Origin of the sequence: Methylophilus aquaticus, assembly GCF_030769565.1 — a bacterium.
GTDB lineage: Bacteria > Pseudomonadota > Gammaproteobacteria > Burkholderiales > Methylophilaceae > Methylophilus > Methylophilus aquaticus.
Window position 1 is genome coordinate 1 of sequence record NZ_JAVCAP010000015.1, and the last position, 57,671, is coordinate 57,671.

General features: G+C 51.4%; 45 protein-coding genes (1 of these 45 running past the window's edge). 25 read left to right on the plus strand and 20 right to left on the minus strand.

Features of this window, described 5'->3' with window-relative positions:
* Positions 1-66: 66 nt before the first annotated feature.
* From Q9291_RS08100 to Q9291_RS08130, 7 genes are all read right to left on the minus strand, one after another.
* Positions 67-309, minus strand: coding sequence for a hypothetical protein (locus Q9291_RS08100; RefSeq protein ID WP_306389535.1), 243 nt, complete (start codon positions 307-309; stop codon positions 67-69).
* Position 310: 1 nt separating this feature from the next.
* Positions 311-484, minus strand: a complete 174-nt coding sequence (locus tag Q9291_RS08105; RefSeq protein ID WP_306389536.1) for a hypothetical protein — start codon at positions 482-484, stop codon at positions 311-313.
* The gene (locus tag Q9291_RS08110; protein WP_306389537.1) at positions 481-1,191 is read right to left on the minus strand and encodes a HamA C-terminal domain-containing protein; all 711 of its coding nucleotides are present in this window, start codon (positions 1,189-1,191) and stop codon (positions 481-483) included. Before Q9291_RS08110 ends, Q9291_RS08105 begins: the two co-directional genes overlap by 4 nt.
* The gene (locus Q9291_RS08115; protein WP_306389538.1) at positions 1,166-1,444 is read right to left on the minus strand and encodes a HigA family addiction module antitoxin; all 279 of its coding nucleotides are present in this window, start codon (positions 1,442-1,444) and stop codon (positions 1,166-1,168) included. Before Q9291_RS08115 ends, Q9291_RS08110 begins: the two co-directional genes overlap by 26 nt.
* 11 nt (positions 1,445-1,455) lie before the next feature.
* Positions 1,456-1,734, minus strand: coding sequence for a type II toxin-antitoxin system RelE/ParE family toxin (locus Q9291_RS08120; protein ID WP_306389539.1), 279 nt, complete (start codon positions 1,732-1,734; stop codon positions 1,456-1,458).
* Between the two features lie 52 nt (positions 1,735-1,786).
* Positions 1,787-2,482: a TSCPD domain-containing protein gene (locus tag Q9291_RS08125; RefSeq protein WP_306389540.1), complete on the minus strand. Its 696-nt coding sequence runs from the start codon at positions 2,480-2,482 to the stop codon at positions 1,787-1,789.
* A gap of 183 nt (positions 2,483-2,665) precedes the next feature.
* Positions 2,666-4,831, minus strand: a complete 2,166-nt coding sequence (locus Q9291_RS08130; RefSeq protein ID WP_306389541.1) for an adenosylcobalamin-dependent ribonucleoside-diphosphate reductase — start codon at positions 4,829-4,831, stop codon at positions 2,666-2,668.
* A gap of 380 nt (positions 4,832-5,211) precedes the next feature.
* Between Q9291_RS08130 and waaA the strand changes: the two genes are divergently transcribed.
* Positions 5,212-6,477 carry a lipid IV(A) 3-deoxy-D-manno-octulosonic acid transferase gene (gene waaA, locus Q9291_RS08135; RefSeq protein WP_306389542.1) on the plus strand — a complete coding sequence of 422 codons (1,266 nt, stop codon included), beginning with the start codon at positions 5,212-5,214 and terminating at the stop codon, positions 6,475-6,477.
* A 1,137-nt stretch (positions 6,478-7,614) separates the two neighbouring features.
* Here the strand turns inward: waaA and Q9291_RS08140 are convergent.
* The 3 genes from Q9291_RS08140 to Q9291_RS08150 form a co-directional block, all read right to left on the minus strand.
* Positions 7,615-8,280, minus strand: a complete 666-nt coding sequence (locus tag Q9291_RS08140; protein ID WP_306389543.1) for a plasmid pRiA4b ORF-3 family protein — start codon at positions 8,278-8,280, stop codon at positions 7,615-7,617.
* 215 nt (positions 8,281-8,495) lie between these two features.
* Positions 8,496-12,302 (minus strand): methionine synthase, encoded by a 3,807-nt coding sequence (gene metH / locus Q9291_RS08145; RefSeq protein ID WP_306389544.1) that lies wholly within the window; start codon positions 12,300-12,302, stop codon positions 8,496-8,498.
* Between the two features lie 81 nt (positions 12,303-12,383).
* Positions 12,384-13,070: a DUF2490 domain-containing protein gene (locus Q9291_RS08150; RefSeq protein ID WP_306389545.1), complete on the minus strand. Its 687-nt coding sequence runs from the start codon at positions 13,068-13,070 to the stop codon at positions 12,384-12,386.
* Positions 13,071-13,125: 55 nt separating this feature from the next.
* On the opposite strand from Q9291_RS08150, the gene Q9291_RS08155 reads away from it, so the two are divergent.
* The 11 genes from Q9291_RS08155 (at position 13,126) to Q9291_RS08205 (ending at position 29,532) form a co-directional block, all read left to right on the plus strand.
* Positions 13,126-13,512, plus strand: coding sequence for a CidA/LrgA family protein (locus Q9291_RS08155; protein ID WP_306389546.1), 387 nt, complete (start codon positions 13,126-13,128; stop codon positions 13,510-13,512).
* Complete coding sequence (locus Q9291_RS08160) at positions 13,505-14,245, plus strand: LrgB family protein (protein ID WP_306389547.1); 741 nt, start codon at positions 13,505-13,507, stop codon at positions 14,243-14,245. The genes Q9291_RS08155 and Q9291_RS08160 overlap by 8 nt, the downstream gene beginning before the upstream one ends.
* Before the next feature lie 481 nt (positions 14,246-14,726).
* Positions 14,727-15,059: a hypothetical protein gene (locus tag Q9291_RS08165; protein ID WP_306389548.1), complete on the plus strand. Its 333-nt coding sequence runs from the start codon at positions 14,727-14,729 to the stop codon at positions 15,057-15,059.
* Positions 15,060-15,298: 239 nt separating this feature from the next.
* Entirely contained in the window at positions 15,299-16,381 is a 1,083-nt protein-coding gene (locus Q9291_RS08170) for an efflux RND transporter periplasmic adaptor subunit (protein ID WP_306389549.1), read from the plus strand.
* A gap of 19 nt (positions 16,382-16,400) precedes the next feature.
* A complete protein-coding gene (locus Q9291_RS08175) occupies positions 16,401-19,586 on the plus strand; it encodes an efflux RND transporter permease subunit (RefSeq protein WP_306389550.1) in 3,186 nt (1,061 codons plus the stop codon).
* Positions 19,576-21,042, plus strand: coding sequence for a TolC family protein (locus Q9291_RS08180; RefSeq protein WP_306389551.1), 1,467 nt, complete (start codon positions 19,576-19,578; stop codon positions 21,040-21,042). The genes Q9291_RS08175 and Q9291_RS08180 overlap by 11 nt, the downstream gene beginning before the upstream one ends.
* Before the next feature lie 152 nt (positions 21,043-21,194).
* A complete protein-coding gene (locus Q9291_RS08185) occupies positions 21,195-22,817 on the plus strand; it encodes a type I restriction-modification system subunit M (protein WP_370530753.1) in 1,623 nt (540 codons plus the stop codon).
* Positions 22,814-24,007, plus strand: a complete 1,194-nt coding sequence (locus tag Q9291_RS08190) for a restriction endonuclease subunit S (RefSeq protein WP_306389552.1) — start codon at positions 22,814-22,816, stop codon at positions 24,005-24,007. Before Q9291_RS08185 ends, Q9291_RS08190 begins: the two co-directional genes overlap by 4 nt.
* Positions 24,008-24,089: 82 nt before the next feature.
* Positions 24,090-25,364, plus strand: coding sequence for an AAA family ATPase (locus tag Q9291_RS08195; RefSeq protein ID WP_306389553.1), 1,275 nt, complete (start codon positions 24,090-24,092; stop codon positions 25,362-25,364).
* Entirely contained in the window at positions 25,365-26,054 is a 690-nt protein-coding gene (locus Q9291_RS08200; protein WP_306389554.1) for an RloB family protein, read from the plus strand.
* 262 nt (positions 26,055-26,316) lie between these two features.
* Positions 26,317-29,532, plus strand: coding sequence for a type I restriction endonuclease subunit R (locus Q9291_RS08205; protein ID WP_306389555.1), 3,216 nt, complete (start codon positions 26,317-26,319; stop codon positions 29,530-29,532).
* Between the two features lie 4 nt (positions 29,533-29,536).
* On the opposite strand, the gene Q9291_RS08210 is transcribed toward Q9291_RS08205, so the two are convergent.
* A complete protein-coding gene (locus tag Q9291_RS08210; RefSeq protein WP_306389556.1) occupies positions 29,537-29,908 on the minus strand; it encodes a DUF4186 domain-containing protein in 372 nt (123 codons plus the stop codon).
* 7 nt (positions 29,909-29,915) lie between these two features.
* Positions 29,916-31,148: an MFS transporter gene (locus Q9291_RS08215; RefSeq protein WP_306389557.1), complete on the minus strand. Its 1,233-nt coding sequence runs from the start codon at positions 31,146-31,148 to the stop codon at positions 29,916-29,918.
* A gap of 267 nt (positions 31,149-31,415) precedes the next feature.
* On the opposite strand from Q9291_RS08215, the gene Q9291_RS08220 reads away from it, so the two are divergent.
* The 12 genes from Q9291_RS08220 to tmpT all read left to right on the plus strand — a co-directional run bounded on the left by Q9291_RS08220 (position 31,416) and on the right by tmpT (position 42,815).
* Positions 31,416-32,276: a hypothetical protein gene (locus Q9291_RS08220; RefSeq protein ID WP_306389558.1), complete on the plus strand. Its 861-nt coding sequence runs from the start codon at positions 31,416-31,418 to the stop codon at positions 32,274-32,276.
* Between the two features lie 18 nt (positions 32,277-32,294).
* Positions 32,295-32,963, plus strand: a complete 669-nt coding sequence (alkB, locus tag Q9291_RS08225; protein ID WP_306389559.1) for a DNA oxidative demethylase AlkB — start codon at positions 32,295-32,297, stop codon at positions 32,961-32,963.
* Between the two features lie 243 nt (positions 32,964-33,206).
* Positions 33,207-33,533 (plus strand): ribosome hibernation-promoting factor, HPF/YfiA family, encoded by a 327-nt coding sequence (gene hpf, locus Q9291_RS08230; RefSeq protein ID WP_306389560.1) that lies wholly within the window; start codon positions 33,207-33,209, stop codon positions 33,531-33,533.
* A 147-nt stretch (positions 33,534-33,680) separates the two neighbouring features.
* Positions 33,681-34,631: an HPr(Ser) kinase/phosphatase gene (gene hprK, locus Q9291_RS08235; RefSeq protein ID WP_306389561.1), complete on the plus strand. Its 951-nt coding sequence runs from the start codon at positions 33,681-33,683 to the stop codon at positions 34,629-34,631.
* A 19-nt stretch (positions 34,632-34,650) separates the two neighbouring features.
* The gene (rapZ, locus tag Q9291_RS08240) at positions 34,651-35,532 is read left to right on the plus strand and encodes an RNase adapter RapZ (protein ID WP_306389562.1); all 882 of its coding nucleotides are present in this window, start codon (positions 34,651-34,653) and stop codon (positions 35,530-35,532) included.
* A 23-nt stretch (positions 35,533-35,555) separates the two neighbouring features.
* Entirely contained in the window at positions 35,556-35,963 is a 408-nt protein-coding gene (locus tag Q9291_RS08245; protein ID WP_306389563.1) for a PTS sugar transporter subunit IIA, read from the plus strand.
* An 11-nt stretch (positions 35,964-35,974) separates the two neighbouring features.
* On the plus strand, positions 35,975-36,244 hold the full coding sequence (locus tag Q9291_RS08250) for an HPr family phosphocarrier protein (protein ID WP_306389564.1): 270 nt from the start codon (positions 35,975-35,977) through the stop codon (positions 36,242-36,244).
* 3 nt (positions 36,245-36,247) lie between these two features.
* Positions 36,248-38,011 carry a phosphoenolpyruvate--protein phosphotransferase gene (ptsP, locus tag Q9291_RS08255; protein ID WP_306389565.1) on the plus strand — a complete coding sequence of 588 codons (1,764 nt, stop codon included), beginning with the start codon at positions 36,248-36,250 and terminating at the stop codon, positions 38,009-38,011.
* A gap of 155 nt (positions 38,012-38,166) precedes the next feature.
* The gene (locus Q9291_RS08260) at positions 38,167-40,215 is read left to right on the plus strand and encodes a M3 family metallopeptidase (protein ID WP_306389566.1); all 2,049 of its coding nucleotides are present in this window, start codon (positions 38,167-38,169) and stop codon (positions 40,213-40,215) included.
* 106 nt (positions 40,216-40,321) lie between these two features.
* Complete coding sequence (locus tag Q9291_RS08265) at positions 40,322-40,630, plus strand: hypothetical protein (RefSeq protein WP_306389567.1); 309 nt, start codon at positions 40,322-40,324, stop codon at positions 40,628-40,630.
* Between the two features lie 217 nt (positions 40,631-40,847).
* Positions 40,848-42,095 (plus strand): hypothetical protein, encoded by a 1,248-nt coding sequence (locus Q9291_RS08270; protein WP_306389568.1) that lies wholly within the window; start codon positions 40,848-40,850, stop codon positions 42,093-42,095.
* Between the two features lie 63 nt (positions 42,096-42,158).
* Positions 42,159-42,815 carry a thiopurine S-methyltransferase gene (gene tmpT / locus Q9291_RS08275; protein WP_306389569.1) on the plus strand — a complete coding sequence of 219 codons (657 nt, stop codon included), beginning with the start codon at positions 42,159-42,161 and terminating at the stop codon, positions 42,813-42,815.
* Between the two features lie 7 nt (positions 42,816-42,822).
* On the opposite strand, the gene Q9291_RS08280 is transcribed toward tmpT, so the two are convergent.
* The 7 genes from Q9291_RS08280 to Q9291_RS08310 form a co-directional block, all read right to left on the minus strand.
* Positions 42,823-43,500 (minus strand): HAD family hydrolase, encoded by a 678-nt coding sequence (locus Q9291_RS08280; RefSeq protein WP_306389570.1) that lies wholly within the window; start codon positions 43,498-43,500, stop codon positions 42,823-42,825.
* Between the two features lie 87 nt (positions 43,501-43,587).
* The gene (locus Q9291_RS08285; protein ID WP_306389571.1) at positions 43,588-44,421 is read right to left on the minus strand and encodes a DUF1223 domain-containing protein; all 834 of its coding nucleotides are present in this window, start codon (positions 44,419-44,421) and stop codon (positions 43,588-43,590) included.
* Positions 44,422-44,512: 91 nt separating this feature from the next.
* Positions 44,513-45,400, minus strand: coding sequence for a transglutaminase family protein (locus Q9291_RS08290; RefSeq protein WP_306389572.1), 888 nt, complete (start codon positions 45,398-45,400; stop codon positions 44,513-44,515).
* 13 nt (positions 45,401-45,413) lie between these two features.
* Positions 45,414-47,954 (minus strand): circularly permuted type 2 ATP-grasp protein, encoded by a 2,541-nt coding sequence (locus Q9291_RS08295; protein ID WP_306389573.1) that lies wholly within the window; start codon positions 47,952-47,954, stop codon positions 45,414-45,416.
* 12 nt (positions 47,955-47,966) lie between these two features.
* Complete coding sequence (locus Q9291_RS08300; RefSeq protein ID WP_306389574.1) at positions 47,967-51,254, minus strand: transglutaminase family protein; 3,288 nt, start codon at positions 51,252-51,254, stop codon at positions 47,967-47,969.
* 199 nt (positions 51,255-51,453) lie between these two features.
* Entirely contained in the window at positions 51,454-51,672 is a 219-nt protein-coding gene (locus tag Q9291_RS08305; protein ID WP_306389575.1) for a (2Fe-2S)-binding protein, read from the minus strand.
* A 120-nt stretch (positions 51,673-51,792) separates the two neighbouring features.
* Complete coding sequence (locus tag Q9291_RS08310) at positions 51,793-54,777, minus strand: valine--tRNA ligase (RefSeq protein WP_306389576.1); 2,985 nt, start codon at positions 54,775-54,777, stop codon at positions 51,793-51,795.
* 126 nt (positions 54,778-54,903) lie between these two features.
* Between Q9291_RS08310 and Q9291_RS08315 the strand changes: the two genes are divergently transcribed.
* Positions 54,904-56,421 carry an esterase-like activity of phytase family protein gene (locus Q9291_RS08315; RefSeq protein WP_306389577.1) on the plus strand — a complete coding sequence of 506 codons (1,518 nt, stop codon included), beginning with the start codon at positions 54,904-54,906 and terminating at the stop codon, positions 56,419-56,421.
* A 79-nt stretch (positions 56,422-56,500) separates the two neighbouring features.
* Here the strand turns inward: Q9291_RS08315 and Q9291_RS08320 are convergent, their stop codons facing one another.
* Positions 56,501-57,671 carry the 3' portion of an FAD-binding domain-containing protein gene (locus Q9291_RS08320; protein WP_306389578.1) on the minus strand. 86 nt of this gene lie beyond the right edge of the window, so the window shows 1,171 of its 1,257 coding nt (coding positions 87-1,257); the start codon falls outside the window, past its right edge — the gene reads right to left on this strand; the stop codon is at positions 56,501-56,503.

A 57,671-nucleotide genomic window follows, 5' to 3' on the forward strand; every position in this document is an offset into this window, starting at 1 on the left:
CGTGGGTTCTTCGGGTACGTTTCATTGCTTTCTTTCTCTGCTTTCTGCCGCCTATCGGCTGCAAGGTTAAGCAAGAATATCACTTAAAACACTGTCCAGTTTTCCGGGTCCACCTCTAACTACATTTTCTCCATCAAGTAATTTCCAATAAACTTCTGCTTGCACTCCATGAAAGAAGACATCTAATTTTCTAATTTCACTAAGCGGCCTTCTAATCTCTAACGCCAATTGGTCTTTTTCAGAAAGCAAATTATTTCCATCTACATAGGGGAATAATCCTGCGTCTGACAATAATGAATTAAGTATCAACTCATATTTTGAAATATGAACTGCGATGCTCTAAGGCTCGGATTAAAAACTCAACCCCTTCTGAGAACTCTTCAGGGAGTGATAGCTTTTCTGCTATGCCTTTAAGAATTTCAAAACCTTCATTCTCAATACACTCTAAATTTGATAATTTTTCCTTAAGGCTTAAATCTTTCAAAGCGATAGTCCTTTAAGTTTCTTATCGAACTCGTTTACCAATAGTTCTTTTGTGTTCATTGGCAATAGAATAAGCAAAATTTTCACGTCAGCTTTTAATTTTAAAGTTTGAAATTTCTCATAGTATTTCCTGAATTCAGCTTCAATTTCTTCGCAATATTCTTTTGAAAACTCTTGATACTTAGCCAGAGTTGCAGAGTTATATGTTAGTAAAACCGGTATATATAATTCAGGAAAGATTTCATCCAGCGACCTATTTGCGTGAAGTAATTTATCTACATGTTCTCTAAGAGGGTCGGTCTTTTCTACCTTATGGCAGATTGCAGTAAACTCTTGCCGAAGGTAATTATTCTCAAGGTGAACACCCAACTCACCAATTACATCGGATATTGCGTCAGTTCCGCTTTTGTAAAATTTGACTTCACCCAACCATAATTGCATTGTTCCTTCATTCATTACGACGTGAACAGCATCAAACCCTTTCACAGTGTCGTTAGCAGAATCTTTGAAGAATATTTTGCTAATTAGAGGTTCAGTTTCAAACTCTTGGCGAATAATTGCATGCAACAGAATTTCGCCTAGCTCGCCCCGTTTTTGATACTTTTCAGATGTATAGACTGACTTTGCAGCTTCGCGAAGCGCCTTGCGCGGAGTCAATGGGGTCAGTCTCGATTGATTTCCATCAAGCGGCCAACCTTTTAATATCAAATTTGACTTTCTGCTGCGTTTGCCACAAATCGTATTTGGCTTGCATGGTAAGCCATAACTCAGATGAAGTGCCTAGCCAAAGAGATAGCCTAATCGCCATCTCTGCACTGATGTTGCTATTGGCATTGAGTATTTTGGATAAGCTGACGCGCGAAATTTTTAAGGCTTTTGCAGCCTCTGTCACGCTCATGGTCTCGGGGATCCATTCACGTAACACGTGCCCGGGATGTGGGGGGTTGTGCATTTGGCTCATGTGGACCTCTGTTAGTGATAGTCTTGGTAATCGACCAATTCAACATCTTCATCAATAAATCTGAAAGTCAGCCGCCAATTACCGTTTACCCAAATGGCAAAATGGCCAGCTAAATCGTCTTTCAGCTCGTGTAAGCGCCACGCAGGTACATTTACATCGTCTTTTGATCTTGCACTATCAAGCAACGCTAACTGCAGCCTGAGTTTTTCGGCGTGATGTGGTTGTATGCCTGCTTTGCTACCTGATTCAAAAAATGACTTTAGGCCTTTATGCTTAAAGCTTTTAATCATGAGCGCTTAACCTGACAGAAGTGTAAACCGTTAGTTAACAGTTTACAAGCCATTAACCGCACTTACTATCACCACAATTCAAGCAAGTCATACATCCATCCATGAGGATGCTTGCTTTGGTATTACACTTTTTGCAAAGCTGCGCGCCTTTTGGGAAGCCTTCGTCATTTGTTTCTTCACCTGACTTGGCGTGTTTTTCCAGGTATTCGGCTTTTTTCTCTTCCACCAGTTTTTGCTGGTGTTCGTCTAAGCCTGGTTTTTTCAGCATGCCGATTTCTTGCAGGTGAGTTTCTACTACTTCACCGATTTCGGCCACCAGGCTAGGCACGAACTTGCCGCCTTTTTTGAAGTAGCCGCCGCTAGGCTCAAATACGCTTTTCAGTTCTTCTACCAAAAAGGTGACATCGCCACCTTTACGGAACACGGCGGACATGACGCGGGTGAGTGCGACGATCCACTGGAAGTGCTCCATGTTTTTGGAGTTGATGAATATCTCAAACGGGCGGCGGTGCTCTTGTGGCGTGCCTTCGTTCATAATGACGTCGTTGATGGTGATGTAGAGCGCGTGCTCGGTCACCGGCGTTTTGATTTTGTAGGTGTTGCCCACCAGCATATCCGGGCGGCCCAATGGCTCACCCATTTGTATCACGTTGCTGGCCGGTGCCTGCGCTGCTGCCTCGGCTGCTTTTTTGTCTTCGTCTGTCACCAGTTTGTAGGCGGTGATTTTTTTATCGATTTTAATTGCCATGTTGTTCTCCTCAGTTGGAGTGCTTCAATATTGTGTATTCATTTATCCAAAGTTTTAGATGGTTGCCGTCGCGAGCGAGGCCAGTGCCAGGCGAAAAGCGGTTTTAAACCGGAGTGTACAAATAGTACATGAGGATTTAAAACTGCTTTTCAACGCCGCAAAGGCGAGCGCAGCAGGCAAACACTAAAACTTTCCGTAGTAGCCTTCCTTGAAGGCATCAAACAGATTTGCCGCACTATGGATTTCTCCGTCGTACTCAATCTCTTCATTCCCTTTGGCTTCGATCTCGGTGCCATCTTCCAGCGTGAACTTGTATGTAGTGCTTTCGAGGTCTTTCTCGGTCACCAGCACACCCTGGAACGCTTCCGGGTTAAACCTAAAGGTCGTACAACCTTTCAGGCCTTTGTCGTACGCGTAGAGATAGATGTTTTTAAAGTCTTCAAAGTCGTAATCAGTTGGCACGTTGATGGTTTTGGAGATGGAGCTATCGATCCATTTTTGTGCAGCGGCCTGAATATCGACGTGCGCTTTGGCCATGATGGTGGATGAATCGAGGAAGTAATCCGGCAGTTTTTCTTCTTCTGAAGTGCCAAACGGCATGGCTTTCGGGTTGATCAGTTCGCGGTAGGCCAGCAGCTCGTAGCTGAACACATCGACTTTCTCTTTGGACTTTTTACCTTCACGGATGACGTTACGTGCATAGTGGTGGGCAAAGCTGGGCTCAATACCGTTGCTGGCGTTGTTGGCCAGGCTTAAGCTGATCGTGCCGGTAGGTGCGATGGAGCTGTGGTGGGTAAAGCGCACGCCTTTGCTGGCAATCTGGTTGCGCAGGCCTTCAGGGAACTGTTGCATATAGCGACTATATTTACCCAGCAACACTTTACCGGCCAGTTTTTGGCCAACCTTGATGCCATCCGCCGCCATTTCAGGGCGTACACGCAGCATGTCGGCGGTCACTTCAAATTTCTCATCCATGATCGGTGCAGGGCCTTTTTCTTCGGCCAGTTGCACGCCGACTTCCCAGCCGACTTCGGCCATAACGCGTGTTACTTCTTCAGTGAACTTGATGGAATCTTCATCACCATATTTCATTTTCAGCATGGTGAGGGTTGAACCCAACCCTAAATAACCCATGCCGTGACGGCGTTTGCGGGCGATTTCCTGGCGTTGTTGTTCCAGCGGCAGGCCGTTGATTTCCACCACGTTATCCAGCATGCGGGTAAACACGGCAACTACTTTATGGTATTCGTCCCAGTCAAAATGCGCGTTGTCAGTGAATGGCTCACGCACAAACTTGGTCAGGTTGACCGAACCGAGCAGGCAAGCCCCGTAAGGTGGCAATGGCTGCTCGCCACAAGGGTTGGTGGCACGGATGTTTTCGCAGAACCAGTTATTGTTCATCTCGTTGACGCGGTCGATCAGGATAAAGCCTGGCTCGGCGAAGTCGTAAGTGGAGGACATGATCACATCCCACAGACGGCGGGCCTTGATGATTTTATACACGCGGCAAGCCACTTTACCGGCTTCCGGGCCCTCCAGTTTGGTCAGGTATTTGCCTTTGATCGGCCACTCGCGCCATACCACCTGGCTGTCGTCGTTGATGTTGAGGCCGTCGATAATGGCTTCTTTTTCGGTGACAGGGAAAGCCAGTTTCCACTCGGCATCGGCTTTCACCGCTTCCATAAACTCTTTGGTAATCAGGCAGCTCAGGTTGAACTGGCGCAAACGGCCATTTTCACGCTTGGCCTTGATAAAGTCAGTCACGTCGGGATGCGAAATATCAAAGGTCGCCATTTGCGCACCGCGACGGCCACCGGCAGAAGACACGGTGAAACACATTTTGTCGTAGATATCCATAAACGACAGCGGGCCAGAAGTGTAAGCACCCGCTCCGGCAACAAACGCGCCTTTTGGGCGCAGCGTGGAAAACTCGTAACCAATGCCGCAACCGGCCTTGAGGGTCAGGCCTGCTTCGTGCACTTTAGCCAGAATATTGTCCATGCTGTCTTCCACCACGCCAGACACAGTGCAGTTAATGGTGGAGGTGGCAGGCTTATGCTCTTGCGCACCGGCGTTGGAAGTAATACGGCCTGCAGGGATAGCACCCCGGCGCAAAGCCCACAGGAATTTTTCGTGCCATTCGGCTTTTTTGGCTTCGGTGGTTTCTACATCAGCCAAAGCACGGGCCACGCGAGCATAAGAATCGTCCATATCCAAGTCAACATGCTCGCCAGATTTGGTTTTCAGGCGATATTTTTTATCCCAGATATCCAACGAGACCGGTTGCACCGGAATATCCACGGCGACGCCCTCTGAATGGACTTTCTTTTGTTCAACTGCTTTCAGCATCAATTTCTCCCACACCTTGGTGATTCTGTTTTATTTGGAAAAACTAAAACCAGCATGCAAGCATGTCGTTTTTACAGGGCTGGTCAAGTTTTGGAACGGGTTGGTGGGTGCATGTGGCATAGGGGTTTTTGCTGCAAAAAGCAGAAATATCCATTTGGGGTTGCCGCACCGATCAAACACAACATATTGTGTTGACCTCGATAATTTATGCCTTTATGTTGTGTGCGTCAACCACTTTTTTCGGGTATTTTTTTGTGCCTGCATCTTGCATTTTTGTCAGCATATACAGGACGTGGCCTGACGTAGTGGTGAGTCATCACTCACCTTGCAACACACATATTTGCATCAAAGCCACAACACAAATATGCGAGAATATCGGCATGCCGCGTTTGCTCTATACCTTACTTATGTTTTTGGTGGCTTTACTGCTGCCCCTCAAGCTGCTTTGGCGCAGCCTGAAACAGCCAGACTATCGCCAGCACTGGGCGGAGCGTTATGGCTTTTATAAATCCATCTCGTCTGCGCCGGTGATCTGGATTCATTGCGTATCCGTCGGTGAAACCCGTGCCACGCAACCCCTGATACAGGCGCTGCTCACCGCTTATCCGCAACACACCCTATTAATCACCCATGGCACACCCACCGGCCGCGACACCAGCAGCCAGCTATTTGCCGGTGAAATTGCCGAACAGCGCCTGGTGCAAGCCTATTTACCGGTAGATACGCCGGGCGCCGCCAAGCGCTTTTTGGAGCATTTCAAGCCGGCCATCGGCTTGTTAATGGAAACCGAGCTATGGTTCCACTTAATCGATCAGGCCAGTAAACGGCAGATCCCGATGGCCCTGCTCAGCGCGCGCCTGTCTGAAAAATCGGCACGTGGCTATGCCAAACTGGGCCAGCTTACGCGTACCGGCCTGCAACAACTGGCGCTGGTCGCCGCACAAACCGAGGCCGATGCCCAGCGCCTGCAAGCCCTGGGCGCAGAAAGAATAGTGGTGTGTGGCAACCTGAAGTTTGACGTGACGCCGCCCGCTGACAGTGCAGAAAAAGGCCAACAACTGCGCCAGCTACTGGGTACACAGCGCCCCGTATGCATGGCGGCCAGCACGCGTGAAGGTGAAGAGCCTATGATTCTGGATGCCATGCAAGGGACAGAAGTACTGACCTTGCTTGTGCCGCGCCATCCGCAACGCTTTGCCGAAGTTGAAGCCCTGCTGAAAGCACGCGGCGTACGTTATGTATTGCGTACGGAATTAGCACAGCCCTTGCATGCCGATATGCAGGTGGTGCTGGGCAACAGCATGGGCGAGATGTATACCTATTATGCTGCAAGCGACTTTGCCGTGATGGGCGGCAGTTTGCAGCCACTGGGCGGGCAAAACCTGATTGAAGCAGCTGCGATGGGCGTGCCCACCATCCTGGGGCCGCATATGTTTAATTTTGCGCAGGTGACACAAGCGGCAGTAGCCGCCGATGCGGCGGTGCAATTAAGTGATGTCACTGAGCTGAGTGGCATGATTGCCGCGTTGGCGGCGGATAAAGCGAAAGTGCACAAGATGTCGCAAGCGGCGAAGGGGTTTACCTTGCAGCATAGAGGGGCCACACAGAGGTTGATGGCAGTGATTGGGCCGTTATTAAAAAAGTAGTTTGCTCAAATGGAAAGATCTTCGCATTTACGGTGCACCTGCGTTCGCCTCTAGGCGAGTGACTTTCTGTTGCTTGCCCCACAGAAAGTCACCAAAGAAGAGGGCACCCAGCCATCACGGCCTTCGGCTCCCTTGCGTTGCTCGGTAAAGTGGGCTGCCATCAAAACTCGCCCTGGCGGCTTGCACAAACCGCAAGCCACTGCGGAACTCAAACAGTTGATGGCAGAAAACTCCCACTTCACCTGCGCTACTCAGCGTGATGGGATGGGATTTTTCTCGCCAAACTCACACCGTTGCAGTTAGGATGGTTGAAAAACACCAATTCTTTTTTCAATCTACTGAGCTTCGCGCTCATCTGGTGTTCGGGGTCCCCATCTGCCGCGCCGACCGAGTAGCACAGGCAAAATAAGATCGAGCGAGCGGCTGTCCGAATCCCGCAGTGGCCTGCGTCTTTTGCAGGCCGCTAGGATGACAACTAACGTAGTGTTGCGGCGTAGGCTAACTCGTCTAGCGATGTTAAGCGTAGTGGCCGTAGCCAATTTCGCGAGCGCTTGGCTATAAGTCCGGCAAAGCAACGGACGAAAGTCCGAGGCCGAGCAACGCAGGAAAAAAGCGGAAGCTGGGGCGCCCTTTCTTTTGGTTACTTTATCTTTGGGCAAGCAAAGAAAAGTCACTCGCCGAGAGGCGAAAAAGACCATTACATACAACAGGAAATATTCCGCGTGGGCATACATGCCCACCCTACATCACTACAAACCATTTTGGTTTTCACGGTAATCGAGCGGGACGCAATGCAAATAATCTCACCAGATGAAAAGCGTGTGGTTTTATGGGCCCCTATTTGCCGCGCCGAGTAGCGCAGTCTGCGTGGGAATTTTCGGTCATTGCCTGTTTGAGTTCCGCGACAAGCCACGAAGTGTGTGGCTTGTTAGGGCGAGTTGCAATGGACGCCCACGCTGACGAGCAACGGAGGGAACAAACGGAAGCTAGGGTGCCCTTTCTTTTGGTTACTTTATCTTTGGGCAAGCAAAGAAAAGTGACTCGCCGAGGGGCGAAATAAAAGGCGTCGTATACTCACAAATGTAAAACGAATCCACCAAAGTCTAGACCAAAACAGATTGTTAGATTTTAATGGCACTAGCCACTAAAGGCATTAGCCCAGCGAAGCTCCGGGTCATCAAATACAATTGTCGCGGGGTCGAACTTATTTGCTACAAAAGGATAGTAATTTTTTGCATGATTTTTGAGCCAGAGATTCAATTCTTTTTGCTCAGCGGCCTTACCATTTTGTAATGTCTCAAGCATCTGCTCAAACCCTGGAATACCTCCACAATCTTCAGGTGGGCACGCACGTTCACCATCCAAACATACAGGGTAATTAATCAAACCATCTGCGGGAAGAATGGCTTCAAGTACTAGCTGGTGCTCCCATCCATCACCAAAATCATACGAATACATGGCTGTATCCCCTGTTTTTGGAAAATAATCGGCAATACGCGCTTCCCAGCCAGGAATCAGTTCGTTGTCACCAAACTCCTTGTCTGGTATCCCAAACCTTAGAATCTCTTTGCTAGCCTGATGGAGCAATCTAAATTCGTGTAAATGGTAGTCGAGCCACCCCATTGCATCCTGGATCGCAACATGCAAATCCCAAAAGTTATAATTTTCAGGCACTTGAATACGTCGCCAGATTTCGGGCAATGTATCTAAAAGCACGAGTCTGAATTGATAGATATTGCTGCTCATCATTACCTCTAAGATATTTCTGATTGAAATCATACTTGATTTAAATACAGCAGACATTACGTTGAGTATTGCGACATCCCTATGTTAATCATTCTGCATGTGCTGATGGCAAAGGAGGCTGTAACCCATAACAAACAACCAGCTATCATCCGCGGGCATGCATGCCACCCTACCGCAACCACCTACCAACGATCATAAGCAACCAATTGCCTGCATAAACCATCAAAAAAAGGGCGTACAGACAGTACACCCTTTTGATTGACTCAAGCGTTTTACCCTAAGTTCGGCGCTAGCCATCTCTCCAGATACGCTTTTTCCAACCCGCGCCGCACTGCCATATCCTCCAGCTGATCAGTGCCAATTTTATCGACACTGAAGTATTTCGCCTCCGGGTGCGCCAGGTAGAACCCACTCACCGCCGCCGCCGGGATCATGGCAAAGCTGTCCGTCAGTTGCATGTCAATTTCTGTTGCCTGTAATACCCTGAACATATCGGCTTTGACCGTATGGTCCGGGCAGGCCGGATAGCCAGGTGCCGGACGGATACCCTGATACTGCTCTTTGATCAGGGCCTCTTTATCCAGCGCTTCATTCGCAGCATAGCCCCACAAATCTTGCCGCACACGTTCGTGCATGTATTCGGCAAACGCCTCTGCCAGCCGATCCGCCAGTGACTTGAACATGATGGCATTGTAGTCATCGTGATTTTTTTCAAATTCGGCCAGGCGTTTTTCCATCCCCAAACCGGCAGTCACCGCAAACAGGCCAATATAGTCATCTATGGTTTCGTTTCTGGATGGCCCTTTGGGCGCAATAAAGTCTGCCAGGCACTGGTTGGGTCGGGCCACACCGTCGATGACCGGTTTTTGTGTTTGCTGGCGCATGCCGTACCAGGTCAGGGCGACCTGACTGCGGGTGTCGTCGGTGTAAATTTCGATGTCATCACCATTCACCTGATTGGCCGGCAGCAAAGCAATCACGCCATTGGCGGATAGCCAGCGTCCATCGATGATGCGCTTGAGCATGGTTTGCGCTTCGCCAAATACTTTGGTGGCGGCTTCGCCAACGACTTCATCTTTTAAAATCGCGGGATAAAATCCGGCCAGGTCCCAGGTCTGGAAGAACGGGCTCCAATCGATGTATTGGGCAATCAGGCTTAAGTCGATATTTTTGAACACACGGCGACCAGTAAACTTGGGCTTCACTGGCGCAGCTGCGCCGGTAAACGCCAGCTTGGCGGCATTGGCCCGCGCTTCAGCCAGCGGCAGCATGGGCACGCCTTTTTTGTTGGCATGCTGATGACGCGCTTTTTCGTAATCGGCCTGAATCTCGGCTAAATAAGCCCCTCGCGTTTCTGGGGTTAGCAGGTTTTGCATCACGCTCACCGAACGCGAAGCATCGGGCACGTAGATGACCGGACCGGTATAATTGGGCGCAATTTTCACCGCGGTGTGCGCACGTGAGGTGGTCGCACCACCGATGAGCAGAGGTGTTTGCAACTCGACAAAATGCGGATCGCGCTGCATTTCCTTGGCAATATAGGCCATTTCTTCGAGTGAAGGCGTAATCAGGCCGCTGAGGCCGATAATATCGGCGTTTTCAGCTTTGGCCATGGCCAGAATTTCAGCCGCGGGCACCATCACGCCCATGTTCACCACTTCAAAATTGTTGCACTGCAATACCACCGAAACAATATTCTTGCCGATATCGTGCACATCACCTTTGACCGTGGCGATGACGACCTTGCCTTTGGGCTTGGCGACCATGCCGGTGCGCTTTTCTTCGAGGGCTTTTTCTTCTTCGATAAACGGAATCAGGTGCGCGACGGCGGACTTCATGACACGGGCGGACTTGACCACTTGCGGCAGGAACATCTTGCCCTGACCGAACAGGTCACCGACCACGTTCATGCCGTCCATCAGCGGGCCTTCAATCACGTGAATCGGGCGGCCGCCATTATTCATGATGTCCTGACGCACTTCTTCGGTATCGGCCACGATAAAGTCAGTAATGCCATGCACCAGCGCATACTCCAGACGCTTGCTGGCAGACACTGGCTGCTCAGGCGTACCGCGCCAGGCCAGCGTGGCTTCGGCTTTTTTGCCACCGGCGACCAGCGTACCCGCGATCTCGATCATGCGCTCGGTTGCAGCCAGCGGATTGTCCGGATCCACCACGCGATTGAGCACCACATCTTCGACACGCTCACGTAACTCAGGCTCAATATCGTCATAGACACCGACCATACCGGCGTTAACGATGCCCATGGTCATGCCCGCCCGAATGGCGTGGTAGAGGAACACGGTATGAATCGCTTCACGCGCAGGCTCGTTGCCACGGAAGCTGAAGCTGACGTTGGACACGCCGCCGGAAATACGGGCATACGGCAGGTTCTGTTTGATCCAGCGCGTCGCTTCGATAAAGTCGACCGCGTAGTTGTTATGTTCTTCGATGCCGGTGGCGATGGCGAAAATATTCGGGTCAAAGATGATGTCTTCTGGCGGAAAGCCAGTGCGCACTAACAAGTCATAGGCGCGTTTGCAAATTTCGGTTTTGCGGGCAAAGGTATCGGCCTGGCCTTTTTCATCAAAGGCCATGACGATGACCGAAGCGCCATAGCGACGGCACAATGTGGCCTGGCGCAAAAACTCGGCTTCGCCTTCTTTCATTGAAATCGAGTTAACGATGGCCTTGCCTTGCACACACTTGAGACCCGCTTCAATCACGCTCCACTTGGAGGAGTCGATCATGATGGGCACGCGCGCAATGTCAGGCTCGGAAGCGACCAGATTGAGGAAATGCGTCATCGCCTTGACTGCATCCAGCATGCCTTCATCCATGTTGATATCAATCACCTGCGCGCCATTTTCGACCTGCTGGCGCGCAACACTCAGGGCTTCTTCATACTGCTCGTTGATGATCATGCGCGCAAACGCCTTGGAGCCGGTGACATTGGTACGCTCACCGACGTTGACGAACAGCGATTGTGCATCGATGACAAACGGTTCAAGCCCTGACAGTTTGGTGGTCACCGGCAGTGTGGGCACCTGGCGCGGCGGCAAATCTTTAATGGCGTTGTAAATGGCGTTGATATGTGGCGGTGTGGTGCCACAGCAGCCGCCGGCAATATTGACAAAACCACTCTGGGCAAACTCTTTGACCAGGCTGGAGGTGATATCCGGCGTTTCGTCAAAACCAGTATCCGACATTGGGTTAGGCAACCCGGCGTTGGGGTAGATACAGACAAAGGTATCGGCGACCTTGCTCAGTTCTTCGGCATAGGGCCGCATCAACGTCGCACCCAGTGCGCAGTTGAGCCCAACCGTCAGCGGTCTGGCATGGCGTACCGAATGCCAGAAAGCAGTCACGGTCTGGCCGGACAGGATACGGCCGGACGCGTCAGTCACCGTACCGGAAATCATGATCGGCCAAGTCTTGCCTTGCTCTTCAAAGAACGTATCGATGGCAAACAGCGCCGCTTTGCAGTTGAGCGTATCAAAAATGGTTTCCACCATCAGAATGTCCGCACCGCCTTCGACCAGGCCACGGATCTGCTCGAGGTAAGAAACCACTAGCTGGTCAAAACTGACGTTACGGGCGGCCGGGTCGTTCACATCGGGAGAAATCGAAGCAGTTTTGGGCGTGGGGCCCAAGGCGCCCGCCACAAAACGCGGTTTGTCCGGTGTGCTGTATTTGACGCAAGCAGCCTTGGCCAGCTTGGCCGCCTGCACGTTCATTTCATACACCAGCTGCGCCATGTGGTAATCATCCTGCGCCACACTGGTCGCACCAAAGGTATTGGTTTCGATAATATCAGCACCCGCGGCCAGGTATTGCTCGTGGATTTCCTGAATCACCTGTGGCTGGGTCAGCGTCAGCAACTCATTATTGCCTTTGACAAACAGCTCGCGCTCACCCGCTGGCCCCTGAAAATCCTTGAAGCGCTCGCCACGATAATCGGCTTCAGTCAGCTTGTAGCGCTGGATCATGGTCCCCATCGCGCCATCCAGAATCAGGATGCGTTTGGAGAGCGCCTCACGGAGCCATTGTTCAGTCACGGAAACCGGCAGTGGTGTCATGCGTATCAACTTGAAAACAAAAGCGATATTCTAGCATAAGCCAATACAGGCTTAGCGGGGCTTGCCTCTGTGCTGACAGGTCTAGAAGTTGAACCGCAACGTTGTGGAGAGCACATGATTTTCGCGGTCTGTGGTGCGACTATTAACGAACTGGTTCAAATAGCCGGCATCCATATTGGAAACAGCATTGAATTTCCAGTTGACACCCAGAAACAGGCGATTCTGATCCAAACCGCGACGGACGCCCCACTCGGTCTGGCTGAGGTTGACAAACACTTCATCAAACACCACCAGCGATAAGCTGGGATGAAGACTCAGAGGTGTCGTCGCTCTGAACATCTGCCGCAGGCGATGGCCAACATCCTGAAAGTCCTCCCGCCGTCGCTGCTCAAACCGGGTGCGGCTGGTGAGCGTGACATCGACCACATCATCAAACTGATGCTGAAACTGTTCCCACAACCGGTTCTCACGAAACGCTGACTTGCCATCGGGATGACTGATAATCGTGTCATAGCCGAGCCAGACGCTGGTATTGGTATTCAGCTTGTAAAACACTGACGGCCTGAGAATCAGTTGATCAAAATGCTGCCCCTCCTCGCGCCAACGCGGTTGTGTATCCATGCTCCAGTAAATATTTTCCGCGGGCAACTTGCCTTGGGTATAAATGCTAAACCAATAGCGTCCATCCTCCTCAGTCTCGGCACAGGCGAGCGTTACTCCGCCCAAATTCAGGGATAAAAACAGGTAGGCGAATCGAAAAAATGTCATTAACATGGTGCCTGAAACATTCATAACAAAGCAAAAATACAGTACGGGTGGATGCATGATATCAGGTTTGGTTCAACTGTTTTTGTGGCAAGGGCTGGGGGAACTGCTCAGTAAATTCTTTTTACCCAGCATTCCCGGCCCGGTGCTGGGCTTGCTGCTGCTGGTGGCGTTTTTATGTGTCAAAGGCCAGGTAAATACCGACCTGGCCGAGGTTGCAGATGCATTTCGTCAGCATCTGGGCCTGCTGTTTGTGCCCGCTTCAGTCGGCGTGGTACTGTTTTTGCCAGACCTGAAAACCCATGCGCTGGCGGTTTCTACGGCGCTCATCGTGAGCGTGATTCTGACGATCGGCGTCACCGCGATTGTGCTGAAAGTGTTCTGGTATTTTTCACTCAAACGCAGCAAAGGCACAGCCATGAGTAAAGGCCATCGCCATGAATAAACGGCTGCCGATTTCCGAAGTGTGGGTCTATCTTTCGGGTGATCCGCTGTTTGCCTTGATTATCACCCTGGCCACCTACCAGTTTGGCTATCTGCTGTATGTGCGCGCCAAGCGTCACCCGCTGGTCAATCCGGTGGCCATCTCGGTGATTCTGACCTGTGTGATTATTGACCTGCTCGAGATGCCCTACGAAAAGTATTTTGAAGGCGCACAGTTCGTGCATTTTCTGCTGGGGACGGCGACGGTGGCACTGGCGATACCGATTTACAATGGTTTTAAACGCATGCAGGGCAAAATCCTGCATATCTGGGTAGCGCTGACAGCGGGCAGCACCGTCTCCATTGTCAGTGCAGTGGTGATCGCCAAACTGATGGGCGCGGGCGACAACATTGTCGGCAGCATGTATGCCAAATCAGTGACCGCGCCGATTGCGATGGGCATTGCCGAACGGCTGAACGTTTCACCCACGCTCACCGTGGTGTTTACCGTGATCACCGGCATGCTGGGCGCGATTTTGGCGCCTTACATCATGAACGCGCTGAAAATTCACCAATGGTGGATACGCGGCACCGCGATTGGCGTCGGCGCCCATGGCCTGGGTATTACACGGGCGTTTAGCGTGAACGAAGAAGCCGGGATTTATGCCAGCATGGCGATGGGGTTGAATGGGGTGATCAGTGCGATTGGTTTGCCGATTGTGCTGACCTATTTGAGGCCGTATCTGGGGTTTTAGGTAAGTTAAAAAGGCAAACAACAAGGCACGCTAGTATTTTTCCGCATCGGTCACTCGTGATGGCGACTCATTAGCGCACAGATTTTTTTCGCCTCTCGGCAAGTTACTTTCTGTTACTTGCGCCATTCCTATCTGCACCTGAAGTCCTAAACGCGCGTAAACCATTTTTTAAAATGCGACAGTCCTTGCCCACCTTGCAGAGCACACTTGTCCAAGGCTATACAAAACCCTGCTCACATTTAAAAACGCCCCACGAAACTGACAGCGAGCTTACAAACCGCCATTTTTGACGAACTACGCACAGTTGCGTATTGTCATTCTCAAGGCAAACAGGTTTAATGTAAGTATTGTAAATAGCCTTTACGATCATCGATTTAAAAATGTGTCGCTTTGTATCACTGACGGCTACAGGCAAACCCTAACAAAAGAGAATGGCCATTCACCCCTACAGAAACTGCTGATGATTTCCGTTAACTGACTTATGCATAAACATTTCAATACAGCCGCGTTGCAACTCAGACTGTGCGTCGTCACTGTGCTGCTGGCTGTGCTTGGCTTTGCATTGGTCGCCGAATTCTCGGATAGCGCCAGTATGAGCGACGACACGGTGCGCGTCCGTGTAGCCGAAATTGTCGAATACTCAGGAGATGGCGAGCCTCCGCTGTCGATTGCTCCATTGATCGCCCCACCCGCCAGAATGCTGATTGCTTGCGTGATGCCTTTTGCATTACTGATGCTGTCACGCCGTCACCTGACGCCACGTCCGGTGACTATACGCCACCTGCACTCCCGGGCACCGCCTACCCAGCCATAGGCGTCATGCGGCTGTGCACCTGCACATATCGGTGATCAACAGCCTCTCTCCTGCTTTAACTTCTGTGCATTTACTTGAGCTTTCTGGCTGAAGTTGGTCCACAGATCTGCGCCCCACAGGCAAAGCATTTTTCAGGAGAAAAACAGGCGGATGATCATGCAGGCAAGTACCATCACCCCGCCGCCTGCCCCTGTTTTTTGCAAGCAAATTTCTCATTTTTTTAAGATAAGAACATACATATGATTAAACAACACTTAATCGTTTTAGGCTTGCTGGGCACCCTGCTTAGCGCTTGTCACCACGAAGAGGCGCATGAAGAAGCAGTGCCCAAGCTGGAGGTCACCAATCCATGGCGCAAAGACACCATGATTACCAAGGAATATGTCTGCCAGATTCATGCGATTCAGCACATTGAGCTGCGCGCACTGGAACGTGGCTATTTGCAGGATGTATTTGCCGGTGAAGGACAGATCATCAAACAGGGCCAGCCCATGTTCAAAATCATGCCTAACGTGTATCAGGTCGATTTGCTCAAGGCGCAGGCCGAAGCCAAAACCGTGCAAATCGAATATGAAAACACCAGGGCGCTGGCCGAGAAAAATATTGTCTCGCCAAATGAACTGGCCTTAGGCAAAGCCAAGCTGGATAAAGCCAATGCCGAGGTGCAACTGGCCCAGACCCACCTGAACTTTACCAATATCAATGCGCCGTTTACCGGCATTATGGACCACCTGCTGGTACGAAAAGGCAGCCTGCTCGACGAGGGCGATTTGCTGACTACCCTGTCTGACAACAGCCGCATGTGGGTGTATTTCAATGTGCCAGAAGCAGAGTATCTGGACTTTAAGCTGCACCAGAAACAGGAAAAAGGCGTGCCCGTCAAACTGCGCCTGGCCAATGGTGCCCTGTTTGATCAGGCCGGGGCCATTGAAACCATCGAAGGTGATTTTGACAATAAAACCGGCAACATCGAATTCCGGGCCGACTTCCCCAACCCGAACCGTCTACTGCGCCATGGCGAAACCGGCACCATCCTGATGGAAGTCCCATTCAAGAATGCCCAGCTGATTCCGCAAAAAGCCACCTTTGAAGTGCTGGATAAAACGTTTGTGTATGTGGTGAACAAAGACCACAAGGTTGAGCAGCGCATGATTGAAATTGCGGCTGAGCTGCCACATTTGTTTATCGTCAAATCCGGGCTGAAAGACACCGACACCGTGTTGCTGGAAGGCTTGCGCCGGGTGAAAAACGGACAAAAAATCGACCTGGATTTCAAAGCACCTGAAAAAGTCATTCCAGAGCTGGAACTGTACGCAGAATAATACCTAAGGTGAAAAAACCATGTTAAACATATTTCTCAGACGACCCGTGATGGCGATCGTGTTATCGCTGGTCATGATTTTTATGGGGTTTTTATCGATTAAAACCCTGCCCATTTCGCAGTTTCCTGAAATTGCCCCGCCGCGCGTCATTGTGACGCTGGCCTTCCCCGGTTCCAGTGCCGATGTGCTGGTACAGTCCTCGCTGATTTCCATTGAGCGGGCGATCAACGGTGTGCCGGGCATGAAATATATTGTGTCTGACGCCACCAGCGCCGGTGAAGCCACCATCCAGGTGATTTTTGACCTGGGCGTGGACCCGAACGCGGCCATGGTGCTGGTGAAAACCAGGCTGGACCAGGTGATGAGCAAACTCCCGCCGCTGGTGCAACTGGAGGGGGTGATCGTCAATACCGTACAGCCCAGCATGCTGATGTATGTGAACCTGTACAGCAAAGATAAACAGGCCGACGAGAAATTCCTGTTCAACTATGTGAACGTCAGCGTCATTCCTGAAATTCAGCGCGTACACGGTATTGCGCAGGCGCAAAACCTCGGTAGCCGCCAGTTTGCCATGCGCATCTGGTTGAACCCTGAGCGCATGCGTGCCTACAAGGTCTCCACCAAAGAAGTGATGGACGCCATCAGCAGCCAGAGTGTGATTGGCCGCCCGGGCCGCCTCGGCCAGAGTTCGGGGATTTACGCCCAGTCCAAAGAGTATGTGCTGGTGTACAAGGGCCGCTACAACAAGCCTGAAGAGTATGGCAACATCATTATCCGTGCCGATTCCAATGGCGAAATTCTTCACCTGCGAGACATTGCCAAGGTGGAGCTGGGCAGTGAGTTTTTTGACATTTACTCCAACAAGGATGGCTACCCGTCTGCCGCGATTGTGCTGAAGCAAAACTATGGCACCAACGCCAGCGAAGTGATTGCTGACGTGAAAACCAAAATGGAAGAGCTGAAGCAGAGCTTTCCGGCGGGCATGGATTACGAAATTAACTATGACGTGTCCAAGTTTCTTGATGCCTCGATTGAAAAAGTGATCCACACCCTGGGCGAAGCCTTTGTGCTGGTGGCGCTGGTGGTGTTTATCTTCCTCGGTGACTGGCGGTCGACGCTGATCCCGACGCTGGCGGTGCCTATTTCGCTGATTGGTGCGTTTTTCGTGATGAAAGCCTTTGGGCTCAGCATCAACCTGGTCACCCTGTTCGCGCTGGTGCTCGCCATTGGCGTGGTGGTGGATGATGCGATTGTGGTGGTGGAAGCGGTGCATGCCAAAATGGCGTCCGACCACGTCGGCCCCTACATTGCGGTACAACGCGTACTGGGTGAAATCGGCGGCGCCATTGTCGCGATCACCTTGCTGATGACCTCGGTATTTATTCCGATCACCTTTATGCCAGGCCCGGTCGGTGTGTTCTACCGCCAGTTTGCGATCACCATGGCTTCGTCGATTGTGCTGTCCGGTATCGTCGCGCTGACTTTAACGCCCGTGCTGTGCGCTATGATCCTCAAAGACACGCATGGCCAGCCCAAACGCAAAACGCCTATCTCGGTGTTTCTGGATGGCTTTAACTGGGTGTTTGAAAAGGTCACTGGCCGCTATACCAACTTTTTGGAAAAAGTGGTTACCCTGCGCTCGGTGACGTTTTTAGTGCTGGCGCTGTTTTCAGCCGGGATTTTCTATGTCGACAAGATCCTGCCTGCAGGCTTTATCCCCGGTGAAGACCAAGGCATGATTTACGCCATTATTCAAACACCACCGGGCTCTACGCTGGAAACCACCAATAAAGTGGCGCGTCACCTGCAAACGCTGGCCAAGCAAGTCGAAGGCGTCGAGTCTGTGTCATCGCTGGCCGGTTATGAGGTGTTGACCGAAGGGCGTGGTTCTAACGCGGGTACGTGTATTATCAACCTCAAAGACTGGTCCGAGCGCAAGCAGTCGGTGAAACAGATCATTGAAGAACTGGAAGAAAAAACCAAGAACTTCGGTGCCGTGGTGGAGTATTTCCAACCGCCTGCGGTACCGGGTTATGGCGCGGCTTCCGGTTTATCCCTGCGTTTACTGGATAAAACCACCAGTGCCGATTACTACGTGTTTGACAAGATCAACAAAGAGTTTATGGCCGCTCTGGGCAAGCGCAAGGAGCTGACCGGTTTGTTCACTTTTTATGCTGCCAACTACCCGCAATATGAGCTGGTGATTGATAACCAGCTGGCAATGCAGAAAAAAGTATCGATCTCCGAAGCCATGGATAACCTGGACATCCTGATCGGCAGTACTTACGAGCAAGGGTTTATCCGTTTTAACAACTTCTTCAAGGTGTATACCCAGGCCGGGCCGGAATTCCGGCGCTATCCGAGTGACGTGCTGAACTACTTTGTGAAAAACGAAGACGGTGAAATGGTGCCTTACTCCGCCTTTATGACCATGAAGAAACGTCAGGGGCCCAACGAAATCACCCGTTACAACCTGTACAACTCAGCAGCGATTCGCGCTGAACCGGCAGAGGGCTATACCACGGCAGCGGCCATTAATGCAGTGAAAGAAGTGGCGCGTACCACCCTGCCCAAAGGCTATGACATTGCCTGGGAAGGCCTGTCGTTTGACGAGGAAAAACGCGGCAATGAAGCGCTGATGATCTTTCTGGTAGTGCTGGTGTTTGTGTACATGGTGCTGGCTGCCCAGTATGAAAGCTTTATCTTGCCGTTTGCGGTGATTCTCTCGCTGCCTGCCGGGATCTTTGGCTCGCTGCTCCTGCTCAAGATACTGGGGCTGGCCAATGACATTTACGCACAGGTCGGCCTGATCATGCTGATTGGCCTGCTGGGTAAAAACGCCGTGTTGATTGTCGAGTTTGCCGTACAGAAGCATGGCCAAGGTATGTCTATCCGCGACGCGGCGATTGAAGGGGCAAAAACGCGTTTCCGCCCGATTTTGATGACCTCGTTCGCCTTTATTGCCGGCTTGATTCCGTTGGTAATCGCTACCGGCGCCGGTGCGGTGGGCAACCGTACCATCGGCACCTCGGCCATGGGTGGCATGCTGTTCGGCACCCTTTTCGGCGTGGTGATCATCCCAGGGCTGTACTATATCTTTGGCACACTGGCTGACGGAAAATCACTGATCCGCAAGGAAGAGACCGAGCCGCTGACCGAAACCTATCACTACAATACCCATCAGGATGATGACGATGAAGAGTAAACAACTGCAATGGATGGTCGCAGGCGCAGTCTCACTGATGCTGCAGTCTTGTGCCATCCCGCTGATAACCAGCAAGCAGGCAGAAACAACACTGCCCGCCACTTACCAGGAAACCGTACAACCGGCCGCCAACAGCGCCAGCGTCAACTGGAAAGATTTTTTTGATGACCCGCACCTGGTCGCTCTGATGGATGTCGCGGTCGCCAACAACAAGGAAATCAACATCATGGCGCAACGCATCAGCGTCGCCCAGAATGAAATCCAGGCCCGCAAAGGGGAATACCTGCCCTTTGTAGGCATAGGTGCCAGTGCCGATAAGGAAAAAGTCGGCAAGTACACCCGTAACGGCGCCGTCGAAGAAAACCTGGATATCAAAGATGGCCGTTCCAACCCACGCTTTCTGGGCAATTACCAGTTTGGACTGGTCGCCTCCTGGGAGCTGGACGTCTGGAAGAAACTGCGTAATGCCACCAAGGTGGCCGTCATGGAATACATGGCCACCATAGAAGGTAAAAACTTTCTGGTCACCAATCTGGTGGCCGAGGTGGCGCATGCCTACTACGAGCTGATTGCACTGGATAACGAACTGCAAACACTGGACCAAAACATCGCCATCCAGCAAAACGCGTTATCGGTGGTCAAAGAGTTACAGCAATATGCGCGCGCCAACTCGCTGGCCGTGAAGCGGTTTGACGCCGAGGTGAAAAAGAACCAGAGCCGTCAATACGTGCTGAAACAACAGATTGTTGAAACCGAAAACCGGATCAACTACCTGCTGGGCCGTACACCACAAACCATTGCACGCAACTCGGACAACTTCATGTCCATGCAGCCCAAAATCGTGCAAACCGGCATTCCGTCAGAGCTGCTGGCCAACCGTCCTGACATTCGTCAGGCCGAGCTTGAGCTGTCTGCGGCCAAACTGAATATCGATGTGGCCAAAGCCAATTTTTACCCATCGTTTGCTATCCGTGGCGGCCTGGGCTTTCAGGCATTCGATCCAAAATACCTGCTCAATATTCCAGCCTCGGTGATGGCCTCGTTCGGTGGCGAACTGGTCGCCCCGCTGATCAACCGGAATGCAATTGAAGCGCAATACAAGAGCGCCAACGCGATGCAAATCGAGGCGGCATTTGATTATGAAAAAACCATTATCAACGCCTATATGGAAGTGGCTAACCAGATTTCCAATATCGACAACCTGGATAAAAGCTACCAGTTAAAAAACAACCAGGTAGAGCAACTGACGCAATCGATTGACGTGGCCAACCAGTTGTTCAAGGCCGCGCGTGCTGACTACATGGAAGTGTTGCTGACACAACGCGATGCGCTGGATGCCAAAATGGAACTGATCGAAACCAAACAGCAGCAAATTTCAGCGGTGGTTAACCTTTACCGCTCGCTGGGCGGTGGCTGGAAAGAAGATTCAACACCGGTGACGGATCAGAAAAAATAAGTCCATTATGTAAATCTCTGAACGCAATTAAGCATTCCTCACCTGGGAGAAGTCACTCGACTTCTCCCGTTTTTTAACCCCTTCGACGCTGCTACAAAAACAATAAGCAAAGACAATCCCAGCAATTAATACTATGATTTGCCCTTTAGATATTGCGTAAAACACAAGCTGGAGAGCATCCGTTGGCCACACAAAAACAACAACAATCAGAACCCCTCGAAAAACAACTGTGGAAAGCTGCCGATAAACTGCGCAAAAACATTGATGCAGCCGAATACAAGCACATTGTGCTGGGCCTGATTTTTCTCAAATATATTTCTGATTCTTTCGAGCAGCACTTTGCCAAGCTTCAACATGGTCAAGGCGAGTATGCAGGCGCAGACCCAGAAGACAAAGATGAATACGCTGCTGAAAATGTATTCTTTGTGCCGCAAAATGCACGCTGGTCATATTTGCAAGCTAACGCCCGCCAACCAGAAATCGGCAAAATGGTCGATGCCGCAATGGATGCGATTGAAGCGGAGAACGCCTCGCTTAAAGGCGTGTTACCAAAGGTTTTTGCCCGCGACAACCTAGACCCCGCCAGCCTTGGTGAGTTAATTGATTTAGTCGGCAACATTGCGCTTGGCGATGCTAAATCACGCAGTGCCGATGTATTAGGCCATGTGTTTGAATACTTTTTAGGTGAGTTTGCACTGGCTGAGGGCAAACAAGGTGGTCAGTTTTATACGCCCCGCAGTGTGGTGGAGTTATTGGTGGAAATGCTAGAACCCTATAACGGACGCGTGTTTGACCCATGCTGTGGTTCTGGTGGTATGTTTGTGCAATCTGAAAAGTTTATTGCCGACCACCAAGGCAAGGTCAATGATATTTCCATTTACGGGCAAGAGAGCAACCAAACCACATGGCGCTTGGCTAAAATGAACTTGGCAATTCGTGGCATTGAAGCCTCTCAGGTGAAATGGAACAATGAAGGCAGCTTTTTAAACGATGCGCATAAAGATTTAAAAGCCGATTATATTATTGCCAACCCACCCTTTAACGTCAGTGATTGGTCTGGTGAGTTACTGCGTAATGATGGGCGTTGGCAGTTTGGTGTGCCACCCGCTGGCAATGCCAACTTTGCTTGGTTGCAACATTTTATTTACCACCTTAACCCCACAGGCCAAGCAGGCGTTGTATTAGCCAAAGGCGCACTCACCAGCAAAACCAGTGGTGAAGGCGATATGCGTAAAGCCTTAATAGAACAAGGCAACGTAATTGATTGCATTGTTAACCTACCTGCAAAACTCTTCCTAAATACACAAATCCCCGCAGCGCTTTGGTTTATGAGCCGTAATCGAGGCTCTAATAATCCAAACACTGGCAAATTTAGAAACCGTAGCAACGAAATACTGTTTATTGATGCACGCAACCTTGGGCATTTAATTAATCGCCGTACCAAAGAGTTAAGTCATGAAGATATAAAACAAATTACAGATACTTACCACAACTGGCGCAACCCACCAGACACCGTCATTCCCGCGAAAGCGGGAATCCATTTACCGCCCTATGAGGACATCCCCGGCTTCTGCGCCTCCGTCAGCTTAGAGCGCGTAAAAGAGCTAGATTACGTACTCACCCCAGGCCGCTATGTAGGCTTGCCAGATGATGAAGATGACTTTAATTTTGCAGAACGCTTTAATGCGCTAAAAGCAGAATTTGAAGCGCAGTTGGTAGAAGAAGAAAAACTCAATAAAGCGATTGCTGAGAATTTGGCGAGGGTGAAGCTGTGAGTGAGTGGCAAGAAATTAAACTTGGTGAACTGGTCGATATTGGCTCAAGCAAGCGAGTATTTTATGAAGACTATGTAAATGCAGGCATTCCATTTTATCGTTCTAAAGAGGTTATAGAGAAACATAACGGCAATGATATATCTACAGACTTGTTCATTACTAAAGAAAAATTCGAGCAAATAAAGGCAAAATATGGCGCACCAATAGCGGGTGATCTATTACTTACCTCTGTTGGTACTTTAGGTATTCCATACATCGTTGAAGATGGTGAAGAGTTTTATTTCAAAGATGGAAATTTAACTTGGTTCAAAAACTACAAAAGCAATCTGCATAACAAATTTTTGTATTACTGGATTATTTCACCTATCGGAAAAAATGCGCTTGATATGATGTCTATTGGCTCTACCCAAGCAGCATTAACAATTCAAGGGCTCAAAAATTTAGATTTTCATGCTCCACCTGTTGAAGAACAAAAAGCCATCGCCTCAGTCCTCAGCAGTTTGGATGACAAAATCGACCTGCTCCACCGCCAAAACAACACCCTAGAACGCATGGCCGAAACGCTGTTTAGACAGTGGTTTGTAGAAGAAGCACAGGAGGATTGGGAGGAAGGCACACTTGATGATTTAATTAGTGTGAAAGGCGGTACAACGCCAAGTACGAAAGAGCCAAGTTTCTGGAATGGCAATATCAATTGGACATCACCAAGAGACTTATCGAATCAACAATCAGTGTTCATGTTTGACACTGAGCGCAAAATTACCGAAAAAGGTTTAGCCAAAATTGGCTCAGGGCTTTTACCAGTAGGCACACTATTAATGTCATCAAGAGCACCTATTGGCTACCTTGCCATAAGCGATATTCCAGTGGCTATTAATCAAGGCTATATTGCTATTGTGTGCGACAAACTTGTTTCAAATTACTTTATGTACTTGTGGTGCAAAGTAAACATGGAACAAATTAAAAATGCTGGCAATGGCTCAACATTTGAAGAAATCTCTAAATCTAACTTTAGAGAGTTATCGACACTGAAACCTTCAAAAGAAGCTATTACAAAGTTTGATGAAACAGTTGCGCAAATCTTTGCGAAAATAAAAACAAACCAACAACAAATCCAAACCCTAGAAAAACTCCGCGATAACTTGCTCCCCAAGCTGATGAGCGGTGAAGTACGCGTTAATTTGAGCTAATACCATCTAATATATTAAAAATAAGTTGATATTTTGAATATTTTATGCATAATTACATTTTATTTTTAAATTTTAAGCCATTATGATCCTTGAATTTCGCGTAAGTAACTTCAGGTCTATTCGAGATGAGGTGCTCATCAGCTTTGTGGCTTCTAAAGATAAAAAGCTAGCAGAGCAAAACTTGTTGGTTACGGGGTTAACGGGTATTTCTCACGCCTTAAAATCTTTAGCCATTTACGGGGCAAACGCAAGTGGTAAATCTACCCTGTTATCTGCCTTGGCGTATATGCGCTCTGTGGTTGCCGAATCTGCCACTATGTTGCAACTTGGTCAAACGTTTAATATTCAGCCGTTCAAGCTTGATGCGGCGTTTGTTAACAAGCCTTCATTTTTTGAAATTACTTTTTTGTTTAACGGTATTAGGCACCAGTACGGTTTTGAAATCACCCCTGAGCGCATTGTGGATGAATGGTTGCTTGTTTACAAAACATCAAAACCGCAGCAATGGTTTAGGCGCGTTTTTGATGAAAAGTTGGGCGCGTACGAATACGAGTTTAGTAGCCATTTAAGTGGGCCACGCAAGGTGTGGCAAGAGTCTACAAGAGCAAACGCATTGTTTTTATCAACTGCCGCGCAACTTAATAGTGAGCTGTTAGGCCCTTTGTTCCGCTGGCTAGCAGGGCAAATTATTTATTTTAATGCTGGGTTTAGCCCTGCGCCTGACTATACCACTTCACTTTTGCAAACTGACCAAGGTCGACAATCAGTGCGAGATTTTTTGGCTTCAGCGGATATTAGTATTGAGGAGATTACAAGTGTTGCTCAAAAGGGCGTCACTCAGAACATTGTGTTTGGGCCAGAAGGTACAAAGGTATCTATGGATGAAAATGAAATAATAATGCCAAAGTTTATTCATAAAACCGCGAGTGGGTCGGCCACTTTTGAGTTGCATGAAGAGTCTGGCGGAACGCAAAGGCTGTACATGCTTGCTGCGCCTATTTTTGATGTGCTAAATCAAGGTAGGATTTTGATAGTGGATGAGCTGGATAGCAGCTTGCATCCGATTTTAGTCAGAAGTTTGATCAAGCTTTTTCATCATAAAGAGACCAACCCTAAAAATGCGCAATTGTTATTTACAACGCATGACACGTCTTTATTAGATAAATCTTTACTTAGAAAAGACCAGATTTGGTTTATTGAAAAAAATAAAGATCAAGCTTCCACTTTGACTTCACTGGCGGATTTTAGCCCCCGCGAGACTGAAGCATGGGAAAAGGGCTACTTAATAGGCCGCTATGGGGCGATTCCATTTATTGATGGTGACTTGTCTTTCACACAGTCTAATGAGTCGACTTAAATGGGCAAAGATAGCCAACCAAAACATCGTCAGGCCTCACAATTGGCGCGTAAAAAGGGTCAGCGTGCCTCTTATGACAGAGTTTTGATCGTTACTGAGGGTGCAAAAACAGAGCCAAACTATTTTAATGAAATTAGGGTTGCTAATAAGCTGCACACTGCCAATGTTCAGGTGGAGCCAAGTGTGTTTGGTACAGAGCCTATTCAAATTGTTGAGTACGCTGAAAGTTTGTTTTTACATGGCGATGAATCAAAAGGTATTCAGTCGAGAGCTTTTGAAGAGGTGTATGTAGTGTTTGACAGAGACGACCATCTCACTTATCACAACGCGCTTGCGAAAACAGATGCGCTTAATTTTAAATATCTAAATGACAATAAACAAAAGGTAGCTTTCAAATCAATTGCTTCTGTACCTTGCTTTGAGCTTTGGTTATTACTGCATTTTGAGGAGGTTTATGCCCCAATGCATCGTAATGAGGTTTATGAGCGTCTCAAAATTTACCTTCCAAATTATCAAAAGGGAAATGCAGGTCATTATGCTTCAACACTGATGCATATTGAACTGGCTAATACGCGTGCATTGGCGTTAGCAGGAGTAAATGATAAATATGACGGTATACAGTCATATACATCAGTACAAGAGCTAGTGGAAAAACTCAAGGGACTAAATGAACCATTAAAATTAACTTAATTGTTCAAATTGCCTGAAATGATGAAGACATTTCCATTTTGGAAACAACTGCCGAGAATTGCTCGTTAGTTGAGCCCTTTAGTTTGACTGATAGAATCTAGAAAAAATAGATACTTTTTCTAGATATTGTAGGTATTAAAAAAATTGTAAAATTGAAAAAAATCAAACAAGTAGAAGCTATATCTTGTTTGCAAGGGGTGCTGGGATTAATCCAGAAAAACATAAAAGATATTGAGCGAAAATCACCAGCTAGCAATCCAAAATGACAAAAATCACAGAATCAGACATAGAGTTATTAGCTATTGAGCGCCTACAAGTGCTGGGCTATGGTTATGTGTACGCGCCAGACATTGCACCAGATGCAGCACAAGCAGAACGCGCTAGCTTTAACGATGTGTTATTGCTTGGTCGTTTGCGCAAAGCTGTTGCGCGCATCAACCCCACACTCCCCGCCGCCGCTCTAGATGAAGCCATCAAAACCATCCAACGCATAAGCTCACCAGAGTTGTTAGCTAATAACGAAGCGTTTCATCGATTGCTGACTGAGGGCGTGAATGTAAGCTACCAAAAAGATGGCAACACGCGTGGTGACTTGGTTTGGCTAGTGGATTTTGCAAACCCAGATAATAATGAGTTTGTAGTGGTGAACCAGTTCACTATTATTGAAAATGACCAAAACAAACGCCCCGATTTGATTTTATTTGTAAATGGCTTGCCACTGGTGGTGATAGAGCTTAAAAATGCGGCGGACGAAAACACCACCATTACCTCAGCTTTTAAACAGTTGGAAACTTATAAAAAGACAATCCCAAGTTTATTTACCTATAACGGTTTTGTGGTGGTGAGTGATGGTTTAGAGGCAAAAGCAGGCAGTATCTCTGCGGGCTTAAGCCGCTTTATGGCTTGGAAAAGTGCGGACGGCAAAACAGATGCGTCACATCTTGTTAGCCAGCTAGAAACGCTAATAAATGGCATGTTCAATAAAGCCACGCTACTTGATTTAATCCGCCACTTTATCGTTTTTGAAAAGTCTTCCAAAGAAGACCCCCTCACCAAACAAATTAGCATTAGCACGATTAAAAAGCTGGCTGCGTATCACCAATATTACGCTGTGAATGCGGCGGTGATTTCTACACTACGCGCAACGGCAGAGGCTACAGGGGTTGCGCAAACACCAGCGAGTTATGGTTTGAGTGACGTGCGTAGCCAGCCTAAGGGTGACCGCAAAGCGGGCGTAGTGTGGCATACGCAAGGCAGTGGTAAATCACTGAGCATGGTATTTTATACAGGCAAAATTGTATTGGCCTTGAATAACCCGACCGTGGTGGTGATTACAGACCGTAATGACTTAGATGATCAATTGTTTGATACTTTCGCAGCCTCTAGTCAATTATTACGCCAAGAGCCTAAACAAGTGGAAGATAGACAGCAACTGAAAGAGTTGCTCAAAGTGGCTTCTGGTGGCGTGATTTTTACCACCATACAGAAGTTTCAGCCCGAAGAAGGCAATGTGTATGAAACATTATCTGAACGCCGCAATATTGTGGTGATTGCAGATGAGGCGCACCGCACCCAATATGGGTTTAAAGCCAAGACGGTAGAAGAGAAAAACGCAGCAGGTGAGGTGATAGGCCAAAAGATTGTGTATGGTTTTGCCAAATATATGCGTGATGCTTTACCCAATGCAACTTACCTAGGCTTTACTGGTACGCCAATTGAAAGCACTGATGTCAACACCCCTGCGGTGTTTGGCAACTACGTAGACATTTACGATATTGCCCAAGCGGTGGAAGATGGCGCGACAGTGCGTATATTCTACGAAAGCCGTTTAGCCAAAGTGCAACTCTCAGACGAAGGCCGCAAATTGGTGGCAGAGCTGGATGAAGAGTTGCAAGAAGATGAGCTGACCGAAACACAAAAAGCCAAAGCACGCTGGACGCAAATTGAGGCTTTGATAGGTAGCAAGCAACGCATCCAAAACATCGCTAAAGATATTGTGACGCACTTTGAGCAACGCCAAGAAGTGTTTGCGGGCAAAGGCATGATAGTGAGCATGTCGCGCCGTATTGCGGCTGAGTTGTATGAGGCGATTATTACACTGAAACCAGAATGGCATTCTGATGACCTCAATAAAGGGGCTATCAAAGTGGTGATGACCGCTTCATCGAGCGATGGCCCACAACTCGCTAAACACCATACCTCTAAACAGCAACGTCGCAACCTGGCTGAGCGCATGAAAGACCCGCAAGACGAATTGAAACTGGTGATTGTGCGCGATATGTGGCTGACAGGCTTTGATGCGCCTAGTATGCACACGCTTTATATCGACAAGCCAATGAAAGGCCATAACCTGATGCAGGCGATTGCACGGGTGAACCGTGTGTATGGCGATAAACCTGCTGGGTTGGTGGTGGATTACTTAGGCATTGCGGCTGATCTGAAACAGGCGCTCTCGTTTTATTCTGATGCGGGTGGTAAGGGTGACCCTGCCATTGCACAGGAGCAAGCGCTCGCTTTTATGCACGAAAAGCTGGAAGTGGTGCAGCAGTTGTATCATGGTTTTGATTACAAGCACTACTTCTCGGCAGACACCTCGAAAAAGCTATCCCTTATTCTTGCTGCCGAGGAACATATCCTTGGTCTGGATGATGGCAAAAAACGGTATGTGGCAGAAGTCACCGCATTGTCACAAGCGTTTGCAATTGCGATTCCACATGATGAAGCGATGGACGTAAAAGATGAAGTAGCTTTCTTTCAAGCAGTGAAGGCTAGACTGGCAAAGTTTGACAGCACAGGCGAAGGACGCACAGATGAGTCGATTGAAACCACCATACGTCAAGTCATCGACCAGGCGCTGGTGAGTGAGCAAGTGATTGATGTATTTGATGCAGCAGGCATCAAAAAACCAGATATCTCCATTTTGAGCGATGAATTTTTGATGGAGCTCAAAAACCACGAACACAAAAATATCGCGCTGGAAGTGCTGAAAAAACTGCTCAATGATGAGATCAAAATCCGCGAAAAAACTAACCTGATTCAAAGCCGCAGCCTGATGGAAATGCTGCAAAACTCGATCAAACGCTACCAAAACAAAATTATCACGGCGGCGGAGTTGATGGATGCGCTGATCGGTGTGAGTAAGGAAATTGTGCACGGCGACAGTGAGGCCGAGCGATTAAAACTCAACACTTTGGAATTTGCGTTTTATACCGCAGTGGCAAATAACAACAGTGCAAAAGAACTAATGCAACAAGACAAACTGCGAGAGCTTGCGGTCGTGCTTTTACAAAGAGTACGTGAAAATGCCAGTATAGACTGGACGATTAAAGAGAGCGTCAAAGCAAAATTAAAAGTGATTGTGAAGCGCACACTGAGGCAATTTGGCTATCCGCCCGATATGGAAGTGCTGGCAACCGAGACCGTGCTGAAACAGGCCGCACTCATCGCCAATGAGATAAGCCTTCTGAAGGGCCGCTGACTCACTAGCCGAGTGGATTTCCGTGATCCAGCTTTTGCTGTAACCACCGCTCCAGCACGACCACCACATAAGCCTGCTCTTCCAGCGTCATGGCCCGCCCGGCCGGAATCTGGTGCCATTTGCTGAGGCAGCCGCGGCAGCAGGTGGCGGTGGCATGTTGCGCGACAAATACCGGGTGTCCGCGCATGGGCGTTTGCTGGCCTTCATTGGCAATCACTGCCGCAGCCAGTCGCTGCGCAACAAAGTCTTCGGCATGGTCAAGGATGGTGGGCAGGCCTTTTTGTTGCAGGTAATGCAGGTCTTTAGCATTGAGGTGGAAGCTGGTGCGGAACCGGGAACGCTGCAAGGCCTGAAACAAGGAATCCAGTGCGCGCATGGTGTGTTTAATGTAGCTGAGAAATATGCAGCTCACGTAATTCGGGGGCTTTAATCGCCGTTACCCCCACCACAGCCAGCGTCATGCAACCGCCAAATACCACCGAGGGCACCAGCCCCATCAGCCTCGCGGTGAGGCCGGACTCAAAAGCGCCCAACTCATTGGAAGAGCCAATAAAAATACCGTTAATGGCTGAAACGCGGCCGCGCATATTGTCCGGCGTGGCCAGTTGCAGAATAGTTTGCCGCAACACCACCGAGACACCATCCAGCATGCCGGAAATGGCCAGAATCACAATCGCCAGCCAGAACGTATGGCACAGGCCAAATGCAATCATGCACAGACCAAACCCGGCCACGGCCAGCAGCAGCCAGCGCCCGCTGTGTTGATGCAATGGGTGTTTTGCCAGCCAGACGCCGGTGACGATAGCGCCTACCGCGGGCGCTGCGCGCAGGATGCCCAGGCCTTCCGGCCCCATCTGGTAAATGTCGTGGACAAACGCGGGCAGCATGGCGACTGTGCCGCCAAACAGCACGGCAAACATATCGAGCAATTGCGCACCCAGCACCACTTGTGTGCGTTTCACAAAGCGCAAACCTTCGGCAATACTGGCAAATACTTTCAATGGCGCATGGCTGCGCTGCTGAGTAACGCGCACACTCATGGCCGCTATTGCGGCGCCCAGTGCCAGTGCTGCAGACAGGCCGTAGGCGACGGATTTGTCGGCAAAACCGATCAGCAAACCGCCAATGGCAGGACCGACAATCAGGCCAATCTGAAACATCGAACTGCCGATGCCCGAGGCCTTGGCGATAGACGCGCGCGGGATAATGAGGGCAAACAGGGTGTTGTAACTGGGGGCAATAAAGGCACGGGCAAAGCCGGTCAGGGCGACGGTGCCGTAAATCCACCAGTCAGTGTGCGCGGGCTGGGTGAGCGCAATCCACACCAGCAACAAAGCATTGAATGCCAGAAACACGGCGGACAAACAGGCAAAACCTCGCCTGGAAAAATAATGGTCTACGGCGTGTCCGGCAAACAAGGCACTGCCCATGTATGGGATCACCTCAGCCAGTCCGATCAGCCCCAATGCCCAAGGGTCATGGGTGATCTCGTAGATATGCCAGCCGATGGCGACCATTGTCATCTGGTAGGACAACACCATCTGGATGCGGAACGCGAGCAGCTTGGGAAAAGCGTAGCCCTGATGGGCCAGTATTTGGCGGATAGACAAAGACATCCTCACATTATACGCGATTGCTGCAAATGGCCTGTCACTTGGCGTAGCCGCATGCTTGCTCTAGAATGACTGGCGGGTGCGGTGAATCAGGCAGTCTGCCTTGAACGGCCGATGAGCCGTCGTTGACCCCGTGCGACTCTGCCGATATAGATGGGGCGCACCCGCCCTTTTGAGGATAGAAGACTCCACGCGCGTGAATGGATAACGCTTATGTTTTGTCATCTGTTACGGTTTGTGCTTTATTCAATGCTGCTTGGCGGCCTCTGCATGCCAGCCGCCCGGGCAGCGCCACCAATGCAGATTTATGTCACTGTAGATTGGGAAGGTCTTTCGCTGGAGGAGGACAATCTGCAGGCCATGCGGCAATTCCGGCAGAAATTCCCCCACATCCCGATGGTGCAGCTGATGAATCCAGCCTATTTTGTGCAAAAAGATGCACACCGCGCGCAGGTTGCCCACGCCATCCGCTCAACATTTTTAGCACATGACACCATTGGTCTGCACCTGCACCCACTCAAGCCGCTGGTGCAACACTGCGGTGTGCCTTTCCATGCCTCGCCGACACTGGCGGATGCACCCATTCCCTGCGAGGGCGATAGTTGTGGCTATTCGGTCAGTCTGGAGCTGGCTTATACGCAAACAGAACTTGTGCAGCTAGTGACGTGTAGCAGTGATTTGCTGGTCAGCAATGGCTTTAACCGCCCTCGCTATTTTCGGGCAGGCGGATGGCAGCTGGGCCCCAAACTGCAAGCGGCACTGGAGGCTAATCGCTTTGTGTGGGACAGTTCACGCATTGCCCCTGACCTGCTCACCTCGCGCTGGCATGCGGACAGCCGCATGATACAACGCATTCAACAGCTGCACCCCGACAGCTCAACGCTGGATCAACCTTACGCACTTTCTTACCAGCTCATGGAGTTTCCCAATAATGCTGCGCTGGCCGATTACACGAGCACCAGGCAACTGTTACAGGTATTCAAACAACTGCTTGCAGCGCACAAACCGGTCATGGTGCTTGGCTTTCATCAGGAAACCGCAGCCGACTATTTAATTCGTCTGGAAAGGGCGATTCCACATATGGAAAAAATTGCCAAAGAACAGCAGGTGACGATTGAATGGCGTCATTAGTGAACACCCGCTGCGGGAATGAATCTGCTGACACGTGGTCTGAAAACCATGGATTTATTGACTGAGTTACGCCCTGAACAAATGACGCTGGCGGCAGGCGCTGTATGGTTGCCCGGATTTGCCCTGCCGCAGGCCGAGGCGCTCTGCGCGTACTTGCAGCAGCATTTTGTGCCCCACCCGCCACAACAGATGATGACACCGATGGGCTATCCGATGTCAGTGCGCACCAGCAGCATGGGTGACCGGGGTTGGGTCGGCAGTGCGCAAGGCTACGGCTATAGTGCCGTCGAGCCGAGTTCCGGCAGGCCATGGCCGCCCATTCCGCCCCTTATACTCACACTCGCCCATGATGCAGCGCTAAAAGCAGGGTATGCCGGGTTTGTGCCGGACAGCTGCCTGATCAATGTCTATGCGCCCGGCAACAAAATGGGGCTGCATCAGGACAAAGATGAACAAGACTTTTCGCAACCGATTGTCTCGGTTTCACTGGGCATCCCTGCCACCTTTTTGTTTGGCGGTGCCAGGCGTAGCGACAAAGCGGTGAAAGTCCCTTTGCAGCATGGTGATGTCGTCGTGTGGGGCGGTGCCAGTCGGCGCTTTTATCATGGCATTGCAACCATTGCTGCCAATCAGCACCCGCAGGCGGGCGCGCAACGCATTAATCTGACATTGAGAAAAGCGACTTGATCAGCGCTGTTGATTGCCCCCTTGAGCGCCTCACCGCTTCGCAATGACGGCACATTCGGTGGCACTGCTCAGGGCGCAGATTGCAGCATGCAAACACACGTAAAGTTTCTGATAAACACCTTGTTTACCCCGCATTTCCGGGTTGCATCTGTGATTCAAAGGTGTACACTGAAATTGTCCCAACCGCCCAATTGATAAGGCAATTGAGAACAGGAAGGGATCATTTCATAAAAGGAGTTTGTCATGAATTTACAACTTAGTGGACATCATTTAGAAATCACTCCGGCATTGCGCGAATATGTGTTATCCAAATTTACGCGCATCAGCAATCACTTTGATCATGTGATTGATGTGAAAGTGACCATGTCTGTAGAAAAGCTTGCCCAAAAGGTTGAAGCCACCCTGCATGTACCCGGCAACGATTTACACGCAGCCTGCTCGGATGAAAACATGTATAGCGCAATTGATATGCTGACAGACAAACTTGACCGTCAGGTGGTCAAACATAAAGAAAAACAGGGTGACCATCACAAATCCGGTGGCGCAGTGAAGCACCAGCTCAGTTCCTGATTTTTACTCTTCATTCTCTACCCGCGCGGGTAGAGAATACCAGCGCAACAGCGCTTTGCCAGTTTTAAACAGCACATTTCCCCCAAGCAGCATAATCAGTTGTAAAATAATTCACTGATCCCAACCGCAGGCGCTTATAGGAAGCACATGGCTCAAATTTCTGTGGCCGATTTGTATAAACAAATCCGCAGCAAACTCAAACTTAAATGGGTAGCTGGCGAGGCCGGTGGCAATAAAATCCTTAACTCGGGTACGGTGACCAAACCCTCTCTGGCACTGATAGGGCATTTGAATTTTGTACACCCCAACCGCGTGCAGGTTCTGGGCTGTGCCGAAATGGACTACCTGCATACCTTGAGCATTCTGGCGCTGCAACAAGCGGTCGCCAACCTGTTTTCAACTGATCTCGCCATGATCGTGGTGGCCAATGGTGAAAAAGTCCCGCCCGTCATGCTGGAAGCCGCACAACAGCAACAGATTCCCCTCTTCACTTCGCCCATGATCAGCCCGCAATTAATGGAACTGCTGGGCCATTACCTGGCAGTCGCCACCGCAGAATCGACCAGTATGCACGGGGTGTTTATGGAGGTACAGGGCTTTGGCGTGTTGATTAAAGGCAGTGCAGCCATCGGTAAAAGCGAGCTGGCACTCGAACTGATCTCACGCGGGCATCGGCTGGTGGCCGATGATATTGTCGATTTTTATCGCGTCTCGCCGGAACGGGTGGAAGGGCGTTGCCCGGAACTGTTGCAGGACTTTCTGGAAGTGCGCGGCCTGGGCATTTTGAATATTCGCGCACTGTTTGGCGACAACGCGGTCAAACCGACCAAGCCACTGGATATGATGATACAGCTGGAACTGGCAGATGACATGAAGCCACAGGATCTGGACAGGCTCAGCGCGAATCGGCAAACCGAGCATGTGCTGGATGTTGAAATCAGCAAGGTCATTATTCCGATTGCGGCAGGGCGTAACATTGCGGTACTGGTGGAGGTGGCGGTGCGCAACCATATGCTGCTATTGCGGGGCGTGAATGCCACCAAACAACTCACGCAACGTCAAAAGCAACTGATGTTGAGAGAAAGTAAATTACGATGATAAGAAGGCGATCACACACATGCAACTGGTGATTGTTACCGGCTTGTCCGGCTCCGGCAAAACCATCGCCCTGCGCGTATTTGAAGACAGTGGCTATTACTGCATCGACAACCTGCCGGCCACGCTGCTGCCGCATATTCAAAGCCACGTAGCCAACCGTGATGCGGCCAAAGTGGCTGTCAGCGTAGATAGCCGCAGCATTGCCATTGAGTCGTTGCCAGACATTTTGCAAACCCTGAAGACACAGCATATTGATGTGCATTTGCTGTTTCTGGATGCCAGTCTCGAAACGCTGGTCAAACGTTTTTCGGAAACCCGGCGCAAACATCCCCTCAGTACACCCAATCAGGCGCTGGCCGAGAGCATCCAGCATGAGCGCGACTTACTGTCGGGCCTGAGCAATCTCGGGCACCACGTCGATACCAGCAATTTGTCATCCAACACTCTGCGCAACCATACCCGCAACTGGATGCTGCAACTTGAACAGCACTATCAGGAAGCCCCTTCCCACAGCCTGGTGCTTTCGTTTATTTCATTCGGCTTCAAGCACGGCATTCCGCTGGATGCCGACTTTGTATTTGATGTGCGCAGCCTGCCTAACCCGCACTATGATCCGGTGTTACGGCCATACAATGGCAAACAGGCACCGATCCAGCAGTTTTTGCAGAATGAGCCCGTGGTGCTTGAAATGCAGCAGGACATTCAGCACTATATAGAAAAGTGGTTACCCGGCTTTTATCAGGACCATCGCAGCTATGTCACCGTTGGCATTGGCTGTACCGGCGGGCAACATCGCTCCGTTTATCTGGTCGAACAACTGGGCACCTATTTTAAGCAGCAACATCAGGTGATGATTCGCCACCGCGAATTGCATGAAACACAGGTGCTCACAAAGCCCTGAAGAACAACCGGGAAAGTACTGATATGATTGGTGTTTTGATTATTGCACATGGCAGCTTGGGCGAAAGCCTGATTGATTGCGCGACCCATGTGATGGGCAACCGTCCGGCACAACTGGACTATCTGCAGATTTCCAAAACAGATGATCCTGCCGAGATGCTGCGCAAGGCGGAAACGCTGGTGCGCAATCTGGACAGCGGTCAGGGTGTGCTGGTGCTTTCCGACATTTATGGCGCGACACCGTGCAATATTGTCACCCGCTTGCTCAGCCCGAACATTACCGAAGGCGTGGCGGGCGTGAATTTACCTATGCTGGTCAGAGTGCTCAACTATCGACAGGAAGGCTTGCATACCTGTATTGAAAAAGCATTAAGCGGTGGACGCGAAGGGGTGGTCCACTTTACTGAAACGACGTGCCATCATGCACAATAACAACCACAACTATGGCCAAACTATCACTCGAAATCGTCAACAAACTGGGCTTGCATGCCCGTGCATCGACCAAATTCACGCAAACTGCCAGCCAGTTCAAGAGCGAGGTCTGGGTCGAAAAAAATGGGCGCCGCGTCAACGCCAAAAGCATTATGGGCGTGATGATGCTGGCGGCGGCCAAAGGCAGTATGATTGAGATCGAAGCGACCGGGCCAGACGAGCAACAGGCGCTGGAAGCCTTGCAGACGCTGGTGAACAACTATTTTGGCGAGGGTGAATAATTGATGGCGCGCAGTCTGCCAAGCTTTAGCATGCACGGCGTAGGCGTTTCCAGTGGCATCGCCATCGGGCACGCACATTTGATTTCTCACGCGCTGCTAGAAGTGGTGCACTTCAAAATAGGTGCCAAAAGTGTACAAGAAGAAATAAGTCGTTTTGACCGCGCCATTGCACTGGTTAAACTGGATTTCGAACAGCTTAAGTCACAGCTTCCCCAGAATGCACCGGCAGAGCTAAGTGCGTTTATTAATACGCACCTGGCCATGCTGTGCGACAAATCGTTGTCTGAAGCCCCTAAAGCGATTATTCAGCAAGAGCTTTGCAACGCCGAGTGGGCGCTCAAGCAGCAGATGGATGATATCGTGGCGCAATTTGACGCCATTGAGGATGCTTATTTACGCGAGCGCAAACACGACGTCATGCAGGTGGTGGAGCGCGTGATTAAAGTGTTACTTGGGCGCCACCAGCAAGCACCCGGCGACAAAAAACAGCAAGCAAAGCAAGAGCGCGCGATGATTCTGGTCGCACATGACATTTCACCGGCTGATGCGATTCAGTTCAAACACCACCAGTTTGCGGCCTTTATCACCGATGTTGGCGGGGTCACCTCACATACAGCCATTCTGGCGCGCAGCCTGAACATTCCATCCATTGTCGCCTTGCAGCGTGCGCGTGACCTGATTAATGACGGCGAGCTGATGATTGTCGACGGCATGCAAGGCGTTGTGATTGTCAACCCGGATCCCGAGGTGCTGGCGGAATACCAGCTTAAGCAAAACCAGTGGCAGTTGGCGCAACAAAAGCTGCAACGTATTAAAACCACCAAAGCCGTAACGGTTGACGGCATTGCCATCGACTTGCTGGCCAACATTGAAGTGCCGGAAGACGTAATCAGCGCCAAAGCATCAGGCGCAGCAGGCGTCGGTCTGTACCGGACCGAGTTTCTGTTTATGAACCGGGCGGACATGCCGGATGAGCAAGAACAGTTTGAGGCCTACCGTCATGTGGCAGAGGCGATGAAGGGCTATCCAGTGACCATCCGTACACTGGATATCGGCGCGGATAAGCAGCTCAACCCGGATGAAGTGGTCACTGCCACCAACCCGGCACTCGGCTTGCGCGCGGTGCGCTATTGCCTGTCAGAGCCCCATATTTTCCATACCCAGTTTCGGGCGCTATTACGTGCCTCGCATTACGGACAGGTGAAAATCCTGATCCCCATGCTGTCCAATCTGGCCGAGCTGCGCCAGAGCAAACTGCTGCTGCAACGGGCCAAGGAATCACTGCGCAAAGAAAACATTCCGTTCGATGAACAGATCAGCCTAGGCGGCATGATTGAAGTACCCGCTGCCGCCATCAGTGCCGAAGCCTTTGCCCAGGAACTCGATTTTTTGTCGATAGGCACGAACGACCTGATTCAGTACACGCTGGCGATTGACCGTGCTGACGATGCAGTGGCCCATTTGTACAACCCATTGCACCCGGCCGTACTCAAGCTAATCAACTGGACCATACAGGCGGCACAAAAATATCAAAAACCGGTATCGGTCTGTGGCGAAATGGCGGGCGACACCCGCCTTACCCGCTTGCTGGTCGGCATGGGCATGCGTCAGCTTTCCATGCACCCTTCGCATATTCTGAGCGTGAAATCACAGATTCTGCAAAGTGAAGAAGCGGTGCTCGGCAAGCAGGCGAAAAAGATTCTGTCACTGAGTGACCTGGACAAAATAGAACCGCTGGTCAATCGGCTGAATGGTACGCAGATGTAACGTTGCGCAGGTCAAAAAAGAGCCCTGCGTCAAGCCATGGCTATTGATTTAACAAAACTCATCACCATCATCAGAATATACAATCACTCAACCGCGAACATTTGGCTAATAATAAGCCTCTACCCAATATCGTGTATTTACCAAAGGATCACACTGTGAGCACCAACCCATTACTTGCTGTTGGCGGTTTGCCAAGATTTAATGAAATTCGCCCGGAGCATGTCTCCCCGGCGATTGACAGCCTGATTGCCGAAGGCCGCGCGCTGGTTGAACAATTGGCGACGGCACAGGCGACCCCTGACTGGCAAAATTTTGTGCAACCCATTGAAACTTTCTCGGAGAAACTCTCACGCAGCTGGGGGCCGGTCGGCCATATGAACGCGGTGGTCAACACCCCCGCGCTACGTGAAGCCTACAATGACAACCTGGCCAAACTGACTGACTTTTACAGCGATTTATCCCAGGATGAACGCCTGTATAACAAATACAAGGCCATTCAACACAGTGCCGAATATGCCACTCTGAATGCGGCGCAACGCACGATCATCGATCACGAGGTCCGTGGCTTTAAACTCGGCGGGGCGGAACTGCCAAGCGCCGAAAAAGCGCGCTTTAAAGAGATTGCTGAAAAGCTTTCCAGACTGGGTAGCAAGTTTGAAGAAAACATTCTCGACCACACCAACGACTTCAACCATGTGGTCACCGATGCCGCAGCACTTGAAGGCCTGCCGGACGACGCCCTGCAAGCAGCGGCTGAAGCGGCCAAAGAAGAAGGCAAACAAGGCTACCTGTTTACCCTGCACTTCCCGTCTTATATGCCGGTGATGCAGTATTGCGAAAATCGCGACTTGCGTGAAACGCTGTATCGCGCATATGTGACCCGCGCCTCCGAGTTTAGCCCCCCTGACGCAGATGGAAAACCAAAGTGGGACAACACCCATCTGATTGCTGATTTGCTTAAACTCAAGCAGGAAGAGGCCATGCTGCTGGGCTTTAACAACTATGCCGAGCTCTCACTCGCCACCAAGATGGCAGATACCCCGGCACAGGTGATCGACTTTCTCGATACTCTGGCGAAACGTGCCAAACCTTACGCCGAAAAAGACATGGCAGAACTGAAGGCCTATGCAGAAAAACTCGGCTTTGCTGACATGCAAGCCTGGGACGTGCCATACATCAGTGAAAAACTGCGCCAGGATAAATACGCTTTTTCGGATCAGGAAGTGAAGCAATACTTCCCCGAGGCGAAGGTACTGGCGGGTCTGTTCAAGGTGGTAGAAACCATTTTTGGTGTGCAAGTCAGAAAAGTCGATGCGCCGGTATGGCATCAGGATGCCAGCTTTTATGAAATCAGTGATCAGCAGCGCCAGCCGATTGCCTATTTTTATCTGGACCTCTATGCGCGCCAGAGCAAGCGTGGCGGTGCCTGGATGGACGAATGCATTACACGCCGCAAAACAGCCAATGGCATTGAACTGCCCGTAGCTTACCTGACCTGTAACTTCTCTGCCCCGGTCGGCGACAAACCCGCGCTATTCACCCATGACGAAGTGATTACCCTGTTCCACGAGTTTGGCCATGGCCTGCACCACATGCTGACGCAAGTCGATGAATACAGCGTATCTGGCATTAAAGGCGTGGAATGGGATGCCGTGGAACTGCCCAGCCAGTTTATGGAAAACTTCTGCTGGGAGTGGGATGTGTTGCGCCATATGACCCAACATATCGAAACTGGCGAACAATTGCCACGTGCGCTGTTTGATAAAATGGTCGCCGCCAAAAACTTCCAGGCCGGGATGCAGACCGTGCGCCAGATCGAGTTTTCATTGTTTGATATGCGCCTGCACAGCCAGTTTGACCCCGCTGGCAGCCAAACGGCCCTCGATGTCATCGAGCAGATTCGTGACGAAGTGGCGGTATTACGCCCCCCGAAATGGAACCGCTTCCCCAACAGCTTCAGCCATATTTTTGCCGGCGGATATGCCGCAGGCTACTACAGCTACAAATGGGCTGAAGTCCTCTCTGCCGACGCCTACAGCCTGTTTGAAGAAATGGGCGTACTGTCGCAGGAAGCCGGCAGCCGCTTTAAACAGGAAGTACTGGCGCAAGGCGGCTCACGTCCGGCCATGGAATCTTTCGTCGCCTTCAGAGGCCGCGCGCCGAGCATGGATGCCTTGCTCAGGCATAACGGCATGTCCAGCTAGCCATTTTCTGCCAAAGCCAAGTGCCGCGCACTTGGCTTTTTTGTTGGTTTTGCATAAGGTCTGCTATGCTATAGCTCACTGTTAACTTCGCTTTCAAGGATGCATCATGTCTCGTTTCTGTGTACTCATCTGTCTTGGTCTATGGATACCCCTGTCGTCGTTTGCCACAAGTGCTGCCGAGGATGACATTCAGGCCAAAACGGCCAATGGTGATGAAGTCGTGCTGCACTCCAACGGCTACTGGGAGTTTAAAGACAGTAAAAAGGCGGCTGAAGCCAAAGTCAAAGTCGAGCAGTTTGAACATGACAACAGTTGCCCACTGGGTATGCGACCAAGCTTTCTCGGCCTGGGGCGTTGCATTGCATTTGATGACCCGATTTTGAAACGGGGCTCGCTCAGCGGCAAGGGTCGATAACCGCCTGCCCAGCCAAATAGCCGACAACACATTTCCGGGCACTATAATGGGGCAAAAACCGGGTCCCGGTGTTTATTGAATCTTCATACTTAGTCCTTCAACACTGTCATTTTCCCGCTACAAAGCCCTTGAAAACAATAAGGAATGCTTGCGCAGCCTGATCGGGTATAAGGTTTGCTTATATCTATCCTTTACGCAATAAACTATCCTGAGAGCCATGATTAATTCCCTAGACTTCGCTCGCCACGGCGACAAACAAAACTCTGCCTTTTTTGAGGAGTACCTGCAAAAACTGCTGGAGGAGCGCGACCAGCTTGGGCTGACCGAGATGATTCACGAGATTGATGCATTGATGATTACGGTAGACCCGGATCATTCAATTCAATATATCGCCGAATTATCGCTGATGACGTCGTACCACTATCTGGTCACACTGGAGAGTGAAAAGCACTGGACGCATATTTTGCGCATTGACTTGAATTCACCTGACCTGCTGGTGCGTGAGGTAAAAGATCCTAACTTCAGGGGCATTTTTCGGGCGCTTAATGAAATCTACCCGGTGGGTGCGCGCAAACCCAATAGCCGCTATATGGGCGAAATTATTCGTGTCAGCAATATGCATGAAGTGGTCAAACTGCAAGAGGAGCGTGAGTTCAGGTTTTTCACACAGGATGAAGTGCGCAAGCTGGAGTTGCCGGGCAATGTAGCGATCAGCAAGCCTTCGCCGTATACACACAATATTGTCGGCTACATGAAGCGCGAGCCCAACGAGTTGCGCGTGTATGCACTGGGCATGAGCACCATACGCGCGGATGTACAGGCCGCGTACGAGGAGGCCAAAAACCTGCAAGCCAAGCTGCGTATTGATGACCTGATTTTACCGGTCGACCATCTGGCCACCCGTGTCTACAGTCAAAACCGCGAGGTGGCCATTCTGGAGTATTTGTCCTGGTCGAGTTACTTTTTCTGGGGCGCGTATAACATCTGGGATCAGAACTCTTCTACCAATGTCACCAAAAGCGTGCATGGCTTGCCGGAAACCAAAAGCCCGGCCAAGGTATTCACCGCCAACAATACGCCTTACTTTGTGAATCATCTGGAAAAACTGCCTTCCCCCACCGAGACCTTTGTGCGCAACTATGGGCCGCGCTTGCACCATGTGGCACTGTCAGTGAAGGATGGGACACGGGATGGCCTGGAAAATATCGAATTTGTGGTCAATGCCATTGCCAGTCAGGGCAAAGGCTTTTTGCTAGACGTGATCGGATCCAAGGAAGAAGGCCTCAAACAGATTTTCTCCAACGCCTCAGAGCATTCATCGCTGATTATTGAATATGTCCAACGCTATGACGGCTTTGATGGCTTTTTTACCCGAGATAATGTGGCCAAGCTGACGGAAGCCGCCGGGGTAGAAGAAGGCGTACTCGAACAGCAGGCCAGATTGAGCCAGAACGCCGGCAAATGAATACGCATTGCATCATCCCTGACTTATACTGCGCATTTGTTCAAGAGTCACAGGGAGTATGCAATGCATCACGAGTTCTGGCATGCGCGCTGGGAAAATAATCAGATCGGGTTTCATCTCGACGAAGCCAATCCTTTGCTGGTCAGGCATTTTCACCAGCTGGCGCTGACACCAGGCCAACGGGTATTTGTACCGCTCTGCGGCAAATCAATCGATATCCACTGGCTACTGGCGCAAGGTTACCATGTAGTGGGTGCCGAGCTCAGCACACTGGCGGTAGACGCCTTGTTTGAGTCGCTGGCAGTCATACCGGATGTACGCACGGAAGGTGCACTCACACACTATCATGCCGAGCACATCGATATTTTTAACGGCGATATTTTTGCATTGGGCGCCGCGCAATTAGGCCACATCGATGCCATTTACGACCGCGCTGCATTGGTGGCGCTGCCGCAAGAAATGCGCCAGCGCTATAGCCTGCATTTGAGAAAAATTACCGATCAGGCACCGCAACTGCTGGTCAGCTTTGAGTATGATCAATCACAACAGCCAGGACCGCCATTCAGTGTCAACGCGCAGGAAGTGAGCAGTCACTACAGCGCATTCTATACGCTGCGTTTGCTGGCAGACGATCCGCTGAGTGGCGGACTCAAGGGCAAGTGCCCGGCGCAAGAGCAGGTTTGGCTTCTCACCGCAAGATCACTGGCACATGCACAGTGAGCGCCCCCTAAACCACGACAGGCAAGCTGGTCGCACAGCCTGCCAGCTCGGCGTGGTTTTCCAGCCAGTGCTGCAAACTTTCAACCACCTGATGTGCCTGGCTACGCACCAGCGTACTCGGCTGTTTTAAATCAGGCACTACAATCACACGCAGGCCCGCGGCAATGGCGGCTTGCGCACCCAGTTCGCTGTCTTCAAACGCGATGCATTCTTCTGCCTGCAACCCGAGCTTGTCTAATGCCAACAAATAAATATCGGGGTTGGGTTTGCCGCGCTTGACCTCTTGCCCACTGGTCACATGTTGAAAGTAATCCAGCACGCCAGTGTGCGTTAAACGGTGCTCAATATGCGGAATAGGCGATGATGAGGCCACACTGCAAATCACCCCAGCCTCACGGTAATATTGTAGCAACTCAACCACGCCGCTTTTCAGCGGAAACACATGGTTACGCGCATCCAGAAAGGTGTTCAGGCCCGTAATCACTTGCTGCATAGGCTGCTCACCGCCCAATTGTTCCGCCATGATACGGCTGGAATCTGACCAGATACGTCCCACCAGCTCCACATACTGCGCCTGGGTATAGGCAATGCCAATGCGTTGAGCGGCTTCAATGCAACCCTGCATAATAATGCGCTCGGAATCGATCAGCAGACCGTCCATATCAAAAATGGCAGCTTTAATCACGGATGACTTTCAGGAAAATAATGTGCAGTGCACGCGGTCGAATACAGCCGTTATTTTACCGTGATTGCCGGGGTCTGGACCAAACAATTAAGCAGGTGGCCGCTGACAAAAATCCAGTCGTAACGACTGCAAGACTTCGCCAGAGTGCGCGGACTGCACATATACCATGGCGCCTGCTGCATCGCTTAACCATGCCTTATCCAGTAACAGCGCCTGTTGAACAGCCTGAGCTGCATTCAAGGTATAAGGCCCAAACCATTGCCTGACCACGGCATCGTGCTTGAGGACGCGGCCACTGTTTTCACCGGCCTTGACCGCCGTAGACAGGCCATCTGTATACAAGGCAATGTAGATATTGGCGGAGGAAGAGGCTAACAGTGCGCGTGCGGAGACCTGCAGCTTGAACTGCGTGGCGGAATGCGGCAACTGTTGCAGATCCAGATGCACCGGTGAAGGCACTTGCGCCAGTTGCTGGCTGAGCGCATGCAGACGCGCAGTATTCCATCCACGGAAATCCATGCCATTGAGTGTGAACTGCGGGGTATACACCACCGGGTTGGCGGTCACCTGCGCCTGCAAACGTTGCTTTTCACTGAATTGCGGCCGGCCGTAAGGATCCTTCCAGCCAAGACTGTCCCAGTAGTCAACATGGTATGCCAATATGTTCACGCCAGGGGCGCTCTCGTTCGCCGTACTTGCCTTCAGGCTGCTCAGCCACTGCTCGGCAGGCGGGCAACTGCTGCACCCCTGTGAGGTGTAGAGTTCCAGCAAAGGCGTCACGCTGGGGCCACTCCGGGCCTGACACTGCGTTGCTTCTGCAAACACGGAAGTGCTGAAAAACAAGATAGTGGAAAACAAGGCGCTAGAAAAAAAACCCAAGCCGCAGGCTATGCGCAACGCTGAACGGGATAGACAAATCATGACAGGCTCCGTAATCAATTAATACGGATTGGTCGCGGGTGAAGAAAATAACTTACAAAAAAGTCACCTGCCGTAAAGCGGTCAGATGCATTTATGCCGCCACGGTCGTCAACGGCGTCACCGTGACACTGACCTTGAGGTGTTGTTTGCCACCACCCAGCACCACCCCGCGCATGGGGGTCACATCATTAAAATCGCGTCCCCAGGCCACGGTAATATGCTCCTGTTGCACCATACAATTGTTGGTCGGATCAAAGTCAACCCAGCCATTCAGCGGACAATAGACCGATACCCAGGCATGCGAGGCATCGGCACCGACCAGACGTGGCTGACCAGCTGGCGGATGGGTAAGTATGTAACCACTCACATAGCGACAAGCCAGCCCCAGTGAACGCAATGCGCCTATCATCAGATGGGCAAAATCCTGGCATACCCCCCGTTTTCCGCGCAGTACTTCATCGAGCGGTGTTGCCACATCAGTGGCTTGCGGATCAAACTCAAACTCACGATAAATATGCTGCGTGAGCGCCATGACCGCCTCAAGTAATGGGCGATCCGGGGTAAAAGACTGGCGCGCAAAAGTGGCCAATGGCTCGCTGCACTTGACCTTGGAGGTGGAATACATAAAACCGGTAGCGTCAAGATGCTGCGTAGCCTGTGTGCGCAGCATCCATCTGACCTGCTCCCATGACGGGCCTTGTATCAACGCTGGAAATCTGGGGCGTGCTTGCAGTTCCACCGTAAATCGTGAAATGACCAGCAACGTTTGATGAGGTGCAAGAATGGTCAGGTAATCATTGCGGTTCCCCAAAAAGTCCAGACGTGAGGATTGCTCGGCTGGCACCGGCTCGCATAGCAGGGTATGCGCGAGACAATGTTGATACACTGTCTCGCGCGGGAGCATATGTAATAGCTGTTGCGACTGACTGACGGGGCTGTCGTATTGATATTTGGTCTGATGTTCCACTTGATAGCGCATGCAGCTGTTCCCTCTAATATCCAGATGATGCATGCATACTGGTATAGCTGAAAAAGCGCAAACTCAGGCGGTCTGACAAATGGAGCGTGACGGTATAGGTTTGATCCAGCCAGGCCGCCAGTGTCATGTTACCCGGCGCAAAGGTCTGATCGGGGTCAAGCGCCATCAGTGACTGCCAGCAATCATTGAGTTCGGTGGCGATGCCGCCGGCACTGTCCTGTGCATCCATTTCTTGCAGGTATTTCACCAGGCCTTTAATCTGGAACACAATCGAATTCGGGTTGTGCGCGTCAGTGAGCAGCAAGTCCAGCACGGGCAACCACTCGGGTTGCGAAGCATATCGCGCACGGTAAGTCACCAGATTATTGGTGACTTGTAACAACCACTCGAGATTGCTGTGTTGCGGCATTTCCAGCGCACGCGACAATAGCATGCACATAAACTGTAAACGCTCGATGCGTCGGCCCAGCGACATAAAGCGCCAGCCCAGATCACGCGTCATCCAGTCCATGGCAAAACCGGTGAGCGTGACGAAATGGTTAATCGCAAGCTCAATCTGCGACATCGCGTCTTGCAGGCTAGGGTGCGGGTGGCGCGTAATAAACTGGCGTGAAAGTTGATTCACGGTACGCCAGTGGTCGTTGGAAATACGCTCGCGCAGATTAAAGGCCTGTTGAAACAGTTGCTGCACACTGGTGGCCAGGCTGCTGGACTGCTGCGCAAATACGGCTTTAATCAGCAGCGGTTCGATTTCGTCATCTGACCATGGCTGCCACAGTACATCCTCGTCCTCCTCGTCGTCACCAGTGGGCAGCAAGGCAAACCACTGACACAAGCCCTGCATGGTCGGCCACTCACCCGCGCGGGCTTCTGCAGAGTAATCCAGCAAGGTACGGATGGTAGCCCGCAGCATGATGGCTTTTTGCAGATGGCGCACGCAGTAACGGCCATACCAGAACAGGTTTTCTGCCATACGACTGGACAGATAGGTGTTTTCACGCACCAGATCCTTGCTGGAAGTGGTTTTGCGCAGCAGGCTGAAAGGGGCCTGACTGTGTGAAGAGAGTACCCAGGTATCTTTGCTGGTCCCCCCTCGCTGCATGGTCACGACCCTATCATCTTTACCACTGGCCACACGCGCCAGCCCGCCCGGCATCACCGCATAGCCATTGGGTGTTGCAAATGCATAGACGCGTACACTCACCGCCAGCGAACTCAACTGTGGCTGGTGATGGCTGACCAGCACAGGGGCATGCGAAATATCCACGCGCTCCTGCGCAATATAATGGTCGGGCTGGGCACGTAATTTGGCGATCAATGTTTCTTTTTGCGTGGCGTTGAGATCTTCCCCAAAAATCGGTGAGGACTGTACTTGTGGATAGGCTGGCTTGATCACCAGAAAATCCAGATTGGCGATAACATACGCCAGTGCAGTCGGTTCGCCACACCACCAGGTGGCCACCGATGGCATGCGCAAGTCTTCACCCAGCAAGGATTGACAGAGGCCGGGTAGAAAACCCAATAGCGCGCCAGACTGCAACAAATTGGCGCCCAGCGCATTGGCAATCAGCACATGGCCGCATCGCGCCACTTCAGTCAGCCCTGCCACCCCCAGCAGGGATTCGGCATTGAGTTCCAGCGGATCACAGTAGTCATCATCAATCCGGCGCACAATGGCATGCACCGGTTGCAAGCCCGCAATAGTTTTCAGCCAGACCACGCCATTGCGCACCGTGAGGTCACTGCCCTGCACCAGCGGATAGCCGAGATAGCCCGCCAGAAAAGATTGCTCATGATAGGTTTCGTTATACGGCCCTGGCGTCAGGATAACCACCAGTGGTGGCTCACCCGCGCCCAGCGGCGTAATGCCGGGCACAGCCGCAGCCTGCCGTGCAGCCACACGATGCCCCCAGTGCGCCAGACTGTCGCGCATGCTGGCAAAAAACCCGCTCAGGCGTTCAATATTGAGGTCGCGGAACAGCTCGGGAAATGCGCTGGAAATAATGGTACGGTTTTCAAGCGCATACCCTGCGCCAGTCGGTGCCTGCGTGCGGTCTGACACCACCCACCATTGCCCATTCGGCGCACGGGCAATATCGACGGCATAACTGTGCAGCGCGACATCGTCATCATGCGACATGCCCACGCAAGGCGTTAAAAATCCGTTATGGCCGTAAATCAGGCCAGGAGGCAACTGGCCGCTGCTCAGCAGTTGTTGCGGACCATAGATATCCAGCAAAATCTGGTTGAGTAAAGTCGCGCGCTGGGCCACTGAAGCAGCAATATGTTGCCACTCTTCTTGCGGAATGATCAGCGGCAACACATCCAGATCCCACGGGCGTTGTACGCCATGCGTATCGGCATAGACATTGTAAGTCACGCCATTGTCACGGATTTGGCGTTGCACCGCCTCGATACGCTTGCGCATCACTGCGGGCTCTTCATGCTGTAACTGCTCAATCATCGCCTGCCAGTGCGGACGTGACGAACCTGCGCTATCCAACAATTCGTTGTAGCGATCAGAAAAATAAAGTTGATTGAGCACAGGCTGCATACCTATGCTAGTTTAAATGGCTTGCCAGCGCAGGTCTAGGGTCAATGGAAAACGCGGATTGGCAACCTCCGGTTTAACCTCGACTTTGCCTGGCGTATGCCCGTGCGCCCAAAAGCGGGTAAAGCGTCTGGCCTCGGCCTCATTGGCGTTGATCGGAAACGTGTTGTAATTACGTCCGCCGGGATGCGACACATGGTAAGTGCAGCCGCCCAGCGATTTTTGGCTCCAGCTATCCACCAGATCAAACACCAGTGGCGCTTGCACCGGAATGGTAGGATGCAAGGCAGACCAGGGGCTCCAGGCGCGGAAGCGGACGCCTGCCACATACTCCCCCGCCTGACCGGTAGGCTGCAAAGGCAACGGACGGCCATTACAGGTCACCACATGGCGCCCATCGGTAAGGCCACGCACGCGCAATTGCATACGTTCAACCGATGAATCCACATAGCGCGCCGTGCCACCGCCAGACATTTCCTCGCCCAGCACATTCCACGGCTCTATCGCCTGCCGCAGCTCCATTTCTATCCCGTGATAAGCGGCCGTGCCATAGCGCGGAAAACGAAACTCGACAAAAGGCTCAAACCAGCGTTTTTCAAAGGCATAGCCTGCCTCGCGCAAATCGTCCACCACGTCGGCAATGTCTTGCGCCACAAAATGTGGCAGCATCCAGCGGTCGTGCAACTCGGTGCCCCAATGCACCAGTTTTCCGGTGTAGGGCGTTTTCCAGAAACGCGCCACCAGCGCACGTAACAGCAGGCTTTGTAGCAAACTCATGCGCGCATGCGGCGGCATTTCAAAAGCACGAAACTCCACCAGCCCCAGCCTGCCGGTCGGACCATCCGGCGAATACAGCTTGTCAATCGAAAACTCGGAACGGTGGGTATTGCCGGTCAAATCGACCAGCAAATTACGCAACAACCTGTCCACCAGCCACGGCTGCGCACTCTCCTCGCCAGAAGGCAAGGCTTTTTCCATTTGCTGAAAGGCAATCGCCAGCTCATATAAGTTGTCATCGCGCGCTTCGTCCACCCGCGGTGCCTGACTGGTGGGCCCGATAAATGTCCCCGAAAACAGGTAAGAGAGCGCAGGATGGTTTTGCCAGTAGGTAATCAGGCTGCGCAGCACATCGGGGCGACGCAACATCGGGCTGTCGGCGGCCGTGGCCCCGCCCAGTGTGACATGGTTGCCACCGCCGGTGCCGGTATGTCGTCCATCCAGCATGAACTTCTCAGTGCCTAGTCGACACAAGCGCGCCTCTTCGTACAACACGCTAACGTTCCCCACCAACTCCTTCCAGGTATTGGCCGGGTGAATATTCACCTCGATCACGCCGGGATCCGGCGTCACACTCAGCAGCTTCAGGCGACTGTCGCGAGGCGGTGTGTAACCCTCTAGCCGCAATTTGAGATTTAAATCGCTGGCGGTTTGTTCGATGGCATTGAGTAAATCCAGATAGTCTTCGAGACGGGTGACAGGTGGCATAAAGACATGCAAACGGCCCTCGCGCACCTGCACGCACAATGCGGTGTGCACCACTTCACGCGCAAGCGGTTGTGTGGTTTTGTGCTTGCTGCGCACCGCGGGGGTATTGGCGGCCTTTAGCGGTGCCTGCTGTTCGAAAGGGTCCACTGGAAAAGCAGGTTCAACATCCTCAGGCAATTGCCATGGCAATGAAGCCAGCGGCAAACGCAACCCCATTGGAGAATCGCCGCCTAACAGGTATAAATGCTCACGCCGTAACGGCCACTTGCTGGTCAGCCACTCGCCGGCAGGTTTTTCTTCATCTGGCTTGAGGGGCATCACAAACCCCACCACGGCCTCCAGCCCGCTATTGAGCACATTGGCCAAGCGCTTGCGCTCTGTGCTGTCTTTTAAATTGACCTTGAGCGGGTCGATATTTTCTGGCAACTGCTGCTCTTGTTGCACCAGTGTCATGACATCTTCATAGGCAGCAATCACGCAGGCTTTGGGAAAGCCCAGCAGATCGGCCAGATGCATGACAAACCGTTCCGCCTCGGCTACGCCGTATCCTTCAGATTTTCCATCAGGCGAGAACAGACTGGCATCGTGCCAGACAGGCAGACCATCCGGCCGCCAGTACATATTAATGGCCCAGCGCGGCAGCGGTTCACCCGGATACCATTTCCCCTGTCCATAATGCACAAAACCATTGTCGGCAAAATCAGACTTCAGGCGCAGGGCCAACTCCCCCGCCAGTTGTCGCTTGTGCTCACCCAGGGCTTCGGTGTTCCATTGCGCCCCTTCCATATCATCAATTGAGACAAAGGTCGGCTCGCCACCTTGCGTCAACCGCACATCGTGTGTGTGCAAGTCCACATCCACTTGATCACCCAAGCGGAGAATCGCCTGCCAATCTTCTTCGCTGTAAGGTTTGGTGACACGAGGGTCTTCGTGTATCCGCGTCACGGCCATTTCATGCGTGAACTCGACTTCAGCGATATCGGTAAAGCCGGTCACCGGCGCTGCCGAAGAGGGAATGGCAGTACAGGCCAGTGGAATATGGCCTTCTCCGGCCAGCAGGCCGGAAGTCGGATCCATCCCGACCCAACCGGCACCGGGAATATAGACTTCGGTCCAGGCATGCAAATCTGTAAAATCAATGTCAGTGCCACTGGGGCCATCCAGCGCGGCCACATCGGCCTTGAGCTGAATCAGGTAACCGGACACAAAGCGGGCTGCCAGACCCAGATGACGCATGATTTGTACCAGCAACCAGGCCGAATCACGACAAGAGCCTGTGCGTTTTTGCAGGGTTTCTTCGGCGGTTTGAATGCCGGGCTCCATGCGCACCAGATAGCCGATATCTGCCTGCAAGCGCTGGTTAACCGCGACCAGAAAATCCACAATCCCCGCTTCAGGCTTGACCAGCGCCTCGCGCATGCTGACCATCCATGCGGCCAGCAAAGGTCCTGCAGGCTCTGCCTGCAAATAAGCGGTCAGCTCAAAAGCCTGCTGCTCGGTATATTGAAACGGATAGTACTCGGCAGATTTTTCCACAAAAAAATCAAACGGATTAATCACCGTCATGTCTGCCACCAAATCGACCGTGAACTCCAGCTCACGCACCATTTCGGGGAATACATAGCGGGCAATATAGTTGCCGTAAGGGTCTTGCTGCCAATTGATAAAGTGCTTGTCTGGCTTGACGGATAAGGAGTAGGACAAAATCGGCGTACGCGCATGCGCAGCAGGTTTCAGGCGGACTTCATGCGGCGAGAGTTTAACCAGACGGTCAAATTGATAACGGGTGCGATGATGCAAAGCAACACGAATAGCCACTACAACTCCTTGGTAAATTTATTGTTATAGTGACTGGGGATGCAGGAAATATGCCAATGCACTGGCTGGCCTGCAAATAAAACGTATATTCAGCAAGACGGTATTGCCCTGCCAAACATCGCTCGGCACAAACTTATATGCCGCGCGTTAACAATGCGTCGAGTTAATCATGGACCAAGAATAACACATCGCGTACACACTAGCTTTCCGGGTTGATCTCATCTTGCGTGGCCTGCAGCGCTTTGACAAACTCGCCAATCTCCCACTCACAGCCGCCACACCCGGAAAGCGCCCCCGAATACCGCGAAATGGCTTCAATATTTTTGCCCTGCATGACCAGGTCATAAATCATGCCGCGGGTGGTGCCGCTGCATGTGCACATCACCTCGTCAATCACAGCCTCTTCTGGATTATTCATATCGGTCTCGGAAACTGGAAATCATGCAAAACGGCATACCCCCATATGGCGTATGCCGCATATAAGGAAGTTCTCGGATGTATGCGGCCAGCGCAACATATGCCGCGCAGCATGACACCCTTATTTCAATTTGCCCAACTGCGCCTGCAGTTTTTCCAGATTGGCGCTGAACTCGGCGAGACGGGCTTTTTCCTGCTCAACCACGGCGGCCGGGGCACGGGCGACAAAGCTTTCATTGCCCAATTTGCCATTGGCCTTGGTAATTTCACCTTGCATTCGGGCGATTTCCTTGCCCAGGCGCTCTTTTTCAGCCGCCACATCAATCTCGACTTTGAGCATGAGTTTGAAGTCACCCGCCAGCATCACGGGCGCATCGGCCTCTGGTAGTTCGCCCACAATCTCGACGCTTTCCAGCTTGACCAGTGACTTCAGGTAAGGCGCATACGCCGCCAGTTGCGCGGCATCGCCAGCAGCAATCAGCGGCACTTTGGCCGCAGGTGAAATGCCCATCTCGCCACGCAGGCTACGGCAGGCTTCCACTGCATTTTTCAGTGTGGCGACCCATGCTTCAGCCTGCTCATCGATTTTTTCCAGATCGGCTTGGGGGTAGGCCTGCAACATGATGCTTTCGGTGCCGCGCGACTTGTCTTTCAGTTCGGTCATCGGGGCGATGGTTTGCCAGATTTCTTCGGTAATAAACGGAATGATCGGATGCGCCAAACGCAAAATGGTTTCGAGTACGCGCAGCAGTGTACGGCGCGTCGCACGTTGCTCAGCCTCACTGCCGCCCTGGATTTGTACCTTGGCGATTTCCAGGTACCAGTCGCAATACTGGTCCCAGACAAACTCATAGATGGCCTTGGCGGCCAAGTCAAAGCGGTAATCGTTAAATGCACGTTCGACTTCGGCTTCGGTGCGTTGCAGCAGGCTGACGATCCAGCGGTCTGCCTGGCTGAATTTACGGCCACCAGCCTCGCAACTCTCGGCGCCAAAACCGTTATCCTGGGGCGTTCCATCCTCTTTCTGGGTGTTCATCAACACAAAGCGCGTGGCGTTCCACAGTTTGTTGCAGAAGTTTCGGTAGCCATCACAGCGTTGCAAATCAAATTTGATATCCCGGCCGGGGCTGGCCAGTGCGGCAAAAGTAAAGCGCAATGCATCCGTGCCATACGCAGCAATGCCTTCGGGGAATTCCTTGCGCGTGCGCTTCTCGATTTTTTCCGCATCTTTGGGGTTCATCAGGCCCGTGGTGCGTTTTTTGATTAAATCATCCAAGCCAATACCGTCAATCAGGTCTATCGGGTCCAGCACATTGCCCTTGGACTTGGACATTTTCTGGCCTTCGGCATCACGGATCAGGCCATGCACATACACATGCTTGAACGGGATTTTGCCGGTCAGATGCTTGGTCATCATCACCATACGTGCGACCCAGAAGAAGATGATGTCAAAGCCGGTAACAAGCACGCTGGAAGGCAAATATTGTTGCAAGGCCTGATTCTGCGCGTCGATGGCGTTATCACCAGTCCAGTCCAGCGTCGAGAACGGCCACAGGGCGGAGGAATACCAGGTATCCAGTACATCATTGTCACGCATCAAGTTGCCGCTGTATCCATCTTTGGCGGCCATGGCTTTCGCTTCGGCTTCATCATGCGCCACATACACCTGACCACTGTCACCATACCAGGCCGGGATTTGATGACCCCACCACAACTGGCGTGAAATACACCAGTCTTGAATATTGTTGAGCCACTGGTTGTAAGTATTGACCCAGTTTTCTGGGTAAAACCTAATTTGACCATCAGCCACCACTTCCAGTGCTTTTTCGGTAATGCTCTTGCCATCTATACCCGGTTTGCTCATGGCAACAAACCATTGGTCGGTGAGCATGGGTTCAATCACCACGCCAGTACGGTCGCCACGTGGCACTTTGAGTTTGTGTTTTTCGATTTTGACTAAATAACCTTGGGCTTCTAAATCGGCAACGATTTGCTTGCGAGCATCAAAACGGTCTAATCCTCTATATTTCGTTGGAATTAAATTTACCGTTCTTTCACCCATTATAGGTCTTGGATTTGCCTTAATACCATCTTGGTTAGGAGCTATGTTTTTATTATGCTCAACGAAGTCATCAAATATGTCAGCTTTTACCTTGCCATCCAATGTTAGTATGCTAATTGGCTTTAAGCCATGACGCTGCCCCACCGCATAGTCATTAAAGTCATGCGCAGGCGTCACTTTCACCACCCCTGTACCAAATTCTTTATCAACATATTCATCTTGGATAATTTGAATTGGTTTATCACATAAAGGTAGCTTTACAAATTTACCTACCAAGTGTTTATAGCGCTCATCTTCAGGGTGAATCATTACAGCCACATCACCCAGCATGGTTTCAGGTCGAGTTGTAGCCACGGTTAAATGCGTTAATCCTTTAACTGTATCTTGCTCCACTAAAGGATAGTTGATATGCCACATAAAGCCATCTTCTTCTTCCTGCACCACTTCGAGGTCAGACACGGCGGTGCCCAGCTTGACATCCCAGTTGACCAGGCGTTTGCCACGGTAAATCAGGCCTTCGTTGTACAGGCGCACAAAGCTCTCGGTGACCACTTTGTTGAGGCCTGCGTCCATGGTAAAACGCTCGCGGCTCCAGTCAGGTGAAGTACCCAGACGACGCATTTGTTTGGTGATGCTGCCGCCAGAGTATTCTTTCCATTCCCAGACTTTTTCGAGGAATTTTTCGCGGCCGAGGTCGTGGCGGGAAATGCCTTGCGCATCGAGCTGGCGCTCGACCACAATCTGCGTAGCAATACCGGCGTGGTCGGTGCCCGGTTGCCACAGCGTGTTGTCACCACGCATGCGGTGGTAGCGGGTCAGTGCGTCCATAATGGTCTGGTTAAAGCCATGGCCCATATGCAGCGTGCCGGTGACGTTGGGCGGGGGCAGCAAGATACAGAAGTTGTCCTGCACTTCGGGGTTCATGCCGGCGGCGTAATAGCCTTTGCCCTCCCAGAATGCATACCACTGGCTTTCAATGGCTTTGGGGTCAAAGGATTTGGCGAGTTCGCGGGGTGTTTGGGCGTTTTGTGTAGAAGTAGTCATGCGCGGGATTTTACCACAGGCGACCGCTTCATCTGGTGCTCACCGGCGTGCTGCGCTAGTCCTGTCATATTTAATTCACCGTGAACGATTAATTTAAACAGGATTTTTTCATTCTGGAGCGTTGAGATGACTTTTAAATTAGCCGCCATGACTGTGGCGATTTCCCTGGCTTTACCTTCACTGGCGCATGCCAGCCCTTCATTGATTGCGTTAGGCACCTTGTCTGGCAGCACTGATTTATCCTCTTTTTCTGGCATGCTTGAAAATGGTGTAGACCAGCAAAACGTATTGGGCGGTATGGGTTCAGGCCTGGCCTGGGCCGGTGGCAACACCTTCCTGGCATTGCCTGATCGCGGCCCCAATGCTGCCACCTACAATCCGCTGGTAGACAACACCACCTCTTATATTTCGCGCTTTCAAACCTTGAAGCTCGACTTGACTCAGACATTCAATGCAGGCAGCTACAGTTACAGCCTGACCCCAACCCTCACCGGCACCACACTGCTTTACAGCAACACGGCCCTCAACTATGGCACTGGTGCAGCAGGCACGGGCGCTGTGGGCGGTAACAACTACACCTTGGGTAGCGGCGCCACCATCAACGCAGGTAAATATTATTTCAATGGCCGTTCTGACAACTTTTTAGCAGGCAGCAACTCCAGCAACCCCGATAATGGCCGTTTCGACCCGGAGGCGATTCGTGTGTCTAATGACGGCAAAAGCGTGTACATCAGTGATGAATATGGCCCGTATGTGTACCAGTTTGACCGTGCAACAGGGGCAAGAACCAATGTCTACAGCTTGCCTGCTGCCTTTACTGCAAACAATCTGAGCAGCCAGGGCGCCAATGAAATCAGCGGCAACAGCAGCGGCCGCGTGGCCAACAAAGGCATGGAAGGTCTGGCGATTACGCCTGATGGCACCACACTGGTCGGGTTTGAGCAAAGCCCGCTGATTCAGGATGGCGGTGATGGTGGCCGTGCCAACCGCCTGGTGACAATAGACACACAAACCGGCGCCACCAAGCAGTATGTATTTGATAACTATCTGTCGGAAAAAAGCAAATCCTACAATAGCAGCGAGATTCTGGCCGTGAATGACCATACCTTTCTGGTGCTGGAACGCGATGGCAAAGGGCTGGGCGACGACTCCAAGGCCGATGTCAAACGCATCTACAAGATCGACTTGAATGATGCCAACGGTGACGGCGTCAGTGGCGATCAGGCGGTGGATATCGGCGCATTGAATGGCGGTGCAGGCATTAGCGGCCAGGCCAACCTGTTGGGCTATGCCGTACAAAAAACATTGTTTCTTGATTTGAAATCTGCGCTGACTGCGGCGGGCATTGCCAATACCAATATCCCGTCAAAACTGGAAGGCATAACCTTCGGGCAAGATATTACCGAAGGTGGCGTGCTTTACCATACATTATACGTTGCGAATGACAATGACTTCCTGCCGGGCACGTCTGGCACCAACAATTTTTTTGTGTTCAAGTTTACCGATGCGGACCTGAATGGCAGCGTATTTACCAACCAGGCGATCACCGCATCGGCTGTGCCAGAACCTGAAAATGCAGCGCTATTGCTCACTGGCCTGGCGTGCATTGCCGGGGTTGCACGCCGACGCAAACAGCACGCTTAACGGGTTTCTGATTTTAAGTAGCACATATAGACAGCATGGCGCAACCCATGCTGTTTTTTATTGTGATCTGGCGGTTGATTTAACCGTTTTCTGTCTGCTGCATGATGTCAGGCCCGGCCTTTTTCCAGTAACGGCTAAAGCGCATGAGGTCATGCGACTCTAATACCCTGGCCGTGAGCGCAGGTTCGGTTTGCCACTCTACCGGCCAGCCAGCAACCGCCTGTTTCAGCAACGGTTGCGGTGTCTCTTGCGTGACGATGCTGCTGGCACCCAGGTGACTGAATACCTCGGCTGTATTGCCTGCCCAGGTCTCTACATTGGGCATTTCTACCAGGCAATCGGCCATAAACTGCAGGCGTTTGCGCGGCCAGTGGCCGTATAGCTGCGGGTCGAACACAAAGACGCTTGGGCGGCCATCGGTTTGCAAAGGATGGGTGGGCGATAGGATTTCATCGTGCACCCAGATCATGGCCTGGCTACCTGCACTAGACATGCGCCGCGCCGGAGGTGCTGTAAGCGTAGATGCTTTGCTTGAAGCCTCAAGCATGATGGGCGTGGGTACCGCATCGGGCGTAAACAGGGTGTGCTCCAGCGTGGCATAGTCGGCATCAAACGGGCAGCGGACTTTGCACTGCTGGCAATAGCGCTCACCGCCAAATTGCTGCATGCTTTCACGATTGAAGAAATACGGCTTGTGGCTAAAACTGGACGCCACCCATTGCCAGGAAAGATGGTTGGAGGCCAGGTTACCATCCAGCAAAAGCGCCTCGAACCAGTCCGCGGCCTCACGCCAATCCACTTTGAGCCAGTGTACCAGGTAGGCGGCAAACCACATGCGGGCATGGTTATGCACATACCCATCGCGCACCAAGTCACGCACCACTTCGTCCATACACACCAGGCCGGTGATGCCCTGGGTGACATACGCAGGCAACGGGCGCTGGCCCAGCGGCACTTTTGGCACCTCCATTTCGTGCAAAATGGCCTCACCATAGCGATGCCACACCTGCCGGAAATAGGCATGGTAAGCCAGCTCAGAAACCAGCTTGGCTGAGGCGGCGCCAAACCGCGTCAAGATGTCGCTGATCACCTCCTGCAAGCTGAGGCAGCCATGGCGGATATAAGGCGATAAATGGGTCACCGCCCCAGACAAATGATTGCGTGTCCTGGCGTAGGCCTGCGCATCTGCGGCGGCTAGCAGGGCCAATGCAGCAGCGCGACCGCCCTGCCATTCTGCGCCCAGGTCCGGC

Excerpts from the sequence above, each read along its gene's own strand:
- Q9291_RS08115 (WP_306389538.1), bottom strand. The coding sequence starts at position 1,444 with ATGAGCCAAATGCACAACCCCCCACATCCCGGGCACGTGTTACGTGAA.
- Q9291_RS08120 (WP_306389539.1), bottom strand. The coding sequence starts at position 1,734 with ATGATTAAAAGCTTTAAGCATAAAGGCCTAAAGTCATTTTTTGAATCA.
- Q9291_RS08125 (WP_306389540.1), bottom strand. The coding sequence starts at position 2,482 with ATGGCAATTAAAATCGATAAAAAAATCACCGCCTACAAACTGGTGACA.
- Q9291_RS08130 (WP_306389541.1), bottom strand. The coding sequence starts at position 4,831 with ATGCTGAAAGCAGTTGAACAAAAGAAAGTCCATTCAGAGGGCGTCGCC.
- waaA (WP_306389542.1), top strand. The coding sequence starts at position 5,212 with ATGCCGCGTTTGCTCTATACCTTACTTATGTTTTTGGTGGCTTTACTG.
- Q9291_RS08140 (WP_306389543.1), bottom strand. The coding sequence starts at position 8,280 with ATGTCTGCTGTATTTAAATCAAGTATGATTTCAATCAGAAATATCTTA.
- metH (WP_306389544.1), bottom strand. The coding sequence starts at position 12,302 with ATGACACCACTGCCGGTTTCCGTGACTGAACAATGGCTCCGTGAGGCG.
- Q9291_RS08150 (WP_306389545.1), bottom strand. The coding sequence starts at position 13,070 with ATGACATTTTTTCGATTCGCCTACCTGTTTTTATCCCTGAATTTGGGC.
- Q9291_RS08155 (WP_306389546.1), top strand. The coding sequence starts at position 13,126 with ATGATATCAGGTTTGGTTCAACTGTTTTTGTGGCAAGGGCTGGGGGAA.
- Q9291_RS08160 (WP_306389547.1), top strand. The coding sequence starts at position 13,505 with ATGAATAAACGGCTGCCGATTTCCGAAGTGTGGGTCTATCTTTCGGGT.
- Q9291_RS08165 (WP_306389548.1), top strand. The coding sequence starts at position 14,727 with ATGCATAAACATTTCAATACAGCCGCGTTGCAACTCAGACTGTGCGTC.
- Q9291_RS08170 (WP_306389549.1), top strand. The coding sequence starts at position 15,299 with ATGATTAAACAACACTTAATCGTTTTAGGCTTGCTGGGCACCCTGCTT.
- Q9291_RS08175 (WP_306389550.1), top strand. The coding sequence starts at position 16,401 with ATGTTAAACATATTTCTCAGACGACCCGTGATGGCGATCGTGTTATCG.
- Q9291_RS08180 (WP_306389551.1), top strand. The coding sequence starts at position 19,576 with ATGAAGAGTAAACAACTGCAATGGATGGTCGCAGGCGCAGTCTCACTG.
- Q9291_RS08195 (WP_306389553.1), top strand. The coding sequence starts at position 24,090 with ATGATCCTTGAATTTCGCGTAAGTAACTTCAGGTCTATTCGAGATGAG.
- Q9291_RS08200 (WP_306389554.1), top strand. The coding sequence starts at position 25,365 with ATGGGCAAAGATAGCCAACCAAAACATCGTCAGGCCTCACAATTGGCG.
- Q9291_RS08205 (WP_306389555.1), top strand. The coding sequence starts at position 26,317 with ATGACAAAAATCACAGAATCAGACATAGAGTTATTAGCTATTGAGCGC.
- Q9291_RS08210 (WP_306389556.1), bottom strand. The coding sequence starts at position 29,908 with ATGCGCGCACTGGATTCCTTGTTTCAGGCCTTGCAGCGTTCCCGGTTC.
- Q9291_RS08215 (WP_306389557.1), bottom strand. The coding sequence starts at position 31,148 with ATGTCTTTGTCTATCCGCCAAATACTGGCCCATCAGGGCTACGCTTTT.
- Q9291_RS08220 (WP_306389558.1), top strand. The coding sequence starts at position 31,416 with ATGCCAGCCGCCCGGGCAGCGCCACCAATGCAGATTTATGTCACTGTA.
- alkB (WP_306389559.1), top strand. The coding sequence starts at position 32,295 with ATGAATCTGCTGACACGTGGTCTGAAAACCATGGATTTATTGACTGAG.
- hpf (WP_306389560.1), top strand. The coding sequence starts at position 33,207 with ATGAATTTACAACTTAGTGGACATCATTTAGAAATCACTCCGGCATTG.
- hprK (WP_306389561.1), top strand. The coding sequence starts at position 33,681 with ATGGCTCAAATTTCTGTGGCCGATTTGTATAAACAAATCCGCAGCAAA.
- rapZ (WP_306389562.1), top strand. The coding sequence starts at position 34,651 with ATGCAACTGGTGATTGTTACCGGCTTGTCCGGCTCCGGCAAAACCATC.
- Q9291_RS08245 (WP_306389563.1), top strand. The coding sequence starts at position 35,556 with ATGATTGGTGTTTTGATTATTGCACATGGCAGCTTGGGCGAAAGCCTG.
- Q9291_RS08250 (WP_306389564.1), top strand. The coding sequence starts at position 35,975 with ATGGCCAAACTATCACTCGAAATCGTCAACAAACTGGGCTTGCATGCC.
- ptsP (WP_306389565.1), top strand. The coding sequence starts at position 36,248 with ATGGCGCGCAGTCTGCCAAGCTTTAGCATGCACGGCGTAGGCGTTTCC.
- Q9291_RS08265 (WP_306389567.1), top strand. The coding sequence starts at position 40,322 with ATGTCTCGTTTCTGTGTACTCATCTGTCTTGGTCTATGGATACCCCTG.
- Q9291_RS08270 (WP_306389568.1), top strand. The coding sequence starts at position 40,848 with ATGATTAATTCCCTAGACTTCGCTCGCCACGGCGACAAACAAAACTCT.
- tmpT (WP_306389569.1), top strand. The coding sequence starts at position 42,159 with ATGCATCACGAGTTCTGGCATGCGCGCTGGGAAAATAATCAGATCGGG.
- Q9291_RS08285 (WP_306389571.1), bottom strand. The coding sequence starts at position 44,421 with ATGATTTGTCTATCCCGTTCAGCGTTGCGCATAGCCTGCGGCTTGGGT.
- Q9291_RS08290 (WP_306389572.1), bottom strand. The coding sequence starts at position 45,400 with ATGCGCTATCAAGTGGAACATCAGACCAAATATCAATACGACAGCCCC.
- Q9291_RS08295 (WP_306389573.1), bottom strand. The coding sequence starts at position 47,954 with ATGCAGCCTGTGCTCAATCAACTTTATTTTTCTGATCGCTACAACGAA.
- Q9291_RS08305 (WP_306389575.1), bottom strand. The coding sequence starts at position 51,672 with ATGAATAATCCAGAAGAGGCTGTGATTGACGAGGTGATGTGCACATGC.
- Q9291_RS08310 (WP_306389576.1), bottom strand. The coding sequence starts at position 54,777 with ATGACTACTTCTACACAAAACGCCCAAACACCCCGCGAACTCGCCAAA.
- Q9291_RS08315 (WP_306389577.1), top strand. The coding sequence starts at position 54,904 with ATGACTTTTAAATTAGCCGCCATGACTGTGGCGATTTCCCTGGCTTTA.